Consider the following 57,369-nt stretch of genomic DNA (forward strand, 5'->3'; position numbering starts at 1 on the left):
GCAAGAGTAAGCTGTATAGTATTCTGTGCTGTTTTTTGAACTTCTTTTGCTTTGAATTCCATACTATATTCACTATATAAATAAGGTAACTCCATATGTTTTGCAAATTCTTTCCCAGAAGTAGAATCCCCATTCATAATAATAAGCGCTTCATCCGCCACTCTTATTCGTATTTCTTTCATTGCGGTTTGTAAAAGAGTCGTGCCTATATGTTGTTTCCTATAGCTCGGATGAACAAAGCCTATCAACTCCAGTTTTGTTGGTCTTTCAAAGTCATATATACTTAATACACCGACTAATTTTGTATCGTCATAAAATAGAAAATCATTTATCTCTTCTTTATTACGAGCAGTTAAAAAGTTTACATGTAAATCTGACGAGTAATCAATTTGATCGTGTTGTCCGCATATATGAGCTAAATCTTTCATTTGCTGAATATCGTTTGCTGTTAAAAATTTCTTTTGTTCAATATTCATTTCATAACCCCTCACATTCTTATTTAAAAATAGGATTGATGACTTAACCATTTTTCTAATTCCACACTTCCTTGAACAGATAACAGTCGGTACAAATAACGGTAAGGCGACCTACACTTTTCAAGTGGAGGAATAGGCATAATTGTTTCGTAACCATTTTTAAAGGCACGCGCTTCTTTTTCGGTAAGTACATATTCTAGTCCGATAAAATCAAACTCCCGAGGAGCAACTGCATAGGCTTCTGTATCTACTAAACCTGTAATAGTTGCGCCATCTGATAAAAACTGAGTAGGGTCCATATCAATTAAAACGAGTGTAGATTCCTGTGGTACCGGTAAGGAAGAAAGTTGTTGTTCAAAAGTAGGAAATGCGTTACGGATGCTCGCATTATCGGAATAAAACCTATTTACAAGTTCTTTACTGACTTTTAATATGTGAGACTTAAATTCTTCTAGTGGAACTTGGAAAGTACCTGATGGATTTCCTATAAACTCTGCTTGAAACGAATGAATTTCTGCTAGTCCTTTTCCAAGGCTGAATAAAATTGAATCAGATTGTCCTATAAAGGATTGGAGCGTACTTCCTGTTAGTTTTTCGACACTAACATACTTCCGGCCATTTAAAACATGTTTTTGCAAAATAGTGGGGATGGGCAAGTTAGTATGCTTTTTCAATAATTCGTGTATATGTTCTAAATGATGTACGTTCCTTGGATTGATTCCAAAAAGGTTTTTGCATCCCCACCAAAAATCATTGTTTGGTTCTTCAGTCATTTTTGAGGAACGAACAATAACTTCTTCAAATGCTGTTTTAACAAGAAATACCTCGCTTGCATGGTCTTCATAACTTGGATGTAAAGTTTGAACAGATAAAATAGGTGAAGCGAAGAGTTGTTGTAGCATGAAGCCGCTCCTTTTCTGTAAATTCGATAAATTCATTATATAACAGAATGTGTACGAAGTGGATAATGATAGGGACAACATAGAACTTAAATAAATTTACGGTGAGAAATTAGTGTGAAAATTATATTTTTCTACTTTTGTATGAATTATCGAAATAATGTTTCTGGTGATAAATCTGTAAAAATGCCCGAATATACATCTCGTATTTTTCAGTAAATGAAGTGTTAAACGTACTTTCAATAGGGTTATAACGTAGATTATAAAAAATATTTCTCAATAATAAAATGAAGAGAAAAATGTGAAGAAATAGAATAGATTCCTTTATAATAGTTTTAAATTAATTAATATAATTAATTATTAATAATATTAGATAGGAGAGAATATGATGGCAAACGTACTCGTAATAAATTTCCCTGGAGAAGGTCATATAAATCCGACTTTAGCTATTGTAAGTGAGTTAATTCGTCGAGGGGAAACAGTTGTTTCGTATTGTATTGAAGATTATAGAAAGAAGATTGAAGCAACGGGTGCACAATTCCGAGTGTTTGAGAATTTCCTCTCTCAAATTAATATTATGGAGCGAGTAAATGAAGGTGGGAGTCCTTTGACGATGCTGTCTCATATGATGGAAGCATCAGAACGTATTGTTACTCAAATTGTAGAAGAAACAAAAGGGGAAAAGTACGATTATTTGATATATGATAATCATTTTCCAGTAGGACGTATTATAGCCAATGTTTTAAAATTACCTAGTGTTTCTTCTTGTACAACGTTTGCTTTTAATCAGTACATTACTTTTAACGATGAACATGAATCAAGTGAAGTAGATGAAATGAATCCATTGTATCAATCTTGTTTAGCGGGAATGGAAAAATGGAACAAACAGTATGGAATGAAATGTAATAGTATGTATGATATTATGAACCATCCTGGTGATATTACGATTGTGTATACTTCAAAAGAATATCAGCCGCGTTCAGATGTATTTGATGAATCATATAAGTTTGTCGGCCCATCAATTGCTACGCGTAAAGAAGTAGGTAGCTTTCCTATGGAAGATTTAAAAGATAAAAAATTGATTTTCATTTCTATGGGAACAGTTTTTAATGAACAACCTGAGTTATATGAAAAATGTTTTGAAGCGTTTAAAGATGTAGAAGCGACAGTCGTATTAGTTGTTGGTAAGAAGATAAATATAAGTCAATTTGAAAACATTCCGAATAACTTTAAGTTGTATAATTATGTGCCGCAATTAGAAGTATTACAGCATGCTGATGTATTCGTGACACACGGTGGTATGAATAGTTCGAGTGAAGCACTATATTACGGTGTCCCGTTAGTTGCAATTCCGGTAACAGGAGATCAGCCTTTAGTTGCGAAACGAGTGAATGAAGTAGGGGCAGGAATAAGGCTTAATCGTAAAGAATTAACTTCTGAATTGTTACGTGAGACTGTAAAGAAAGTAATGTATGATGTAACGTTTAAGGAAAATAGTCGTAAAGTTGGAGAGTCACTTCGAAACGCTGGTGGGTATAATAGGGCAGTTGATGAAATATTTAAAATGAAAATGAATTCCTACTTAAAACTTAAATAAATGTTTGGAGCACACTTACTGCAATGCGTAAGTGTGTTTCTATAAAAAATTACATAAAAAATCACTATAAAGGTGAAACTTTTGTGTATATAAACTGATATCTTTGTATTAGTAGAAAAATTACGTTAAAATAATACTCAGAAAATATATAAGTTTTGGGGGTAATGAATGAAGAAGATATTTGAATACGTATTATTAACAATTGGCTCAATTATTGTAGCGGGTTCATTAGAACTTATTTTAGCACCTAACGGATTAGTAGATGGCGGGGTAACGGCCATTGCTATTATGGCGAATAAAGTTGCCGGGTTGCCGCTTTATGGAGTGTTCTTAGGAATTAATATCCCGATTTTATTATTTACTGCAAAAGTAATGGGAAAGAAGTTCTTTATTCGTACATCCTATGCAAATGTTGTTACAACACTCGGATTGATTTATTTAAAACCATTTCCAGCAATTACAACTTCTGAATTGTTAATTGTTCTTTATGGAGGAGTCCTATTTGGTGTTGGTGTAGGGATTGTAGTAAAAATGGGCGGAGCAATTGATGGATCAGAAATGTTAGCTGTTTGGATGAATAAACATTTTAAAGTGCCGATTAGTACATTTTTACTTGCTGTAAATGCAGTTATTTTTATCTTTGTTGCCATTTTGTTTTCAATTGAACAAGCGATGTTCTCATTAGCAATTTTCTATATTGTTACGAAGATGATTGATTTCATATTAGATGGCATTAATCAAGGAAAGAGCGTTATGATTATTTCTGGTAAAAATAAAGAAATAGGCGATCTACTTATGAAAGAATTGCAATTATCCGTTACGTATCTACATGGAGAAGGTGGTTTTTTAGGAGAACATAAGAGAATCATTTATTGTATTACAAACCGTTTCATTTATCCGAAAATGAAAGATCTCGTTCTCTCTGTAGATCCAACTGCTATAATTGAAGCGTCTTATTCAACAGAAACAACTGGTGTCAAACGTCCGGGAAGGGCAGCGAGATCGGAAAAATAGTGAATGAAAATAGCTCCACGTAAGTATAACTTATGTGGAGCTATTTTTATTTAGGGAACCACGCTTTTTTCAGTAATTTGACAACAGTTTCGATACAATCCTCTGGAATACTGCCAAAACCGAGCAGTACATATGACTCCTCCCTCAAATTATGAACAGAATCATATGTGGAGAGAGGGTATAACTTAATGCGTTCTTTTGCAGCTGTATGAATAAGTTCTTGTTCATTCATCCCGTTATAAACGTGAAGTACAATATGAAGTCCGGATTGTTCACCGAGTATATGTACGTTATTTCCCATTTCGTTTGTAATAGATTTAATTAAAGTAATATGTTTTCTTTTGTATAACGTACGACTTCGGTTAATATGACGTTCCCAATCCCCATTTTGAATAAAGGTAGCGAAGGTAAGTTGTTGCATCGTGGAAACCGTTTGCTTATACATACCACCAAGTTCTTTATAGGTTTTTAGCAGATGAGGTGGTAAAACGATATATCCCATTCGTAAAGAAGGTAAAAAAGATTTCGAGAAAGTTCCCATATAAATGACACGTTCATTTGAATCTAGCCCTTGTAAAGAAGGAATAGGTTTTCCTATATAGCGAAATTCCCCGTCGTAATCATCTTCAATAATATAACCATTACAATCATTCGCCCATTTTAATAACTCGAGTCTTCTAGATAACGGCATAATGATTCCGAGTGGAAATTGGTGAGATGGAGTGACATATGCCACATTGGAACCCGATTCACGTAAAGCGGAAATATGAATCCCTTTATCATCTAAAGGGATCGGGTGAACGGGAAGACCAGAACTTTGAATCATAGCAGGTATACGGTGAAACCCAGGGTTTTCGATTCCATATTCTTTTTTTGAACCAAGTAGTTGAAGTAGTAGCCAAAGAAGAGGCTGCGTACCTGCTCCAATAATAATTTGATCAGGTGAAGAATGTACTCCACGAGCATGATATAAATACTTTGAAATATGTTCTCGTAGAACGAGCTCACCTTGTGGATCTTCTTTAGCAAATAATTCATTTTCATACTGAAATAAGGTTTCGTGTAATGCTCTTTTCCAGTTTGTTATTGGAAAAGCTTTTTGATCAATAAGTCCTTGACTACAATCATAATCATATTGTTCTTTTTCTTTATTGTTCGGGCTGCTTGACGCAATTTGCTGTTTCCTTTGAATGACATCAATATCAACTTCGGCAACAAAAATCCCGCGTTTCGGTTTGCTTTCTACATAACCTTCAGCTAGTAATTGTTGATAAGCTGATTCAACTGTAATCCGACTCACATTAAGTTGCATCGCTAAATTTCTGTGAGAAGGAAGGCGTGTACCGGCACGTAGTGATCCTTGAGAGATTTCTCGTTTCATATATTCGTAAATTTGTAAGTAAATGGGTGTTTTACTTTGTAATTGTAATGGGATAGTAAGATCCATTTGTAGTCGCTCCTTTGTAAACTGGCCTTATAAAAAAGAATGAAACTGTCACTTAAGTCAAGGGCAGTTGCTATTTATAATGATGATATAACATTTAGAAATTTTTATAAATAGTAAGGAGAGAATTATAATGAATATTAGAGCAGTAGTAACAGAAGCGGATTTACATGATGTATTTCCCGTATTACAGCAATTACGAACAAAACTTTCAAGAGAAGAAGCAAGTTGTTTATTTCAAAAAATGAAAGAAGAAAACTATAAACTATTTTCGCTACGCAATGAAGAGGATGAAGTTGTTAGTCTAGCTGGTGTAGCAATTTGTACGAATTTTTATAATGAGAAACATGTTTTTGTGTATGACCTTGTAACCGCGGAAGCTCACAGATCAAAAGGGTATGGTAATGTTCTGCTGTCATATGTAGAAAAATGGGGGAAAGAAGAAGGGTGCAGTTCTATCGTACTGACATCTGCATTTCCAAGAATTGATGCACATCGTTTTTATGAAAGAGAGGGTTTTGATAAGGTAAGCTATTCTTTTTATAAAGAGTTATAATACTAAGTAGGTTCCGTGTGTAAAAATATATGGAACCTATTTTCTTTTTCAGATTTGAGCTAGGGACAGGTCTAGTAATATAATTTGTCGAATATTAGAAATTAACAACGGAATATTGAATTTAGAGAATGTTAGGAGCGTTTATACTTGGAAAAAATAAAGGAATTATCAATACCAAATGATGTAAGAGTCATTATTATTTCTGATATTCATGGAGAATTAGATCTTTTTAAGGAATTACTACATAAAGTTAATTTTAAAGATGAAGATTATTTAATTATTAATGGTGATCTTTGTGAGAAAGGGAGAGATAGCATTGGCGTCGTCAACTATGTGATGGGTCTAGTAGTTAGTAAGCCAAATGTTTATGCAATAGAAGGGAATTGTGAGGTTGTAGTTGAAGCGCTTGTAAATGAAAATCCTGCGTTAATAAATTATTTGTGTACGCGAAAGAATACAATTTTTAATGAATGGCTAGCACAATTGAATGTTCCCGCTCATGAAGAAAGTGATATTCGTGAATTGAAAACAAAATTAATGAGCCATTTTTCAAAAGAAATAAAGTGGCTAACAGAATTACCGACAGCGATTGAAACTGAGGATTATATTTTTGTACATGCTGGTCTTGAAGATAGAGAGGATTGGAAAGAAACAGAACGAAAAAATGCGATAGCAATGCCGGAGTTTTTCAATCAATCCCATAAAGCAAATAAGTATGTAGTAGTCGGTCATTGGCCTGTTGTAAACTATTCAGAGAAGGCACCGGCTAACAATCCAGTTATTGATAAGGAAAAAAAGATTATTGCAATTGACGGCGGAAATACGATTAAAGAGGCAGGGCAATTAAATGCATTTATCATTCAGAGGAAACCAACAGGTGATAAGTTTTCTTATACATATGTAGACTACTTCCCTGAGTATGAAGTAATAGCAGATTTTCATGCAGATGCAACAATGCAGGGCGGGGTTACCTATCCACATTATTACGTAGAGCCTATTGAGAAGAAGCAAGATTACACAATATGTAGGCAAAAGGAAACGAATACAATACTTTCTGTGAAAGATGAATACATTAAGCAACTAGATTCAGGTGAATATACAGTGAAAACCGATATTTCTTGTGCGCAAATAAGCGTAAGAAAAGGTGACATTGTTTCTCTTATTGATGGTAGCTGCTCAGGATATGATTTAATTAAAAAAGATGGAGTAGAAGGTTGGATAGAGAAAGGGATTTTAGTCGAGATAGAAAAGACGAAAAAGAAAATATTTAGCTGAAATAGGAGGGATGTAACCTCCTATTTTTTTAATTACTTTTTTAAAGGAGTAGATTGCTTGCTGTCTTTAATAAGTAAATAAATCGTACTCGGTAAAATGATAAGCGTCATTCCTAAAAAAATCGCTAGTATGCCATACCCTCTATACGGAGCAGAAACGATAAATGGGAGCCCCGCTAGGGAAATACCTGCTATCATCATTGAAATATTACAAATATTTGAAGCTCTTTTTTCAAGGTGCTTATCATTCCATTCTAATGAAACGGTTGATTTACTCGTATCAATTTTGGAGCTGAAATAACCTATTAATATAAATAAAAGCCCTAATGCTATAAATATGAAATAATCAAGAGGAAGTGAAAAGCCAAGGGCGATGAGGGTAATGACAATATCGACAAAAAATAAGAATAGTAACATTGTGTTGCCGATCCAATGGAGAAATTTCTGGTTACTCGCTGCTTTAGATAAAGCTAAAAATAAAAAGAATAAGAAGGAACATATAATTATATTTACGATCACAAAAGTACTTTTATCCATTGTTGATGTAGGTGTTCCATTGAAGTCCCATTTCGTAACAATACGTAATGGTAAGAAGAAATAGAGAATAATATTTGTCGTAATAATAGTGAGAAGTAAAGCAATGCTAAATCGATTATTCACTGAATCACCAGCTTTCTACATGAATAATTGGTATCTTATAACAAAATTATACAATATAATAAACGATATCTGTTTTGATTTTTCAGAAAAAATATTATAATTATATATGAAATAAAGAGGAGTGTAGGAGGAAATTATGAAAAGCGTAATCGTAAAAGGGGATAAAGTAACAATTCGTACAATTGAAGAATTAGATATAAAAACATTATGGGATCTCGCATTTAAAGAAGAAAATCCAGAATGGAAAAAATGGGATGCACCGTATTTTCCGTTTTCAATGCAAGAATACTCATCCTATAAGGAGAAGATGCAAACTCGTTTAAAAGAAGAACCTCTATCCAATTTAATTATAGAAAATAACGGTCAAGTTATAGGGACGGTCGGATTTTATTGGGAGTATAAACCGACGCGTTGGTTGGAGATGGGGATTGTCATTTATAATCCGGCTTACTGGAATGGCGGCTACGGTACAGAAGCGTTAACGTTATATCGAGATTTACTATTTGAAAAGATGGAGATTGGTAGAGTAGGGCTCACGACTTGGTCTGGTAATGAACGAATGATGAAAGTAGCGGAGAAAATAGGAATGAGTTTAGAAGGTAGAATGCGCAAATGTCGTTATTATAACGGAACGTACTATGATTCTATTCGAATGGGGATGATTCGTGAAGAATGGGAAGCACTATGTGTAACAAAGGGGTGAAGGGATATGTACGCTATTATTGCTACATTTGATTGTGTGTTTACTAATAAAATTACAGAATTGCAAAATGAATTAACAAATATCATTGGCACAAATCAATTAGCCGGAGTAGAACCTCATATTACGTTAGCTGATTATAATGAGTTAGATGTTCATTTGTATAAGGAGAAATTAGGAGAGTTTGTAGCTATTCAAGAAAATACGGACCCAGTAACTTTTCCTTCTGTTGGAGTTTTTCCTACTAATGGAACGGTCTTTCTAGCACTGACTGTTACTGATGAATTGTTAAAATTTCATCATTCTTATCATGATTATTTTAAAACTTTTCATGACAACCCAAATTCATATTACGTACCGGGAAAGTGGGTTCCGCATTGTACGATTGCAAATAGATTACATACAAATCAGTTTTTAAGTGTAATGGAATACATTTATGAAAAATTTGATTTTGCAACAGCTTCAATTGAAAAATTAAAATTAATTAAGGTGAATTATGAAAATGGTTTTGCCATTTCTTCTAGTATATTAGCAGAATATAAGTTAAAAAGAATGGAGACAACGAGATGACATATGTAATTAGAGAAATGAAGCAAGAAGATATTCATGCTGTACAATCAGTAGCGAAAATAGCTTGGCATGATACATACGAAGGCATTATTCCGAGAGAGATTCAAGACAGTTTTTTAGACGAGGCTTATTCTGATGAAAAAATGAAATATCGTCTTGAGAATACACATTTATTCGTTGCAGAAGAAGAGGGAGAAGTAATTGGCTTTGCAAATTTCTCACCTGTTAGACTGCAAAACGAAGCAGAATTAGGAGCAATTTATTTGTTACCAGATCAACAGGGGAAAGGGATAGGAAGTGCTTTATTACAAAAAGGGTTAACGGTATTAAAAGGAATTCGGAAACTATACATTCATGTAGAAGCAGCGAATGAAAAAGGAAAGCGGTTTTATGAAGCGAAAGGTTTTGCACAATTAGAGGAATTTGAAGAAGATTTTGAAGGACATATGATGCAGACAGTAAGGATGGTTTTATACATATAAGGAGGACTAGAAGTGAAAATTTTTGATTTTAATGAAAAAGTAGGAAAGCAAATCACAGCATTTCAATCTAATTTCATAATGTCGAAAATAGTAAATCATCAAGGGAATATACATATCGGTGCTATGCATTTAAAAGAGAATTGAATAATTGGATATCATGAAGCAGTTGTATCGCAACTGCTTCTTATTGTGGACGGAGAAGGATATGTATGCGGGACAGATAAAGAAAAAGTGAAGGTGGAAGCGGGACAAGCTGTGTTTTGGGAGAAGGGTGAGTTTCATGAGACAAGTACAGAGCATGGATTAATGGCAATTGTTATGGAAGCAGAGGATCTTGAACGAGCGATATTAATGCCTATTAAAGAGGAGAGTTGTGAAAAATGATAGAAAAGGCAAATCGGGAAGAAACGGACGAAATAATACAATATGCAGCTCAATCGCTTTTTGAAGGTACGAGGGGAAATTGTCGTTTAAATACAGAGAAAGCGATTGAAATTACAAGGCCGATTGTAGAAAAGGGAGCGTATTATTTAGTCGTTAAAGAAGAAAACGTTGTAATGGGTTGGATATTAATAGGGGAAAATACGGACTATTTTTCTCATGAAAAACTAGGGTTTATATACGAATTATATGTTTTTCCAGAGTACCGCGGGAAAGGATTGTCAAGAAAGTTAATGGAGGCTGGTATTAAGGAATTACAAAAGAATTATTCAGAAATTCGTTTGAATGTATTTGCTGGAAATTTTGCAAAAGAGATGTACGAAGAGTTTGGTTTTGTTGAAAGACAGGTCATTATGACTTTGAAGTGAGAATAATAGTTTAAACGGGAGAAGAGAAAGAGTGAGAAAAGAAAATGAGTATGTTGCGTATTTACAAAGGTTGTATCCTGAATTACAAATGAATTCTGTTTATATAAATGAAATAGGTCAAAATAATGATGTGTTAATTGTAAATGATAATATAGTATTCCGGTTTCCGAAATATGAAAAAGGTATTCAGAAACTTCGAATAGAAACACAGTTACTAGAGAAAATAAGACCCTTCATTACGCTTCAAATTCCCAATCCAAGTTATCAAGGGTTTCAAAATGAAGTACCAGGGAAAGTATTTGCAGGTTATGAGATGATTGAAGGAGACCCGTTTTGGAAAAATGTTTTTACAGAAATAAATGATGAAAAGCAATTACAGAAACTTGCGTACACATTGGCGAGATTTTTAAAAGAGTTGCATGAAATTCCGTTATCTACATTCGAAGGTATTATGCAATGTGATAGTACTGATATGTATTCAGAAATAAATAGTTTATATAGCCAATTAAAAGAACATGTTTATCCATTCATGAGAAATGTAGCGAGAAAAGAGGTCTCAACATCGTTTGAGTTATATTTAAATGAAAGTAGTCATTTTAACTTTACTCCTAGTCTTGTTCATGGGGACTTTGGCATGACAAACATTTTATATAGTGCAACAAAAAAGAATATTTCAGGGGTCATAGATTTTGGTGGAGCGAGCATTGGAGATCCGGCTTATGATTTTGCTGGAATATTAGCTAGTTATGGAGAAGAGTTTTTACAACTATTTGAAGCCTATTATCCTAACTTAGAAGCAGTAAAGGAGCGAATGTATTTTTATAAGAGTACATTTGCGCTTCAAGAGGCATTATTTGGTTTATTAAATAATGATAAGAAAGCCTTTGAAGCTGGAATAGCAGAGTATGTATAAAAGCCGATTTAAAATCGGCTTTTAATTATCGATACATCGTCCACATCCCAATATCTTTAAACCCTAATCGTTTATAAATTCGTCCAGCAGCTGGATTGTTATAAAATAAACAAAGTGTCCGGCCTTCATCCGTAAAGTCCCGAATCATTTTTTGTAATATAAGCGAAGCATATCCGTTTCCGCGATAATTCGGATGTGTACATACGCCAATTACCATAGCGGATAATGAATTTTCAGCAGATGTAGAGGCTGATGCAATAATAGCGCCGTCTTTTTCAATATAATATGTACGTCCTGTATTTGTTTCGAGAGCTTGTCTTAATATTTTCTCTGATTCATTAGCAGTCGGGAATTCAGAGATGTTACTTCGTAATTGCATAATTCGCTCTACATCATCTAGTGTGGCAAGTTTAATTGTTTCTTGGGCAGGCGTACTAGGTAAGTTGTCGGCATCTAGACATTCACAAAAATACATTTCATTTTTAGTACCTAGTTGTATATTTGAAACGGTTTCAAATCGTTCTACAATAGTTGACTTACCAGAGAGTTTCAGCGGCTTATATGCGGAAAGAAGTGCCCCATAGTCACTTACTACAAACTCTTCTTGACTATACGGTATAAATGCATCATGGAAGCGGAGTAAAATCGATTGTAATGTTCCGTTCTCTTTAAATACGCCCCATAGCTCTTGAAAATCTGTATCATAACCGAAAGCTTCAATATCTCCAATAATAAATAAGTTAAGGGCTGCTTCTTCTTTTAGGTAAGTGAATACTTGTTCATGATCTTTCTTTGATAATTTTCGCATCATAACGAATTGCCCCTTTTTTTATTTTTTCTAAATATTACAACTTAAGTTTTTTGAAAGCAATATAAAATTTTATGTTTAGTTCACAAACTTTCGGAAAAACTAGGAAAGATATGACAAAGGAGGTTATGAACGGTGGATCATCCAATTCAAGGGTTAATGAAAGCAGCAATGGAAAATTTAAAAGAAATGGTCGATGTAAACACGATTGTTGGAGAGCCTGTTCAAACGGCTGACGGTGGTGTAGTGTTAACGGTTTCTAAAGTAGCGTTCGGGTTTGGAGCAGGAGGTTCTGACTTCCAAACGAATGATGGACAAAGAGCGAACGGTAACCCTGCATTTGGTGGCGGTAGCGCAGGTGGTGTTTCTATTACACCAGTAGCATTTCTTGTGGTCAATAAAGATGGAGTAAATATTCTTCATTTACAAAATGCGACACATTTAGCAGAGAAAATGATTGAATTAGCTCCACAAACAATTGATAAAATTCAATCGATGTTCCAAAAAGATGAAAAGAAAGAGGGAAATCATCATCCTCAAAACCCAGATGAAATCCTTTAAAAACGCCTGCTTACGAGCAGGTGTTTTTTCTTGTAATCACTATGTAATAAAACACATGAAATTGTAAATAGTTTTTGAAGTTTTTTCTATGTTTCTAAAATTTTTCATGTTAAAATATGCTATAGAATTGAAACATATAAAACGAAGGTGGCTAGGTGCTTTGTCTGGAGGATCTGACCAAGTAAAGAATATGATATATATTAATGGTAATCGTCGGGGTCATTGTTTTATTACATCAGGAATTACGTTTAAAGAGTTTGCAAGTAACATCCCTTCACCGCTTCATCAAGTGTTGCTTTTGAAGCATAACTTTGAATGGACAGATTTTCATTATCATACTTTATTTGAATATGTTGAGGAAGAAAATATACATAAGTTAATTCAAGCAGAGATTGATGAATTTGATGAATTTTGTTGGGTAGATTTTGATGATGCAAGCGATTTAGATGAACTAGAGCCAAAAGAAATTGCAGAGCTTTTATATTTGGCTCACAAAAAAGAACCACTTGCAAGAACGTTCTTTCCGTTATTGAAAAATAGATTTGTTTATTTTTCACATGATGACGGATGGTACAACAAAGTGTATTATCGTAGAATTGCTGATTTTGTAGGAATGTTAAGTAAAGTCATTCCTTATAAACTCGGTGCTTTCGGTAAGAAACGTTTTTCTTTCTTCCAAAAATCAAAAATTTTCCCAGCAATTTCAAAAGAAGTGATTATGGGGCTTATTCCATTAATGGAAGATGGTCTTTATATTGATCTGGCAGGAAAAATTGAGTCAAGAAGAGGTCTTGAAATTCCGGTATATGTAGTGGGTTCGTATGAAAGTACGGATGAGGTACTAGATAATATCGATGAATTGAAAGAAGAAGCAACAGAGACTGGTTGGCTTATTTTTGATAAGAAAGAACAAGAGTGGCAATGGGTTGTAGACTAAGAAAACTTGGCGCATGCAGTCAAGTTTTCTTGTCTTTTGAAAGGAGTACAAATGAAGAAGTATTATACAATTGTGGGTATTGTAAGTATTATTCTTGTGGCAATTTTACTTATCACTTGTCCAAAAGAATCAGATTTTAAATTGTATCTAGAAGATAAGTATGCATTGAAATGTGATGAGAGTAGTTTTGAATGCACACAAAATGTAGATGGTAAAAAAGAAAAACTAAAATTTGAAAGTACAGATGCACGAAATGGTGTATTCTTTATGACTGTAAAGCAAACATTTAAAACAGAAGCTGGTGTTACGAAAGAATATAGCGGAGTAGGAATGTTTGGTACATTTCTTTTTGTTTCAGAGAAGACTTTCTAGTAATAGAAGGTCTTTTTCTTATGCTTATGTTCATATAGATGAAGTAAGACAAGCATAGGAGGGGTATTGATGAAGAACACATGTATTGTTTGTGGCGGTGAGGAGTTTTTCTCTTCTACATTATACGCACGTACGAAACAAGATTGGGCATATGCACCAAATATGTATCGATTTGAAAAGGTGTTTATTGAGCATCGAGATGAAGAAAATTATCCAGTGTTTCAAGAAATTACAGCGAAACATTGTTGTGGATGTGGTCATATTATGTTGTATCACGAATGAACACACCAAGTATAACTTGGTGTGTTTTTTTAAAACGCTGACAAAGCAAGCGGATAAAGTAAAGTAAATAAAACAGAAAAACTACCAAAACCAATTGCGGTATATCCAAGTGTTCTTGCTCCAAAATTGACAGCTAATAAGCCGACTAAAATCGCAAGAGAACCGAGTGTAACTGGATAAAATGCAATGGAGAAAAGCGAAAGAAATAAAGCGACATAGCCTATCATTGCACCGGTATTTGTACCTTCTATTTCATTTGCGATTTCTTTACGCTTATGTCTAATTGGTATGCCAGCTGGTGATATTTCAGCTGCATACTCTTCGTTTTTTTCACCACTTTTAAAATGATGATTTCTCTTTCTTCGCATGTACATCCCTCTCTTTCAATTGGGTGTATCTATAGTATCTTTCAAAATGAGAAGAGCATGAGTATGAGTTAAACCCAAGTAAAGCAAAAATTGGAGAATAAAGATTCCTTCATTAGCATGTACATCTCCTTATGAAGATAAAACAGGGATTTTGGAAAATGATGTAGAATGAAATGAGTGACAAAACGTGAAGGTAGGGGATTGCATGACAAAATTTAATTGGCATGAGTCAGCAGAGAAAAAATGGGATAGTAGTGCAGAATTTTGGAACCAAAATAGTCAGGAGATGTGGGATAGTGGGAGTAGGAGTACGATTATTCCATTTTTTGAACAATACGTGAAGAAAGAAGCCAAGGTGCTTGACGTTGGTTGTGGTGATGGATACGGTACATATAAATTAAGTCGCGCGGGCTATAAAGCAGTTGGAGTAGATTTATCAGAAGTGATGATTCAAAAAGGGAAGGAGCGCGGAGAGGGACCGGATTTATCCTTTATAAAAGGAGATCTTTCTTCCTTACCGTTCGAAAATGAACAATTTGAAGCAATTATGGCAATTAATTCTTTAGAATGGACCGAGGAGCCATTACAAGCATTAAATGAGATAAAGCGTGTTTTAAAAAGCGATGGGTATGCATGTATTGCAATTTTAGGACCGACAGCAAAGCCACGAGAGAACAGTTATCCTCGTTTATATGGCAAGGACGTTGTTTGTAATACGATGATGCCTTGGGAATTTGAACAGTTAGCGCAAGAACAAGGTTTTGAAGTTGTAGATGGTATCGGTGTATATAAGCGCGGAGTAAATGAGCAGATGTTAGGTCAACTACCTACAGAATTACAACAATCGTTAACATTCTTATGGGTATTTATGTTAAAAAACGTATAAAGAAATGAAAGAATTTTTAGGAGGTAAATAAGTGCAGAAAATACAAAAAACTGATACAATATCATCAGAACCAATTAAAGGGGGACTAGGGTATATGACAACTACTACAACAGTTAAATCCGACATTGAAATCGCACAAGAAGCGAGTATGAAGAAGATTCAAGAAATTGCAGCTGATTTAAATATTTTAGAAGATGAATTAGAGCCATACGGGCATTATAAAGGTAAGCTATCTCTTGATATTTTTAAGCGCTTACAGAATGAGAAAGACGGTAAAGTTGTTTTAGTAACAGCGATTAACCCAACTCCAGCTGGAGAAGGTAAATCAACAGTAACAGTTGGTTTAGGTCAAGCTTTTAATAAAATTGGTAAGAAAACAGTAATTGCACTTCGCGAACCATCTCTTGGGCCAACGATGGGACTAAAAGGCGGAGCAGCAGGCGGTGGTTTTTCACAGGTTGTACCTATGGAAGACATTAACCTTCACTTTACTGGAGATATCCATGCGATCACAACTGCTAATAACGCGTTAGCGGCGTTTATTGATAATCATATCCAACAAGGAAATACACTTGGAATTGATACGCGTAAAATCGTTTGGAAACGCTGTGTTGACTTAAATGATCGTGCCCTACGTAACGTAGTAATTGGTCTTGGTGGACCCGTTCAAGGTGTACCACGTGAAGATGGTTTTGATATTACAGTAGCATCTGAAATTATGGCCGTATTCTGCCTTGCGACAGATATTCAAGATTTAAAAGCACGTCTATCACGCATCGTAGTTGCTTATAATTTTGCAAATCAACCTGTAACGGTTAAAGATTTAGGTGTAGAAGGTGCGTTAACATTATTATTAAAAGACGCATTAAAACCAAACTTAGTACAAACGCTAGAAAATACACCAGCTATCATTCATGGCGGACCATTTGCGAATATCGCTCACGGTTGTAACAGTGTTATCGCTACAACTATGGCAGCAAAATTAGGTGATTATGTTATTACAGAAGCTGGATTTGGTGCTGATTTAGGTGCAGAGAAGTTTTTAGATATTAAAGCTCGTGCAGCTGGTATTAAACCAGAAGCAGTTGTTATTGTTGCGACGATTCGTGCGCTTAAAATGCATGGCGGCGTAGCAAAAGATCAATTAAAAGAAGAAAATGTAGACGCATTAGCAAAAGGTATGGAAAACTTACAGAAGCACGTTGAAACAATTCAAAGCTTCGGTGTGCCTTTCGTAATTGCAATTAATAAATTCATTACAGATACAGATGCAGAAGTTGCATACTTACAAGAATGGTGTAATGAGCGTGGCTATGCAGTATCCTTAACAGAAGTTTGGGAGAAAGGTGGCCAAGGCGGAGTTGACCTTGCTGAAAAAGTGTTAAAAGAAATCGAAAAAGGCGAAAACAACTACGCACCACTTTATGAGTTAGAATTACCATTAGAAGAAAAAATCCGTACAATTGCTCAAAAAGTGTACGGTGCAAAAGATATTGAATTTGCTCCGAAAGCACGTAAGCAATTAGCTCAATATGAAGGAGAAGGTTGGAGTAACCTACCAGTTTGTATGGCGAAAACACAATACTCTCTTTCTGACGATGCAACAAAATTAGGTCGTCCATCTGACTTTATCGTTACAATTCGTGAGTTAAAACCATCTATAGGTGCAGGCTTTATCGTTGCGTTAACAGGTACAATGTTAACAATGCCAGGCCTTCCGAAACAACCAGCAGCATTACAAATGGATGTAAATGAAGATGGAAAAGCAGTAGGTTTATTCTAAAAGGTTGTAATTCATCTCGTTTATCTGTAAACTATATATACATCAAGTGGCGCCTTTCCATCGAAAGGCGCCTGTTTTTTGGAGGAAATTATGTTTGATCCAACTGCTTTTGACAATTTAAAAGTAATCGTAGAAGGTGCTGTGTATGATTTTGATCTACATGGAGATATTCTTGTAACAGATCGAAAAGATATGATGGATCTTGCTTCATTAAGTCGTATATATCATATCTCATTTCAATTAACAGAACCGTTTGAACCGTTAGTAGAAGCAACATTTTCATTATCTGTGGATGCAAAGAACTTGTCTGGTGAAATACTAGAAGTGCCTCAGTTTACACCTGGTTGTGAGATGAAGCTAGCATTTTCATTCCCGTTAGAACAACCAGAAGTAAAATGCGAAGAAATTGAAACATTAATGCGTTCTATATGGGGAAAAGAAAGAATGATTATGCAGAAAGTTTCATACGAATATAATAAGCAAGCGATTTCATATCATAATAAGGTAGAGGTTCTATTTCAAAAAGCGATTACAGAAGACCATGTTGATGATTTAATAGCTGTTATTTCACACATGATAGAAACGGTGCGAACAATACAGCATTTTCTTCAAAAATAGAGATAAAGGAGAAAAACAAATGATAAAAGATATGCAACCATTTTTACAACAAGCTTGGGAGAAGGCTGGTTTTAAAGAGTTAACTGAAATTCAAAAACAAGCGATTCCAACTATTTTAGAAGGACAAGACGTTATAGCTGAATCTCCAACTGGAACAGGAAAAACATTAGCGTACTTATTACCCCTTTTACATAAAATTAATCCTGAAGTAAAACAGCCACAAGTTGTTGTTTTAGCGCCAACACGTGAACTTGTCATGCAAATTCATGAAGAGGTTCAAAAGTTTACAGCAGGAACTGAAATTTCAGGTGCATCTTTAATTGGTGGTGCCGATATTAAGCGCCAAGTTGAAAAATTAAAGAAACACCCAAGAGTAATTGTTGGTTCACCAGGCCGTATTTTAGAATTAATTCGTATGAAAAAGCTAAAAATGCATGAAGTAAAAACAATTGTATTTGATGAGTTTGATCAAATTGTAAAACAAAAGATGATGGGTGCTGTACAAGATGTAATTAAATCTACGATGCGCGATCGTCAATTAGTATTCTTCTCGGCGACAATGACAAAAGCGGCAGAAGATGCGGCACGTGATTTAGCAGTGGAACCACAATTAGTACGTGTAACACGTGCAGAATCAAAAAGCTTAGTTGAGCATACGTATATCATTTGTGAGCGACGCGAAAAAAATGATTACGTAAGAAGAATTATGCATATGGGCGATGTAAAAGCAGTTGCGTTCTTAAACGACCCATTCCGTTTAGATGAAATTACTGAGAAATTGAAATTCCGTAAAATGAAAGCAGCAGCTCTTCATGCAGAAGCAAGTAAACAAGAGCGTGAAGCGACAATGCGTGCTTTCCGCGGAGGAAAATTAGAAATTCTACTTGCTACTGATATTGCAGCACGTGGAATCGATATTGACGATTTAACACATGTAATTCATTTAGAGTTACCAGACACAGTAGACCAATATATTCACCGCTCAGGACGTACTGGACGTATGGGTAAAGAAGGAACTGTTGTATCTCTTGTAACACCACAAGAAGAGCGTAAATTACTGCAATTTGCGAAAAAACTAGGCATTGTATTTACGAAGCAAGAAATGTTCAAAGGATCATTTGTAGAAACGAAACCGAAAGCACCAAAGAAAAAGAAACCAGCATTTACTGGGAAGAAAAAGCCTAGATAAATAATGTGGAAGGCGTAACTATTTGTAGTTACGTCTTTTTTGTTTGTAATTGAATGACAAAGGAAAAATAACATTACCTGTAGAAACCTACATAGAATATAAAAATCATTAGGGGGAAATGCAATGATTCATAAAGTTGGACAAATTATGTTATATGTAAATAATCAAGATGAGGCAGTCAATTTTTGGACGGAAAAGGTAGGATTTCATGTAGTTGCAGAGGAAGATAACAAACAAGGAATGAGATGGATTGAAATCGCTCCAACTAACGGTGCTGAAACGAGCATTATATTACATAATAAAGAAGTTATCTCTAAGATGAGCCCAGAATTGAATCTTGGTACACCGTCTTTAATGTTCTTCTCAGAAAATCTTGATCAATTATATGCAGATTTAAAAAATAAAAATGTTACTGTTGGCGAAATGGTAACTATGCCTTCTGGTAAAGTATTTAACTTTGCTGATAGTGAAGGGAATTATTTTGCGGTTATGGAAAAGAACAAATAATAATATTACTATGTGAAAATCCCCTTCAAATATATTGAGGGGGATTACATGTTTGAAGTGGATTTTTCATTAGAGAATTGATTAATATAAAATACGCCTTTTTCAATAGCTGTCTCAATATAACCAACGATTTGATTAAACGTAAATACTTGTAAGTCTTCATGCAAATTTTGCTCCGGATACAACATATCTTCAAAAAGATACTTTCGAAAAGAAAAAACGTTTTCTTTAGAAACCTCTTCAATATCGACAATGTGAGCCTCTTGATTGAGAAGAGAGAAGAGCTGTTGTTCTTTATCGTAATGATGAAGCAATTTTGCATTTAACAATTTAAAATCGTTATAGTACATAGGTGCGATCGTTTCATCATTTTCTATTCTATTTTTTAGCCAAGGTAGAAAAAAGCCACTTAGCCAATTATCATCGGCAATGAGATGGGTGTAATAGCCTAAGAGAAAAGGGGAATTCATATGAACTTTATATTTTTGAAAAAAAGAATTGAAATCTATCCTTCGCGTATAGTTTTTCGTCGTGCCTGCGTAAAAATGTGAAGTTCCTTTTTTTTCTGCTGAATGAACTGCATCAGGGGCTACACCTCCAAGTATGAAAGAAGTTTTATCTTGAATACATAATTTCTCGGCAATCCTGTTAGCAATAATAGCATGCATAATTCGTGATCCCATGAATGACACCTCGGTTTCAAGTATTCATTTCAGGAAGATGACTGAACATTTAGTATTACTTTCCCTGTACTTTTTCTACTTTCGACCCATTCATGTGCTTTCCCTGCATCTTGGAGTGGAAAAGATTTTGTAGCCTTGATTTGCAAACGCCCGTCACGCAAATAACGGAATACTTCATTTGCAGTTTCTTGGAGTAGTTCAGGACGTTTTTTTCGTGTAGTTCCAAAGCTAAAACCGAGTATAGAACGGCAACTTGCATGTAAATCTTTCGTATGGAAATTGCCAATTTCACCACTAGCATTACCGAAATGAACGAGGCGACCGTAATAAGCAAGACATTTTAAACTTCTTTCCGAAACAGATCCAGAAATAGAGTCTAAAATGATATTTACGCCTTCTCTATTTGTCAGCTCATTGATTTTCTCTACAAAATCTTCATCTTGATGACAAATAACATAATCAGCTCCGGCATATAAAGCAATTTCTTTTTTTGCTTCACTTCCGACAGTACCGATAACTTTTCCAGCCCCTAATAGTTTTGCAAGTTGAATAGCTGTAGTACCAATTCCGCCAGCAGCCGCATGAATGAGTACTGATTCGCCTTGTTGAATTCTTGCAACATTTGCGAGTAAATTATAGCTTGTAAAAGATACGATTGGACAAGCAGCTGCAGTTTGGAAATTAATTTCATCAGGTAATACGAAAGTAAGATTTTCATTTGCAACAACATATTCAGCGTATGATCCATTTTGAGGAAATGCAATGACACGCTGTCCAGGATAAATATTTTTCACATGAGAACCGACACGTTCTACAATACCAGCGGCATCTATCCCTGGAATAAAAGGTAGTGATTTATTTCCTTTTTTGCCATAACGTGATTTAATATCAGCAAAATTAACACTTGTAGCAACAACACGAATTAAAACTTGATCTTTTGAAATAGCTGGAATATCCACATCTGTATATTTCATCACTTCAGGACCACCGAACGACGTTACAATGATAGCTTTCATTATATATCCTCCTAAATTTGACTATATAAATCATTTTAAGTCTTCATTAGAAATTGGAAAATTATATAATAGTTATGCGTGATTATAAGTGGAGCTTATGAACATATTGAATCATTATATTAATCTATATAAAAAAACTTTTGAAAAAATCGAACGAAATATGGATTACTTGCCAATATATAGTGTAAGACAAAGGAGGGATGGTATATGAAGGATGAAACAGTGTATACAGATTTAATCCAATTAACTTTATCGGGAAATAAAGAAGCGTATAGCGAATTGTATGATAAAACGATTCAAGAAGTATATAAAACAGCACATTTTTTGATTGAAGATAAAACGGATGTAGATGATGTCGTTCAAGAAATATACATACAACTATATGAATCGCTTCGTAAGTATGATAGCGAGAAGCCATTTCGTCCTTGGCTAATTGGACTTGCGATTAAACAAATTCACTCTTATAGAAGAAAGAGGTGGATGCGACTACGAATTATAAAAAAAGCAGAAGAGCAAAGAAAACCAGTACAAATTGATTTTTCTAACGATGTAATAAGTAAAATATCAAATCAAAAACTAATCGAACTTATTCATAAATTACCGTATAAATTGAAAAAAGTTATTATTTTAAGATACTTACACGATTACTCTCAAGAAGAAGTAGCACAAATATTACATATTCCAATTGGTACTGTGAAATCTAGAATTCATGCGGCATTAAAGAAACTACGTCAAAAAGAGCAAGTAGAAGAAATCTTTTTAGGAGAGGTAGGGAATGTGAAATGAGTTTAGATTGTAAAGTCCGAGAATCTATACAAGAAGAAGCGAAGGGGATTGTTGCACCGCCGGAGTTAAAAGAAAAAGTAATCGTTCAAATAAAAATGAATCGTGGTGGAAGTAAGAGGAAGAAGCGCCTTATCGCAGGAGTACTTGCAGCGGCTTTTTTAATCCCGACAACTGGTTTTGCATATCAATCTATTATGGCAGATGGTATATACGGGTCTTTTGAAAACTTAAAAAAACACGCTGGAACGATGACATTAGAGGCGTATATGCGTTTTAGTGCAAAGCTATCAGAAGCGAAAGATGAAATGGGTACAAAAGAATATGAAGTGTTTACAAAAGAACTAAAGAAATTAACAAATGCAAAGCTTGCGTACGGAGATTCGAACGGTAATATTGATTATGATGCATTATCACCAGCAAAAAGAGAAGAAATGAAAAAGGTAAGTATGGGCCTTCAACCATACTTTGATAAATTAAATGGTCATAAATCAAGTAGAGAAGTATTAACGCAAGAAGAGTTTGATCGCTATATGGAAGCTTTAATGACACATGAAATCGTACGAGTGAAGACAAAATCAACCGGTGCAATAAAACTAGAAGAAGTACCTGAGGCATATAAAGAAAGATTTATGAAAGCAGAGCAGTTTATGGAGTATGTAGACGAAAAGGTGAGATAAGTAAAAAAGCTCAGAGTCTAAGCTCTGAGCTTTTCTTATTGAAACGTAAATATATTAACCACCTATGCCTTTTGCTAGCAACAGGAAATATGCAACTACTAGTATTATTCCATTTAATGCTGTACCAACTATTCCGAATAACCAATTCTTTGAAGCTATCGCAAAAATAATGCCGAGTAATGAGAGAATACCTAGTATCGAAATAATTAAAGTTAAATTTGCATTAGGCCCTCTTAAAATAAAGAAAGAAAATATGCTTGCGAGGAACATTAGACACGAGAATCCAAAAAATCTATACATAATAATTCTCCCTTGATTGAAATGTAATTTGACTTAGTACGTGATTCCTTTTATTTTAACATAAATTTCCTTTTCTCATGTGTAGCGACTTTTACAAGTAATATTGCATTTATAAATAAACCGCCGAAACCAATGACATTTAAGTATTGGTTATCAATTATATTTTTTCATATTTGCAATGTCTTTTTTTATAAAACAATCTAAAAGGGAATAACCAGCTATTAAACTAATAATCGTAACAAAAGTTGTATTTATGAGAATAATATTAACTAAATAAGGTAGGTATTCGCCAAGTGGTGAAAAGAGTAGTGCTGGGGAAAAGGAAATGAATAGTGTAGGTACTGTAATAGCAATAAATTTATCCGGTTGAAAGCTCCAGTTTTGTTTACTCGTTTCGCGATTAATAGATTGAAGGAATCGTAATAAAATACCGACTATAAGAGGGAAGAGTGTAAAGTAGAATAATCTTGGATAAACGTTAAAGTTCACTTGCGCGTCTGTATCTAAATAAAATTGAATTTTCACTCCGACAAATAATAATAAGACGATAAATAATGTGAAGCAGAGGTATAGCATCACTTTTTGCATTACATTCCACCATCCTTTACTCAAAATATATTCAAAAAAAGAAGAGATATACAATAACGAATGTTGTATATCTCTTCTTTTACTGTTAGTTAATAGTGGAGTTTGCCTTTTCTTGCTTCGTGAAATAATCTATAATGCCCATCGCACTAATTTCTATATCTAGATGTAAAATGTTATAAACGGAATGATCTGATGGAACGTTTAACTTTGTAAGGTGAGAAGAGACCTTATCCATTAATACAGTTTGCAAAGCTTTAGTAGCCTCATCGAAATCATTATATTTTTCAAAGACCTCTTTACCAGTATGAACGAAAATAGGTAACCAATGTTCTAGTTGGTTATATACTTCTGTAACATTGGATGATGCACCGTAATGGCCGAAATAAATTGTATCTACATTCATACTTTGAATGTGATTTTTAGAAGCAATCATCGCATCTGGCTGGAATTGTGAAGGGGATGTTGATGGTAGATATAGTTCCACACCAAGGTCTGCAAGTTCTCTATAATAAATTCCAATTGTATCACCAGTAAAAATGCCATTTGTTAATGAATCGTGAATGCTAATATGGTGCTTCGCATGTCCCGGTGTATCATAAAATGTAAGGGTGCGGTCTTCTGCAATTTGTAACGTATCACCATGTTGTACAATACGAACACGTTCTTCTTCAATTGGAAGAATTGGATCGAAAAGTTTATCGAAATCTTCTTTGTACACAGCTTTTGCGCCTAAAATAAGTTTTGTTGGATCAATCATATGACGAGCACCGCGAGAATGCACATATAAAGTAGCATTTGGGCACTTTTCCATCATTAAACCAGCAGCACCGGCGTGATCTAAATGAACATGTGTAACGATAATGTTTTTAACTTCGATTAAATCAATATATAATTGTTGTAAGCCGTCTAAAATATACGGAAGAGAAGGGGCTGCACAAGTTTCAATTAAAGTAATATCATCACCTAATAAAACGTACGTACCAGTTCGTTCATTATGTTGTAAATCAAAATCATCAATCAGATATAGGTGAGAAGATAATTGCTCTACTTTTTTCATCTTTACCACTCCTTATATACGGTATGTAACTATTATACGCTAAAAATACAAAAAGGCAGAAAACGAAAGATTCGTCTTCTGCCTTTTTGTAATGTTCTTATTGCCTTTGTTGTTTATTGATAGACATAACGAACAGCCCAACAATGCCGCCAACTAATGGAAGGATAATTTCTCCTGCTAAATTAAAGTAGGAGCTTAAAAATAAACCATTTACATCGATTACCCAACCAATCACATACAATAACATCATATATAGTACGAAATAAAACTCGCGATTTGAAATCGTTTCATGTTGTGCAGTTTTCATATTGAATACCATCCTTTTCTATCATAATAGAATATAAACTGTCACATTTTGTTCACATTTCAATTGTAAAACTTTCCAACAGAAAAGTCTAGTAGTTTGTGTCGAATTTTCGAACAAAAATAAAGCGCTATCATGATATCTTGTAAGTACGTAATAAGAGCTGTATATTCACGAATGTAGTATAGTATAAACATAGAATGATAGTGAAGAGAGGGGCAAGGATAATGACAGTTTATGATTTTTCAGCTAAAACGATAACAGGGGAAGATAAATCGTTAAAAGATTACGAAGGAAAAGCGCTTCTTATTGTAAATGTAGCTAGTAAATGCGGGTTTACACCACAGTATAAAGGATTACAAGAAGTGTATGATAAATATAAAGAACAAGGGCTAGAAATACTCGGTTTCCCATGTAACCAATTCGGAGGACAAGAACCAGGTACAGAAGCAGATATTACAAGCTTTTGTGAATTAAACTACGGTGTAAACTTCCCAATGTTTGCAAAAATTGATGTAAAAGGTGAAAAGGCTCATCCTCTGTATACATACATGACAGAACAAGCACCAGGTTTACTCGGTATGAAAGCAGTAAAATGGAACTTTACAAAATTTTTAATTGGAAAAGACGGAAAAGTAGTAGGGCGTTTTGCACCGCAAACGAAGCCGGTTGATTTAGAGGTTGAGATTGAGAAGGTACTTGGCGAATAACTAGGAGTTTCACTTTATTAAAAAATGCCTCAAAGAACTATTTTGTTCTTTGAGGCATTTTTTTACATTCACATTGTCAATATTAAATCGCTGAATGGAAGTCATTTGATTTAGGCGGAGAAGCAGCTTTTTTCATAAGCACTTCCCATAAGTGTACGGATTTTTCCCATTCTGTTGCGGCTTGTCCTTTTTGATATATAGCACTCTCATAACTGAAAGTAAGTTGTTGCATATCATTCGAGTTGTAAAGTGTATCGATATGGAGAGCATATTCTCGGAATGTTTGACTTTCCTCTCGGGGTATACCAGTTCTCGCAAACTGTTTCAAAAGTGCACTGTAAGCTTTACTATAAATAGCATCATCTTTTCGATATTTATAGTAAAGAATGATAAAAAATGTAATCCATTTCATTCTAGTAGCGAAGAGAGTGTAGCCGATGATACTAATTGGTATTGTAGAAAGGAATACGTACCACCAAGAAAATTTATTTTTAGCATTTGTAATTTTGTTAGTAGGCGTTTCTTCAGTATCTTCTATTAAACTTTTAAGCTTTGCTTCATTGTTTCTTTGGTGCATTTGCGCGTTTTGAGAATTAGTTTCTTCGCTATTTTGTAAAGTAGGAGCAGGAGTATTATTTATAAAATTATAGGGATTCGTAAATCCTTTTGTCGGTTCGAATGGAATCCATCCGTATCCAGGGAAATATACTTCGACCCAAGAGTGTGCGTTATCGTTCGCGATTTTATAAACATCCTCACCTTCAGCACCCACCAGCGTATTATCAAGAGTTCCTTCTGTATAACCTTTTACCCAGCGAGCAGGAATTCGAGCAGAACGAAGTAACACGATCATAGATGTCGAGAAATTATTACAGTAGCCGCTTTTTGTATCGAAAAGAAATTGATCTACATAATCTTGGTTTTGGGCAGGGAATGAGACATTCGTTGTTTCATATACAAAAGAATGGTCGGTGAAATAGTTTTCAATAGCTAATACTTTATCGTATCGGGTGTCTTTATCCTTTGTTAGACTACTAGCTAAGTCTCTTACTCGCTGCGGTAATGCTTCTGGAAGTTGCGTGTACTTTGTCATGAAATAAGGATTTGATTCTTGGCCTTCATTCGTTTTTACAGCTTTTAAGTTTTCTATGGAAAACTCCGGGACCTCATACGTTACTTTATATGAATGTAAAGTAGTAGAAGAATCTCCATCCATCGTATAGATTTTTTCAGAAAATGGGTCAACGCTGTATGATACATCTGAAGAAGCCTCAACTGATATTAACCCTGCTGGATAGGTAAGGTGAGGATAACTTTTTTGCATGTTGATTGTTGCCTTTGTTGTCTCCGTTTTTGTATTTTGTTCGTACCAGCTCACGACGTCATTTTTATTTTTAAAAGAAACCTTCTTTTGATTTTCAGAAACTTCCCAGCCTTTTCCGGTATAAAAATCTTTCGTTTCGACTCTCCAATATTGTTTGTTTTGTGTTGCTGCTGTAAAAACAATTGTAGGATCTGCCTTAAAAGGACCACCTAATCGCGAGTCATCTAAACCATATCCAATTTTAGAAACTTCTTGTTTTTTACTTGCTTCGGATGTGTTGAATTGTAAAAAATCCATTGGGTTTGGCCATTGAGGGCCAAATTTTGGAGCAAAGTATGCGATTGTTGCTGACAATACAATAAATAATGTAAGAGGTCTAAGTAATTTTGAGATTTCTCTAGCATAATTTTGTAACTGTTCCATTTCTTTTATTCGTTCTGTGCGGATAAGACTAAGCATAAAAAAGCCGATGACAACAGTACGAATAATAGCGTAGTTTGCATTGTATAAATGTAAGTTATGAAAAATGGTGATATAAATAATAGTCAATATAAGAAATAACAACCCACGTTTTTTATGAATCATCCAAAAAGAGATGAAAGCACTCAAAAACCAAAATGATAAAAAAAATAAAAGTGTTGGAAAAACTGGAGAAATATCTAGCAAATTCCCTTGAAATAACAGAGAAGAATTTTGAGAAATATCATTAAAAAATTTTGTTAACCAAGATGGATTTATAAAAGCATTTTTATAGTATAGGAAATGAATGATGAATAAAATCGTGAAGACTTTTATTGGAATCTGCCACTTTGTTTGAAAAAAAGAGAGAGTGAAGCAAATCCCTATAAATATTACAAAAATATCTAATCTACCTACATTTGTAATACCTATAAGGGGGCTTAGCCATTCTAGTAAAAGTAGAAATGCGCATACATGCATGAAAAATCTAGTCATATCCCATTGTTTTTTTGTCTGTAATGTTATCATTTGCTCACCTCAAAAAACACGTTTGTATACTGGTTTCCATAAACTACATTTACAAATATTTTTCGTTTTTGTAGAGTTTCTAGAATACTAAGTTCGCGATGTGATAGTTGATTTGCTTTTTCTTTTACGACAAACACCATTAATTTTCTATTTTTTATAGCAGCATAGTCAGCTGCCTTTTGAATATCGGGAGAAAGATCACTTGTCACGAGTATAATTGTTACGGGCTCATAAACTTTTCTTAATTCCATTTCTACACTTCGGGAGAGTGGGAATACACTGTCCGCTTGTACTTTTGCTAAATGACAAAAGATTTGATGTAACTGACTATCTCCATTGTCTAAAGGGAAAAAAGTTCGTTCTTTTCCGACAGATACGAATGACGCCGGTGAATTTTGCTTCAAAACAGATCTGACAATAGAGGCAGTAAATGTGACGACTGATTCGAATAGAGGGGATGGGGTTCTGTCCATGAATATCATAATATTATGGCTGCGCTGTTGTTCAAATTCTTTCGTCATAATATTGTTCGTTCGTGCAGTTGCTTTCCAATCAATCCATGAAAAGCGGTCACCAGGTTTATAGTCTCTCACACCGACAGAAATGGTAGAGTCTTTTACTAAATTTATATTTGCTGAAAGTGCTCCTTGTTCAAAATGATTTTCCATTTGTCGATATGTTATATCTACATACTGAGGGTAGACTAAAAATGTATCTGGAACTGAAAAAATTACTTCTTTCTCCATTATACCGAATAGATCGCCAGTTTTCACACGTACGCTTGAAAAAGTATGCTCTCCTCTAGGGATTGTGTCGATTGCATATTGAAACGAAATATTTCGTTTCAATCCTGGAAAGAGTATTACTTTATTCATCTTCGTTTGTTTACACTTTGTAAATTGTGATGGTAATTCATCTTCTATAATTAAATAAAGTAATGGAAAAGGAAATCTTCTTTTTATTGTAATGGTGCTTAAAAAAGGTTCTCCTGCTGTATATTCGTCTTGATTTGTTATTCGTTTTACTTCAGCGTTCCGCAAAGCATAGAAGGGGAGTAATAGTGAATAAAGGCCAATAGGAATCATACTGTAAAACAAAAACCAACTTACAAATCCTCCTTGAAGCATAGCGTATAAAAATGTTAAGACTAGGCATAACGGAATGAATGATAACTTAGTAAAATGATAGAGTACTCGTAGAATCCTTTTCATCAAAGGTTCATCTTCCTTTGGGTAGGCACGGTAGTTCGTGCAACGATTTTTGCGATAACTTGTTCTCCTGTTATTCCTTCAAATTTTGCTTCCATTTTTAAAATGAGTCTGTGAGCCAACACGTAAGGAGCTAAAAATTTAACATCGTCTGGAATAACATAATTTCTGCCATGGATAAATGCATAAGCTTGTGAAGCTTTCATTAAAGCAATCGAGCCACGCGGACTTGCGCCTAGTTGTATAGAACTATAAGACCGAGTTTGACTAACAAGCTTTACAATGTAATGCTTAATCGCTTTGTCCACGCTTATTTCCCGTACGCTTTGCTGTAAATAAAGTAATTCTTCTATTGTAGTAATAGCTTGTAAATGGGAGAGGGGGTTTGTTTTTTCCATCCGGTTTAAAATTTCAAATTCTTCTTCTTGTGTAGGATATCCCATTTTTAGTTTCAACAAGAAACGATCGAGCTGTGCTTCTGGTAAAGGATATGTTCCCTCATATTCGACAGGATTTTGTGTAGCCATTACAAAGAATGGCTTGGGTAACGGTCTTGTCATACCATCAATTGTAATATTGCCTTCTTCCATACTTTCAAGTAAGGCGGATTGTGTTTTGGGAGATGTACGATTAATTTCATCAGCAAGTATAAAATTCCCCATGATTGGTCCAGGCTTGAACTCAAATTGGAGCTCTTTCGGATTGTAAATAGAAACACCTGTTACATCTGATGGAAGTAAATCAGGTGTAAATTGAATACGTTTGTAATCAGCATCAATAGATTTAGAAAGAGCACGTACTAACATCGTTTTCCCAACGCCAGGAACATCTTCTAATAGTACATGACCTTCAGCTAAGAGAGCTGTTAAAGCTAATAGTGTTTCTTTTCGCTTTCCGACCATTAACTTTTCAATATTGTTAATTATTTTTTCTATAATGGGATGTAATGAATCAAGCTGGTGCATCGTAATCCTCCTAATGTGTTATTATCGTTTTCTAATCTATTTAGCGGAAAATAGAATGTATCCATCTAATTGAGGGCAGTAAAGATTTCATCTTTAATTTAAGAATATTCAGATTATTTATTCTGATTACATCTAGTATAATTGTTTCCGTAACTTAGGGCAATATGGTAAATAATGATTTGTAGTTTAATGTGAAAAGAGAAGCGGATAGGAAATGTAGTTATTTGGATTGAGAGGGTGATGAAGCGTGAATAAAAGTAGGACAGGAGTATTGTTACTCATGTCCTGCTTTTATTTATGCCTTTGTAATGGCACGCGGAAATAAAACATTATTTTCTTTCATGAATTGCATCAATAAGTGGCTTATTACCACTACAACAAAAATCTATATGATTTAAAAAGATCACTAGCTTTCGGAAATTGTGTAACAATCTCACCAGCAATTGAACTCTCAGTAAATGTATGTTCCATATGAATGCCTCCATAAAGTTTAAATGTAATATCTAAATTAAGAATAGCGATAAGTGAAAAACAACGTGGTGATTGAAATCACTTATTATGTATCTGATTTGAGAATAATAGGATTATTCTTCAACAGAGGACATTATAGAAAAGATGGCGAAGAATTTTGGAATAGGAAGTATATCTTTTATAGGAGGTTTTTGTGGAATATGTTTATCATATGGTACCAGAAGAACTAAAAGGAGAATATTTAATCCCATTAAATGAATTGAAAAGTGTATATCTAAATTTATACGGTGAGTATATACAAAAATATAAAGATCATCCTCAAAGGGAGAACTTATTAACACGTAAAATACCAAAATTAGAATGTTTATGGAATGATGTTGTGCATTTTTTACCATTGAATCCTTATGAGATTTATAAAGTATCACTGGAAATAGGAATAAACCTTCATACAAATAAACTGTTTTATAAAGTTCCTATTGGCGCATTGAAGGGTCAGTGTATGGCAATATACAAGTATTCAAAGCATAATTGGGGTGGAACAAATAGAGAATTAAAAGAATGCGAAATAGAAATCATCAACTTTAATGAATATAGAGAATTAAAGCAATTAAATACCTGCACCAAAGAATATTACAGGGAGGAATATGAAAAGGGTAGAAGATTTGGGATGTTTCACTTAATTCCACATGTTCTTGTCAAAGGAAAAATAGAGGTGAAAAATCTTGAAATAATAAATTGGAGTATTGCTCCAGTTAATGATTAATATTACAAGCATTTAAAAAATAAGATGCCAATTTGAATTGATATATGGCTTACAAGAATGGAAGAGTAATAACTATACGTAATAGTAAAAAAGAAGCTTACTAGAAGCTTCTTTTTTACTATTATTTTTCACATGCAACTCCATCGCCATCACGATCAAGATGTGAGGCATAACCTGGTTGTCCTTTATATAGGGGAGCTTTCCCAGCAGCTCTAACTGCAGCACAATTTTTGTAATATGCACTACTAGTATTTCCTGAAGCAGGTTGTGTTTGAGTTTGCTGTGCTTTTTGTTCTTCTTGTTGTTTACGGGCTTGCTCATCAGCTAGACGTTTTTGCTCTTCTTGTTGTTTACGAGCCTGTTCATCAGCCTGGCGCTTTTGTTCCTCTTGTTGTTTACGAGCTTGTTCATCAGCCTGGCGCTTTTGTTCCTCTTGTTGTTTACGAGCCTGTTCATCAGCTAGACGTTTTTGCTCTTCTTGTTGTTTACGAGCTTGTTCATCAGCCTGGCGCTTTTGCTCTTCTTGTTGTTTACGAGCTTGCTCTTCGGCTTGGCGTTTTTCATCCTCTTGCTTACGAGCTTGTTCATCAGCTAGACGCTTCTCGTCTTCTTGTTTTTGAGTCTTTTCGTTCTCTTCTTTCTTTTCAAGTTCTTTTTTCTTCTCATTCTCTTTTTGTTCTGCATTGTTAGAAGCAATTTTTTTACTAGTTGCTGTCGTCTTTTCAGAAGAAGGAGCTGAAATATTTAATAATGCAACAAAAATGACAAATAAAATAGCTGTGATAATAAATTGTTTTTTTGCTACACCAGTCTTTTTAATTACAGATAAGATTGCTAGCACAAGGAAGAAAACAAATAAAACAAAACTTAAAATAGAAAAGAATTCAACAATTGGGTTATTAGAAGTCTCAGCACTAGTTATTATTAATACAATCGAAATCATAAAAAGAATAACGGCAGGACGACCATATTGTTTTGCTTTTCCATTTTTCTTGAAAAACGAGATGATACATAGAATGAAAAGAATAAAAGCAATAAAAAATAAAGCTGCACCAATATTACTCAAAATCGTCATTTTTATACCTCCATTTGTAAGATTTTCACTATTGATTATATAGGAATTTATTGGATAGTACACGATTTATATAAATTTAGAAAATTAGTATTTTTAATAGATTTACAAATTATTATTTAGTATATATGGAAAAATAGATATATTTCTTATTACCTTTTTAAATAAAATTCATAAAGTATAATATATCGATTGAAAGGAGGGGATTTGAATGGAATTTCAATTGTTAGTGAATTGTATATTACAAGAAGGTAATGCTTACTTTTTAGTAACGAAGGTAGACGATGTAATTACGTTGAAAGTACCGATTACTGCGGGAGTAGCAGGTTTATTCTTAGCTTTAGGTGTACCAAGATGTTCTTAATTTAAATCTCTACAGTAGAAAGAGGAGGACAAGCCTCTTTCTACTAATATATAATTATTTTATGTAAACTAAAATGTTATTTTAGTAATAGCACATTTAGAATGGACATGCATATACTATAATGTTTTTTAAGTTATGAAAATTAAAGAGGTGCTATTATATATGAAAAGAAGAACATTTGATATTCCAGTTACATTACGAAGAGAGTGGTTTTTAATAGAATTAGCCCATTTAACGAAAAAATATGGAATTGAAATTGCAACTAGCAAAATGGAAGCTGCACCGTTTTTAAGAGATCAAGTTACGGAATCAAAAATAGGATCAGGCCTCCAATATGATAAATATGATGATGAGTATATCATTGAAAATTAAAGGGTACCAGCAAAAATAAATTCCTTTATAACAAAATATAAAATAAAGCAGATTCTAAATATGGAATCTGCTTTATTATGAAATACTTCTAGTCAACTAGCCTCTTTCTAGTGTTTTTCCTACATATTTTTCTTGTGTTATTCCGAAAGATTCATGAAGAATGCGAGCATAATCTTTTGATTCTATTGGTCGTTTATTTTTGATGCCTTTAAAGGTTTCTGTATAATTTTTATTTGTTAATGATACGTGCCCATAATCAGTTAATTTACAAGTAATAGCCCCTTTATTAAAAGGAGATTCTTTATGTTCCATAATCACTTTTTGAATGTTATTCACCTTTTTCTCATCTATTGGATCTAAAGTGAAGGCATAGCCTATTTTCCATTCATGTGAAGGTTCAGATTGCAAGAAATTTGTAGATTCCCCGTTAGCTCCTTTTCGCATTTCTAAAATGTGTGTACCTTTTCGGGTAGTTTGTTTGCGAATTCGATATTCTCCCGTTTGAGAAGAGATGACTTCTCCGGTAAAAGGGACTGGATGTAAAGGGAGATGAGATGCAAAACCTGCGTCTATAACATAATCTTTATAATTATGATTTAATATGATAATGACATGACCATCATCGGGTTTCCATTTATTATCGTAAAGATCATAAACAGTACCAGCTACTTTATATACTTGAAACCCACAATCCATTAAAAAGTAATACAATAAGGAGTTTAATTCATAACAAAGACCGCCTCGTTTTTGAATAAGTAATTTTTCTACTAAGTTCTTTTTTGAGATATCTTTAATCGTACCAGTCATAATATCGAGATTTTCATAGGGAAGAATCAAGCCCATCTTTAAGAGGATTTCATTTAAATCATCAAATGTTACTTCTTTTGCAGGAATTTTTAGTCGTTTAAAAAACTCCTTTTGTAAATTGGTCATCATAAAGCATTCTCCTTTCTTTTTACAGAATTTTCTTCTGCTCACCGCTAGGTTAGTACTTCTAAAAGTTTAATTCAAGTCTGCGAAAATTATCATAATATATGTTTCTGGAAATATTATTATCTATTTAGAAATTTCAGTTTAATATTTCGTCGTAGGAAAGTCTTACAGCATAAGCTTCTATTCGTTTGTTTTGTATTAAATTAAATAAAAGTACATATCTTCATGCCTCTTTTTTATAACTAGGTAGTAATAAAGTGTTATTTTTCTAAAGTTTTTTCAAGATTTGTATACTTTATATAGACAATGATGATTTAGAGATATTTGGATTTAGTACGGTTAACAATTATTGAGAAACTTTTTTATAGTGTTCTCTCAAAAGGAAGAGATAGAAACAAAGAGAATAACGTGTGTTAAGGAAGAAGGGGTACTAGTAATCTCTTGAGAATAGGGACAAGATTTTGTTTAAGTAAAAAGATTATCTAGTATTAAGAAAGAAGATAAAAAAAATTACAAAGAGCACCTTCTTTCAAAAAAAGTGGGGGGAGTAACATGCGATTGATGAGAAGATGTGTTGCCTTACTAATTGTATTTTTTATCATGGTTCCAATGATTAGCACAAATGTGCGAGCAGAAGTTGTAAAAGAGATTAAAACAGGCTTTCCAGATCAAGAAGTCTTTACACCTGGAGAATGGTTTTTAGGAAAAAAGCCTGCTAATTATGATGAAAGTAAGCCTCCAATTCTCTTTGTGCAAGGAAGGAATGGAAATGCAGATAGTTGGTATGGAAAAACTGTATATCACGACATAAATGATATGTATGACTATGCTTTGAAAGCAGGCTATCAAACAGTATTTATACAATTATATGATGCTGCTGGAAAAGGATCAGCTAGTCAGTGGGACAACGGAAAATTGTTAGCACAAAAATTAGAAGAAATATATAATCATTTTTGTAAAAAAGTTAATATTGTAGCACATAGTAAAGGCGGTATCGATACACAGGCTGCATTAGTAGGATATGGTGCAAATCGATTTGTCGGAAATGTTATCACGCTTGCGACACCACATCATGGATCAAACTTAGCTGATTTATCATATAGTTGGTGGGCGGGATGGCTTGCCTCTATATTAGGTCAAAAAGATGATGGTACGTACTCATTACAAATGGGCGAAATGGCAAAATTTCGTTCAACGATTGATAATAATCCAGCAGCTAAATTAAACCGTTATTACACAGTTACGGGAACTAGTTGGGGCCCTGTATTCTCGGCGTTATCCATGGGCGGATTATATTTGTCATCATACGGTTCAAATGATGGGCTAGTAAATGAGTGGAGTGCTAAGTTGCCGTATGGAACTCATTTATTTACAGATTCCAGATTTGATCATGATAATATACGAAAAGGATCTGCTGTGTTCTCACGAATTGAACCATATTTACGTACATCAAATGTAGCCGTACCAGCTTTAGTAGCATCCAGCACTAGTTCAAATGAAAATATAGAACAATTAAATACAACTTCAAATCAAAACATTTTAGGCGGAGAATTGCCACAAAATCAGTGGATAGAGCAAACTGTTACAGTTGATAAAAAGTCAGAAGGAATCGTTTCTATATTAACTGCTTCGTCTAATGTAGAAGTACAAATGATATCACCAAAAGGAAAAATGTATACAAATAAGGATAGCGTTATAACTACTGGTGAAGAAGAATCTTTCTTTGGTGGTGCAACAATTAGAACATTTAAATTTGATAAAATGGATGTAGGAGAATGGAAAGTTAAAATGATGGCGAAGCAGTCGAAAGATGCATATTTAGTTGTAAGCGATTACAATGATGACGCACCATTTGTTCTTCAAATGCCTACCAAAGTTAAAGTAAATAAACCTGAGTATAAACTGAAAAAATCACCTGTGGCACCTGAAATGAAAGGGGATCTTTCCATAACAGTAAGAGTAGTTAATAAAGAAGGGAAACTAGTCTCTGAATATAATGAATTACAACATGTTAATAATAATACATTTACTGGTGCTTTGAAGGATATAAAGCAATCAGGAGTATATAACGTTACAATGGATATAAAAGGGATGAATAAAGAAGGAAAACCGTATAATCGTACAATTGTTAAGTCGGTTTATGTGGAGAAGTAAGAAAGAATGAGAAGTTTTTAATATAAAAAGTACCGAACTTTTGTAGAAGAGTTCGGTACTTTTTTCATGTCTATTAGATTAACTGAAAGATACAATGGAATTTATGTTCGATGATGGGAATTAAAAGAACATTTTTCAATAAAAAATGATGCTGAAATAGCATCTAAATGTGAAGAAGATTATTAACTTAGTTTCATAACTGTTAATTCAACTGAATTGATACCATTATCACAAGTTACAATACTTTGATGATTAAAACCACTATTATTTTTCAATTGAAGAGTTGCATTAGCAGGAACTGTAACAATCGTTTCGCCTACTAGTTGAAGACATTCGTTATTTGATGAAGTATTCATTTGAAAAGCAAAGTCACCTTGACTATTAGCAAGTGGATTATTATTTAAAAATATAGTCATGACTGGGATATGTGGAAATACAGGATTTAAAGTAGTGTTAATAGTCGAAATGAAAGAAACTCTATAATCACCAGCTTGACTAAATTGTATAGTAGTAGGATTTAGTAAGGAAACGCCTCCTGCTATAGGGCCAACGTGATTAAATGGAAAAGGATCTCCGAAAGGAACAGTTATAAACTCTGTTTGCCAAAAAGTGCCGTATGCCGGACAGCTTTTTTTATGTGAATGGTCACATGTACATTTTTTATATGAACTAGAAGAGGAGTTGCATAAACATTTTTTATATGAGCTGGAAGAAGATTTGCATGAACATTTTTCTTTTGAATTTGAAGAATGAAAGTATGAACCCAATGTATTACCTCCTATTATGAATGAAGTGTATACTCATAGTATTTTATGCTTGTCCTATATAAAAGGTGATAGATATAGAAAATAAAGTGCTAATACGATGAAATATAGTAATAGAATAGAAGCTGTAACCATTTTTGAAAAAGAAAAGGTTAATGATATGGTGAAAATATTAGAGGGATTTATTAGGAAATTGAAGCGTAGGGTGAATGCTTATATTAATTATATCTGAAACAGTAAAACCAGTATCCTCAGTTACAATGATATGATCGTTAAAGTAATATATTTTTATTTGAATGTTTTTATATTAGGTTTTTAGTTATCCTTCTTTATTTACATAGTAAGGCAGGAAGAAGACGAAAAGTATCGAATGAATGTACATATGTAGCATTGTTTGCTTTTGGTGTGAATAGTAGTAAAAGATACGTTGAAATATTTTAAACGGTAACAAAAGAGCGATTAAATAATAGAGGGAGCAACTTACATGGAAAATATATTAAAGGTATCTTCAAAATCAAAACCAAATTCAGTGGCAGGTGCAATTGCAGGTGTACTAAGAACAAGTGGAAATGTAGAAATTCAAGCAATTGGGGCGGGTTCTTTAAATCAAGCGATTAAAGCAATTGCAATCGCAAGAGGATTTGTTGCTCCAGGTGGTATTGACTTAGCCTTTGTTCCAGCATTTCAAGAGGTTACTATTAATGATCAAGAAAGAACTGCGATTAAATTGATTATAGGTCCTAGGAAGAAAAGGTCTTAAAAAAGAATATTGATAAGTGGGATTTGAAAAAACTAATAGATAAAGAAATAAAAAGACCACTCTCATTTTGAAGTGGTCTTTTGTATTTTCATATTTCATATTGTGGATACACCCCACATACTGAATTCGTAGTGGTATTCAGTGCGCTCAATAACGATTCCGAATTCTAAATCGTCCCCAGCTAATACAAAATCTGCATATCCAGTTAGAAATCTTGATATGGTTGATAACTCTTCTAAATTCTCAAATACTTCACCAATGTTCAGTTTAACTGCTTCAAATTTACCACCCTTAGAGAAAAAGAGTCTCCCTTGATCAACTGGAAATTTAATAGTTTTAGCTGTTTCTTTTAACAGTACTATTGATAGTCTTCTGTTTTCTTGATAATTAGTGCTACCAAAGTTTTTTATGTTTGAAGTTTGTGTTAGCGTATTAAATAAGTCTTTACAAAATAAATCATTAGATTCTGGCTCCATAAATGAGTCCATAGAAACTGTAACAATATTAGAAAGTTCGTCTAGCAGTTCTTTTCTACTACCAGTTCTTTTTGCTTTCATTTTTAGAATTTCAATTCGGCTTTTATTCATATTACTCAAAAATTTTCACACCTTTACTCGCGTGGTGGGTGAATAAAACCCCACTGACTAAAGTTTCACTTGTTTTTCTAAAAAGGGATACATGCAAGCTTCCTTTAATATTCTATCTGTTTGTTCTTCTACATATCTGAGTCATTTTTCGAAGTCGGTTTAATATTATTTATTTTCATTTAGCATAGTCTCTAATTTATCTAATTCAATAAGTAGAGGATCGTCAAATCTTTTTACGAGATCGGTTTCAGTATAGGCTCTCACTACGCCTTTAATTCCACGAGATTTACTTTGCAGATAAGTGGCTAAACGGTTTAATCGTTTTCATCGTTTTCATAAATCTTTATAGAAGGGGTCTTCTTTTTGTATATTTTTTAAAATTTCAATTACTATCTCAATCTGATTTAATAGTACAGTTTCATTTTTAGACATATATATTTTCCTCCCTTTCCTAATTTAAATTATAAGATAATAGGAAAAAATAACCAGAGAAATAATGAATAATTTTTAAGTGGAACAGATCATGAAGATCCACTTGATTACTTGCGTAGTCACGGTGTTTCAGAAGCTCAATTTCGTGTTGATGTGCAATGTGCATACAATAATACTAATGTAGAAGTTTCAGTTCCTGAAAAGCCACCTAAACCAGAAGAAGTGCCAACAGCTGTAACAGATGGTGTGGCATGCATTGAAGGATATAACGTAAATTTACGTAAAGGATCAGGTACAAGCTATTCTAAGATTCGTCAGTTAAATAAACCAGAATCATATATGGTGTGGGGTAAAATGGATGGTTGGTTAAATCTTGGCGGTGAGCAATGGATTAAAAACGATCCATCTTATGTGAAGTTTAGTAAGAAAAGCACAGTAGATTCTTCTATTGTTGGAAAACGTGTTGTTTCAAAACTTAACAATCTACGTTTCTACGATACTCCATCTTGGCAGGATAAAGATGTGGCTGGTTCTGTAGATGCAGGATTAGGATTTATAATTGATGCGAAGATAAGTGTAAATGATTCGTATCAATATAAAGTGCATAATAGTCATGGGCAAGTTTTCTATATTACGGCTATTGATACGTATGTGAATGTGCGTTAATTTAACGAAAAGGGCCCCTTATTATAGGCGGCCTTTTTCGTGTTGTATGTAACATCATTTAATTGTTATTTTTTTCGGTTTTCAATTTTGTGTATTCATTTAACCAAATATCTATTAGATTTCTTAATGTAATAGTTTCTATTTCAAGAGGGATTTCGATTTCATCTTCATCATACTTATTAAATATAACAGTTTTATCTCTTCGAACATCTGCCCCAAAAATATTCGCACTTATTTTTTCATAATCACTTTTTTCATTTAAAACTTTATCTACAGTTTCTGCTATCCAATCACCGAATTCAGATACCTCTACATTTAAAAAAGCTTCTAAAATATCGAATTCCTTTGGTAGTCTAATAACTAAACTTCCTGTACTAAGTAACTCAAATTTGTAATCCATATTATTTTCTCCCTTAAAAATTAAATTATCGACCTTGTCTTGGAAATGCAGAAATAATTTTACCATTACCATCTAAAAACAAACGAATAGGTAGGCCATCTATCCCTACTCCATCATAGATATTAGTATTACCACCCATGTGGATTTTATTGCTGTATGCCTCGTTTATATTGTCTACGATTTGTTGTGGATGCCAATCTTTAGGGAAAAAAGTAGAATAGCCACCATTCGCCGCCTTAGGAATCCCGTTCACTTCCACTTGGGCTTTGTATGCCCCATAATCATTAATTCTACGATCTGTGCCAGGAATTGTTCTTCCGTGAGTATTCTCTAAGAACTCTGAGTGGTATCCCGTTGCTTCGCCTCTCCGGTTTATTTCTCCTTCAAGGATATGTTTAAGTGAATTTAACCGGAAGTTCTCAGTTTCTTGTAAACTAGATATGATTTCGCTAGTAGAGAGTGATGAAGTATGACTTTCATTAACAGGATTATTTCCGCTCGAACCGGCCTCGTCTTTAGCAAACTGATGGGTCGATAGCTTTTCCTCAGCTGCTCTAAAATCAGGTGTATCAAATACAGAGCGTATATTATTTCCATCAGCTAAAGCAAACTCATTACGATTACGATTGAATAAGGATGCAGCGTCTTGCAAGCTTTGATTAGCAGTTCGTGAAATCTCAGCTAATTTTGTGCCAGGGTTCAACATTGCGATTTTATCCGCACCTTTTGTTCCTACGAATAGTTGTCCAACAGCCAATATAGTATGACCAGTAGCGCTTCCATACCAGGCTGCACCACTATACGAGTCACCATTGGTAACATCACGATTCCAAGAATCAGAAATTGTTTGTTTTATTGCATTGAACGTCTCGACTGGGTGAGAAACGGCTTCAATCGTGTTATTAAATGTGTCAATTGGATGGATAACTGCATCTGCAAGTCCTAATAATTCATCACCTATAGCGTCGCCCACTCCCTTTTTAAAGTGATAGGGGACACCTAATCCAGCTTTTTCAAAAGCAGATTCGATTTCATCATCTATAGCGATTTATCAGTGAATCTGGGTTTGTTTACTTTCTTCTTTTTAAAATCTATTGTACTATAGTCATTTTTGTTACATTTAGAGAGAGTATACAGGCTTTCATAATTATTTGATCAAACTGTAGATTTCTTAATTTTAAACGAACATTTAAAATATTTTATAGCATAGAATAGACAGTATGCAGTAGATACCATTAATATCTACTAGGTAAATAAAAAAGAAGGAGAAAATAAATGACTCTAAATATAAATAGAGTATTCCCACGTAATTGGTATGCTGTGAGTTATTCAAAAGATATAAAAAAGATTCCAGTAAAAAAAAGAGTTGCTGGCAAAGATTTTGTATTATATCGGGATCAAAAAGGCGAAGTTCAGGCTCTATCACCTTACTGCCCTCATCGTGGCGCTGACTTATCACTGGGACAAGTAGTAAATGGTAAACTAGTCTGTCCCTACCATGGTTGGGAGTTCGATAGTTGTGGTACTTGTGTAAGAATTCCATCCCAACCCAATAAACCTATCCCGAAATTTGCTCATACCTTCTCATACCCTGTAAAAGAAAAGATTGGATTGATTTGGATATACCCTAATAGTGAGGAAACTCCACCTGAATGGAAAACTTTTCATGTAATGGAGAACACTCCTTTTAAACTCTCTTCCTTCCACGCCACTTGGAATGCACACCTTACTCGATCAATCGAATCTGTGCTGGATATTGCTCACCTTGCTTATGTACATAAAAAAACGATTGGTAGAAAAACAAAAGCTGATTCAACCAATTATAAGCTGGAGGGAACACTGGATCAGTTTATATTCTCAAATGGCGATGCTTACCTTGAATACAAATTCCCACGTCAATGGATGCTGCACAGTGGCGAACAGGAGAATGAGTCATTTATTCAGTACATTACATTTACACCAATTGATGAAGAAGAGACATTAATTATGGGATATACCGGAAGGACATTTTTAAAGTACTTCCCTTTACTAGACCAAATTTTAGCTAAATTTAGTTTAAGAGTACTAAAAGAGGATCAAATTATTGTAGAAAGTCAACATCCTAGGCCTATACCAGAAGCTTTAAAAATGGAGGCCCATGTTCATGCAGATATGGCTCAAGTTCAGTTTAGAAAACGTTGGTTTCAATTTTTACAAAATGAGTCTTGTTTTTCACTTGATTAAAGGTACGTAACGCAGTATTAAATATAGGTGTAGTGACGTTGATAGACGTGGTTGCTCCCCCATTGCCATCAAGCTAAAATTTTATAGTACCCCCTGAACCCAATTTTATACTAACTCATAACAAAAATTCCCTTCAAAAAAGAAAGGCGCCTACGCACCTTTCTTTTTTAATTCATTTTCACTCTCTTAGCATCCAGCATCCCTTATGAATCACTTTAATGCGTCATTGTACAGACCTAATTACTCTTTAGAAAAGTAATGATTTGTCTCCTTACTTTTCAGTAACATATTTCCTCTTTGTATTATTTGTTTTGCTACAGGAGCTTTTGCTGATAGAACGCTTATTATTCCTGATTTACCTAAACAACCATACCGTAATGGTGCTGGTGCATATGAAGGCGTTGTGGCGCATAGTACAGCAACTCCAGAAGCGTCAGCTATTAACATTCAAAAATATGAGTCTCGTACATGGCGCTCGGCATTTGTACATTACGCAGTTGATTGGAATGAAACAATCCAAATTGCTGATACGAAATACATCGCTTATGGAGCTGGACCAGGGGCGAATAAACAATTTGTTCATGTGGAGTTATGTGAAACAAGAGATTATGAAAAATTCAAACGTAGCTATGATAAATACGTGAAATTATTGGCTAAAATCCTTCGTGACCGTAAAATATCAGTAGAAAAAGGATTGTGGACTCACTACGATGTGACGAAATATCTTGGCGGTACAGATCATGAAGACCCACTTGATTACTTAAAGTCTCATGGTGTATCAGAAGCCCAATTCCGTGCTGATGTACAACGAGCATACAATAACTCTAATGTTGAAGTTTCTGTTCCTGATAAGCCATCTAAACCAGCGGAGGTTCCAACGGCTGTAACAGGTGGTATTGCTTATATTGAAGGTTATAACGTGAATTTACGTAAAGGACCTGGTACAAGCTATTCTAAGATTCGTCAGTTAAACAAACCAGAAGCTTATGTTGTATGGGCTGAAAAGGATGGTTGGTTAAACCTTGGCGGTGAGCAATGGATTAAAAATGATCCATCTTATGTGAAGTTTAGTAAGAAAAGCACAGTGGATTCTTCTATTGTAGGGAAGCGTGTTGTTTCAAAGGTTAACAATCTACGTTTCTATGATGCTCCATCTTGGCAGGATAAAGATGTTGCTGGCTCTGTAGATGCAGAATTAGGGTTTACTATTGATGCAAAAGTAAATGTGAATGGATCACCACAATACAAAGTACACAATAGTAAAGGTAAAACATACTATGTAACTGCAAATGAAGCCTATGTGTATGTGAAGTAATATGAACAAAAGACCGCCTATTAAGGGCGGTCAATTTTTACTAATTATTTTTTAATGCTTGTTTTATCGTTTTAACTGTTTGTTCAAGCCATTCTAATGGTGTTACTTCTAATCCATCAAAATATATTCCATCTGCAGAATAACGTATGTATTCATTTTTTTCTGTATTACTATAATCGCTTTGAATAAATTCAGTTAGAAAAATAACAGCATCTTGCAAATACTCTTTTGATACCTCTTCTAGTAATTCTTGGAGCGCTTCTTCATAGAAAGTATCTTGGTGAAAAGTACCAGCTAGAAATTGAAATACCTCATCATCTTCGAGATTATCGAAATTGTCTTCTAATAACATAATCTTCCTCCTATTATCAAGATGGATATCCAGTTAAAATAAAACTTCCATTTCTATCCTTCTTCAGTACAATTTTTGCATTTGACATATCTTCAACTGTTGTAGAACCTCTTATTACACCTCGTCCAATTATTTCAGTACCTTGATAACGTAAAATTAAATTATTGTCTCTTGGACTATTTAACCAACTTTGAATGCGCACTTGATTACGAGGGTTATTCAAGACGGTAGCCGCTATTTTTTCAGCTGATGCCCTATCAGTAAAAGTAGATGCACCTGCTATTCTAGTATCACTTTGTATTCTTTGCAATAGTTCTTCATCTGTTTTTCCTACATGTCGTTCAAGTAAATGCCCACCTTTAGCTTCATGTGCGGCTAGTCCGCCACCTGGAGTAAGCGAACTGCTATCACCGGGTTTCACAGTAGTGGTATTTTCTCCTGTAGCAAACTGATGGGTCGATAGCTTTTCCTCAGCTGCTCTAAAATCAGGTGTATCAAATACAGAGCGTATATTATTTCCACCAGCGAAAGCAAACTGATTACGATTGAATAAGGATGCAGCGTCTTGCAAGCTTTGATTAGCAGTTCGTGAAATCTCAGCTAATTTTGTGCCAGGGTTCAACATTGCGATTTTATCTACGCCTTTTGTTCCTACGAATAGTTGTCCAACAGCCAATATAGTATGACCGGTCGCGCTTCCGTACCATGCTGCACCACTATACGAGTCCCCATTGGTAACATCACGATTCCAAGAATCAGAAATTGTTTGTTTTATCGCATGGAACGTCTCAACTGGGTGAGAAACGGCTTCAATCGTGTTATTAAATGTGTCAATGGGATGGATAACTGCATCTGCAAGTCCTAATAATTCATCACCTATAGCGTCGCCCATTCCCTTTTTTAAGTGATAGGGGACACCTAATCCAGATTTTTCAAAAGCAGATTCGATTTCATCATCTATAGTGTCTTTTATTTTATTCACATCTTTATAAGCTACATCGATACCATGTTTAAATTTATCATATAAAGACTCATCGGAATTTTTTACTTTACTAAGATCCTCATAAGTATCTTTGAGACCATGCCAAACTTTATCACGTAAAGATCCGTCATTTTTCTCACTATTTAACGGACCACACATTGCTCCTTCTTTAAGATTTTCGCCATATGAAGCATCTGCGGTACGGAATTTTTCGGCAATTCGTTTCAAATCCTCTTCCACTTGTATAATTGAATTGATAGATGTAAAAGCTTTTGGTCTCGCATCATTGAACATTTGAACGAATTGTTGATTAGAGGCACCAATCCATTGAAAACATAAACGATCTATTTCATTACATAAATTATTATGTATAGATTCTAATGCGATTCTAGTATTATTTGCACGATTAGCAACTTCTTCTAGCATTTCAGGTGTCACTTTGATTTGAACCATTTATTTCCTCCCTTTCCCAATTAAAATTATAAGATAAATAGAAGAAAAGTAAATATATAAAATTTAGATTATATTAAGGGGCATTTATTTATAGAAGTAATATAAAAAAGTGCTAACAAGTTTGCAAACGAACTTGCTAACACCTATAAGAAATAGACATAAATTATTGCCGATATGTCGTCTTTGAAAATAGCTTTAATCAGTTACATCATACTTATACGAAATGCTCATAAAGACAGTCTTAATATCAAGAATAAAAACAGCCACGAATTAATAACAAGTAGTGATATCGTGGAAAAACCTTATCAGATAAACAAGTATTTAATAAGACTTATGAAACGAAATGAAACTATATAATAGGAAGGTATATTTTCCGTACGCAAGTTCAACAATGAGAACGGTAATAGCTATTTATCAAAATGATTATAATTCAAGATTTATCGTAGAAATTTATGTTAAAAGAATCGTTTTAAATTAGAATTCAAGCTAATACAGTTTAATTAAAAGGTTATTATTTGCTCACATTTTGCTCACAAATAATATAAAAACACGTAAAAAATATGAAATACCCTTTTGAAGTAGAATATAATATAACAAATAAAAAGCGTCACAAATGCTTGTATAACAGGCACTTGTGACGCTTTTATAGTTTTATTTAATAAAAAATAAACAACCCTAAAACTGCTCATTCTTCTCCCAAGATTCTACAATATAATGCGCAATTGTCGGATTAAATCCTTTCCCAACTAAAAACATAATCGCAGCAACTTCTGTTAATGCGTGTTCGTGAGATGTATGTTTTGCTTCATTTAAACCGTAATCTACCCAAGGTTTTACGAAATCTAGTACAGGTTTCTTTAAAGGCAAAAATTGTGTGCCGACAACTTGCTGAATTTGTTGTTGTGTCGGTTCTGTAATTGGTCCAGGTGGTAAGATTTGCGGTTGTGTAATATCTAATGTTGGTCCAGGCGGTAAAATTTGTGGTTGAGTTGGATCGATTGTTGGTGGTTTAGGTGGTGAGACACGTGCGTCATAGTTTGGTTGATACATTTGTTGTTGGTATTGCGGTTGTTGTGGTTGAGTTGGGTATGGGTTTTGTTGGTATTGTTGTTCTTTATTTTGTGGTGCTGCATATGGATTTTGCTGAAATTGTTGTTCTTTATTTTGTGGTGCTACATATGGATTTTGTTGAAATTGTTGCTCTTGAGTTTGCGGTACTGCATATGGATTTTGTTGAAATTGTTGTTCTTGATTCTGTGGTGCTACATATGGATTTTGTTGAAATTGTTGTTCCTGATTTTGTGATTCTGCATATGGATTTTTAGGATATTCAAAATTTGGACGTGTGTCATAAGGGTTTTGAGGGTATTCAGGTGCTTGTTTTTGTGGTGTTACGTATGGATTTTGTTCATATTGTTGCTCTTGCTGTTGTAACTCTTGTTCTTCATATTGTTCTGTATATCTTTGTTCTTGTTGCTGAGGGTAAAATGGTTGTTGTGGGTAAGGCGGTTGATTATTATAGAACATGTTTATTCCTCCTTCATGATGATGCCTACCACCTAGTGTATGGGCGGACAAGAAAATATGTGATGAAAAAATGCGGGCGTGTTACAATAAGTAACTGGGTGAAGATAAAATGACAAAACAAGAAAAGATTCAAAAAACAATTACTTTTGTAAAACATATTTTAGAAAAAGATGCGAGTGGGCATGATTGGTATCATATTGAGCGTGTACATAAACTGGCGATTTCTTTATCCGAGCAAGAAGGAGGAAATCGTTTTATAATTGAAATGGCAGCATTACTTCACGATGTGGCAGATGAGAAGTTAAATGAAAGTGAAGAAGCAGGAATGAAAAAAGTTTCTGATTGGTTAGAAGAGTTACATGTTGAAGAAGAGGACAGTAAGCATGTTCTTCATATCATCGCCAATATGTCTTATAAAGGTGGTCATGGCGGTAAAGTGGAGTCAATTGAAGGGAAGATTGTTCAAGATGCAGATCGTTTAGACGCTCTTGGTGCAATTGGAATAGCTCGCACATTTGCGTATGGCGGGGCGAAAGGGAGATTAATGTATGATCCAACTATTCCTCCTCGTGAAGTGATGACGAAAGATGAATATAGAAAAAATAATGACCCATCTTTAAATCATTTTTATGAAAAACTTTTAAAACTAAAAGGCTTAATGAATACGAATGCAGCAAAACAAGAGGCTGAAGTTCGTCATCGTTATATGGAACAGTTTATTGAACAATTTATGAAAGAGTGGAATGCACAAATATGAAAATGTTAACTGTGGAAAACTTATCAAAATCATATGGAGAGAAACCGTTATTTGATGGATTATCATTTAGTATTGCAGAAGGACAACGTGCCGGAATTATCGGTGTAAACGGTACTGGTAAATCAACTTTATTAAAAATTATTGCAGGGGCAGAAATTCCTGACACAGGTGATATGACTCATTCACGTGGATATACAATTAGTTATTTATCACAGCAACCAGAGTTTGATGAACAATTAACAGTATTAGAGCAAGTCTTCCATGGTGATACACCTTTAATTCGTCTTCTTCGTGATTATGAAAAGGCGCTATTACATATCGAAAAAGATCCAAGTAATGAAAAGGTACAGGAACAATTATTTGCAGTGCAACAACGTATGGACGCAATGAGTGCGTGGGAAGCAAATGCGAATGCAAAATCGTTATTAACGAAACTAGGAATTACGGATTTCACAGCAACTGTTGGAAATTTATCTGGTGGGCAGAAAAAACGTATTGCGATGGCGCAGTGTTTTATTGAAACACCGGATCTATTAATTTTAGATGAGCCTACGAACCATCTTGACCATGAGACAGTTGAGTGGTTAGAGGAATATTTAGCAAGGTACACAGGTGCGGTATTACTTGTAACCCATGATCGTTATTTCTTAGATCGTGTGACGAATCGTATTTTCGAATTAGATAATGGAAAATTGTATAGTTATGAAGGAAATTACAGTACGTTTTTAGAAGCGAAAGCACTTCGTGAAGAACAAGAACTTGCGCAAGAATCAAAACGTCAAAACTTATATCGCCGTGAACTAGCGTGGATTCGCCGTGGTGCAAAAGCTCGTTCGACAAAGCAAAAGGCACGTATTCAACGTTTTGAAGAGTTAAAAGGTCAAGAAGGGCCAGCTGCAAAACAGTCAGTTGATATTGCGCTTAGCGGTAGTCGCCTTGGGAAAAAAGTACTTGAGTTAAAAGATGTAACGAAAAAATTTGGCGATAAAACAGTATTAAACAACTTCAATCATATCGTGAAACCAGGCGATCGTATCGGAATTATTGGAGCGAATGGGAGCGGGAAATCTTCGCTATTAAATATGCTTGCAGGTAAAATATCTCCTGATAGTGGTGAAATTGAAGTTGGACAAACAGTAAAAATTGCTTACTATACGCAAGAAAATGAAGAAATGAATTTAAACCAACGTATGATTGAATACATTAAAGAAATCGCGGAAGTCATTCATACGACAGACGGAAAAGTAATTGGTGCGTCTCAAATGTTAGAACGTTTCTTATTCCCACCGCATTCACATGGTACACCGCTTGGCAAATTATCTGGTGGCGAGAGAAGACGTTTATATTTATTACGTATATTAATGGGAGAACCGAACGTACTATTACTGGATGAGCCTACGAATGATCTAGATACACAAACATTAACTGTGTTAGAAGATTATTTAGAAGATTTCCCAGGTGTCGTTTTAACTGTATCGCATGACCGTTACTTCTTAGATAAAGTAGTAGATGAATTGTTCATCTTTACGGGAGAAGGAGAAGTGCGCGAATTTCTAGGTAGTTATACGGATTACTTAGAAATGGAAAAAACGAGAGAACTTATTGAGAAAGCGGAAGTGCAGAAAGAGAAAAAAGTAGTAGAAGAAGCACCGAAGCAACAACGTAAGCGTAAACTTTCATATAACGAGCAGCGCGAATGGGAAACAATTGAAGATACAATTGCGGAACTTGAAGAAAAGCTAGAATCAATTGGAGAAGAGCTTGCGAATGTTGGTTCTGATTTTACGAAAGCGCAAGAATTGTCTGAAGCACAACAAAAAACAGAAGAAGAGTTAGAAAAAACGATGGAAAGATGGAGTGAACTATCCGACATTGTTGAAGGATTAAAATAAAAACAAGCTGCATATATTGAAAAGTAAAGAGAAAAACTTTACACTATTGGTAGAACCTATTTTAGGAGGGAAAAAATGAGAACATCTAATCCAATGTTGAAAAAAGAGGCATTCCGTAAAGAAGGAGCAAGTGCTTCGGCGATGACTATTGGCGGAACAGTAGGCAAAACGTTTATTATGCTTATCTTGCTACTTGCAACGTCTGTCTATTCATACATACAGATGATAGAGGGTACGATGAAGATGCCAGTATTAATTGGCGCTTTAATCGTTGCGGCAATCATCGCATTTGCGTCTATGTTCTTCCCGCGTATTTCACCTTTTGGTGCACCAATCTATGCGGCAGTAGAAGGGGTTGTATTAGGTAGTATTTCAGCTGTTTATACAATGAAGTTTGGCGATTCTATCGTTTTAAATGCTGTATTACTAACAATCTCAATTCTATTTGCGATGTTAGTGTTATATGCAACACGCGTAGTAAAAGTAACGGATAAATTCCGTACAGGCGTGATGGCAGCAACACTTGGAATTATGGTTATGTATTTAGTCGTATTTCTACTAAACATGTTCGGTGTAACTGTTCCGTACATTCACCAAGGTGGTACAATCGGTATTATTATTAGTGCAGTTGTTATCGTAGTTGCTGCATTAAACTTATTACTAGATTTCGATTTAATCGAAAATGGTGTACGTAGTCAAGCTCCGAAATATATGGAGTGGTACACTGCAATGGGACTAATGCTTACATTAGTATGGTTATACTTAGAAATTCTTCGTTTCGTTTCTTACTTTACGAAAAATGACTAATAAAAAAATCCTGCGTGAAAAATGCAGGATTTTTTTATTTTCAAAGATAAATTGATGATGTGGTATAATATGGATGTTGGTAACCTTAAATTGAAGGGGATGGAATATGATGAAAGAGAAGAAAGGGATTATGAAAAAACTATTTTCTAAAAGTTTTTTCATAGAACTAGATGATGCTTTAACGTATCCACCGGGAGAAGTTATTACTTCAGCTATTGAAAGTTATGCAGCTGAATGTAATGAACAACTGAAATTTGAGAGTAAAGTAAAACCGATAACTTTTTACTTAGAAGAAGTATTATATCGTGCGGAAATCAAGATGGCCCGCGGAGGATATTACATTTCATGCAGTGAAGTATAATTTTTTGAAACCGTACATGTTTAAAGGATGTACGGTTTCTTTTTTGTTTTTATAAGATATAAAAATATATTTTTTATTATAAAGTATATTATTTTAAGCTTTTTACCCTTCACACATTTTTCTTTACAATGAAGAAAAATATGAGAGGTGGTATAACTTATGATGAATCGAGTTGTATTAATCGGTAGATTGACAAAGGAGCCAGAATTATACTACACAAAGCAAGGTGTTGCGTATGCACGAGTATGTGTTGCAGTGAATAGAGGTTTTCGAAATAGTTTAGGTGAACAACAAGCCGATTTTATTAATTGTGTCATATGGCGAAAATCGGCTGAGAATGTAACTGAATATTGTACGAAGGGCTCTCTTGTTGGGATTACAGGGCGTATTCAGACGAGTAACTACGATGATGAGCAAGGCAAGAGAGTATATAGAACGGAAGTTGTGATTGAGAGTATTACCTTTTTGGAGAGAAGGCGGGAGGGGGCATCGTAATAAAAGGTGATTTTAAGTAATAGCTTCGGAAAAAATTGTGGAAAGTATTTTAATAAACTTAAAGAAGGGATACCGCCAGCTTTTTTGAAAAAACAAGTAAAGAGTATACAAAATGTTATGACGTTTTTTGGCTAATCCAGTAACAAACGAGAACCGTAAAACCCATTACAGGATAGGAATGTATAAAAAGATGAATCAAGTGATAGAAAATAAAAAAGGAGGATCCCTTCGGAGCGTAAGGAATCCTCCTTTTTGTTGCTACTGATAATAGGACGTTATGTTAACTTCACATGAATAGAGTATACAAAATTAAGTGAATGAAAATTTGAGTATTCTTATTTTTCTAACTAAGGTTTATAATAGTTTGAATAAAATAACTAATTTATGGAAAAAGGAGCTCTTAACATGAACTTGAAACAATTCGAAGATACTATCAAAAAATTATTTGAAAAAGAATTATTAGAAGAATTTGATGATGACTATGGTTTTCTTAATACCTCCAATAATTCAATTTACAAAATTGGCTATTCAACTAATATCTCACCTGAAATAATTGAACAAGCTGTACAGCAAGAAGTAGACTTAATTATTACACATCATGATGCTTGGGATTTTATCTATGGATTGAGGGATGAATGTGTAAAGAAATTGAGAGAACACAACATTAGCCACTTTTATATACATGGTCCCCTAGATTTTGTTGAGTTTGGAACTTGTACGTCATTAATGAATGTTATTGAAGTTGATCATCTAATACAACATTCCTTTTATGATAATGGAGATAATCCTGGAATTGGTGAATTTAATAAACCAATAAGTTTTTCAACACTTGTTCAAAGAATGCAAACGAATCTAAATGAACCAGTAAGAAGTTGGAAAAATAACGAAAGAGAAATAAAAAGAATAGGAGTATTAACAGGTGCAGGTCACGCTTCGAATTACATCAAACTAGCAGTAGAAGCAGAATGTGATGCTTATATTACTGGAGAAGCAACTTTATACACAATTCAATATGCTCAATTTGTAGGAATCAATCTTATAGTTGGAAGTCATACTTTTACTGAAATATATGGAGTAAAGAGCTTAGTTGAACGTATAAAAGATTTAAATAATGACGTTGAGATTATAGAACTTAAAGAGGAACACTTTGAACTAAATCATTAATATTAAACTAGACTTATATTAAACAGATTAACTTCCTATATCGAAAATTATGTAAATAAGCTATCGATATGGACAGCTTATTATATTTTTTTGCTGAGCGTGTTTTTTTCAAAAATACTGGCGATGCCTCAAGAAATGGATGAAAAATAAAAATCATCGGAAACCAAAGCTTTTAAAATCCCATTACTAATTTGAAATGTAAGAAATAATGAAAAAGTATGATGGCGGCAAGAAAGTAGTAAAATTAAGCATCCGAGTAGGAGTATAGAGTGATAACATGTTACAATACAGCTAAGAACATGCAATAAAGGAGAGTTTTTTACGTGAAGATTAAAGCAATTGAACCGACGCCAAGTCCAAATACAATGAAAGTTATTTTGAATGAAGTATTACCATCAGGAGCGCGTAATAATTATACAAATGAAAATAAAGAACAAGCACCAATGCAAGTGCAAGAAATTTTGAAAATTGAAGGTATTAAAGGTGTGTATCATGTAGCTGACTTTTTAGCAGTCGAGCGAAATGCAAAGTATGACTGGAAAGTTTTATTACAACAAGTTCGTGCTGTTTTCGGCGAAGAAGTAGTAGAAGAAAGTGAAGAACAACAACTTGCTCATTTTGGAGAAGTGAAGGTGTTTGTTCAAATGTTCTTTACAATTCCAATGCAAGTAAAGTTAACAGATGGAACGACGGAAGAACGTGTTGGTTTACCAGATCGTTTTAAAGAATCCATTATGAAAGTACAAATGTCTGCACCAAACGTTGTAAAAGAGCGTAAATGGGTGGAACAAAGTACACGTTACGGTAATTTTGAAGAAATCGGGAAAGAAGTAGTAGAAGAGATTGTTGCTGCTTATCCGGAAGAACGTGTAAATGAAACAGTTAAAGAATTATTAAACCAAGCAGGTGCTGTTGAAGTAACGATTCAAAAGCGTGAGCCATATAAAGTAACAGAAGAGATGATGAAAGATGCGGACTGGAAAAATCGTTTTGCAGCATTAGAACAAATGGATCCTACAGAAGAAGATATTCCAGTGTTGAAGATGGCGTTAGATGATGAAAAAGTTTCAATCCGCCGTTTAGCAACAGCTTATTTAGGTATGGTAAAAGGTGATGGAGTATTGCCGTTATTATATAAAGCGTTATTAGATCGTTCAGTAAGTGTTCGCCGTACAGCGGGCGATTGCTTATCAGATGTAGGTGATCCAGCAGCGATGTTCGTTATGATTAAATCTCTGAAAGATCCAAGTAAATTAGTTCGCTGGCGTGCAGCGATGTTCTTATTTGAACTAGGAGACGAAAGTGCGATTCCTGCATTAAAAGCAGCGCAAGATGATCCAGAGTTTGAAGTAGCTATGCAAGCGCGCTTAGCATTAGAGCGTATTGAAGGCGGCGAAGAAGCAAAAGGTTCTGTATGGAAACAAATGACGGAGTCTCGTAAAGGGGAATAATGTATGATTGTTTTCTATGATAGTTGGTGTCCGATGTGTACGGCGGTTGCAGAACGTACGAAAAAATTAGATAAAAAGGGTAAGATGAAATTTGTTTCATTTCGAGATGAAGATGTAGTTGAGAGGTATGAACTTTCTCAAGAACTACAAAGTAAGATGGAACAAAGATTGTATATTTTTAAAAATAATAAATGGTATGACGGCATTCATAGCATACATGTATTAGCAAAGGCCGTTCCATCTTATTGGCTTGCCGTACCTTTTATAAAGCTATCTATCGTACTTGGTTTTGGAAGTAAAGTATACGATTATATCGCTAACAATAGAAAGCTGGTCCCAGTTGGACATTGCCGCGAAGGGATTTGTGAAATCCCTACAAAAAAATGAAATCATCGTTATCTTTCTTTTGCACCTATTAATAGAGCGTGATATGATGAATTTGGAATGAAAGTTGAAGGAGAGATTACAAGATGTCAAATGCTTATGAAGAATACATGCGCCAAATGGTAATCCCGATGCGTCAAGAATTAGTGCGTTCTGGGTTTGAAGAGTTAACTACAGAAGAAGCTGTAACAGAATTTATGGAAAACGTAACAGGTACAACTTTAGTAGTTGTAAACTCTGTTTGTGGTTGTGCAGCTGGTTTAGCACGTCCATCAGCAGGTCAAGCGGTTGTTCGTGCTGAAAAACAACCTGACCATCTTGTAACTGTATTCGCAGGTCAAGATAAAGATGCTACTGCAAAAATGCGTGAATACTTCGGAGAAATTCCTCCATCTTCACCATCTATGGCATTATTAAAAGGAAAAGAAGTTGTTCACTTCATTCACCGTCATGAAATTGAAGGTGCAACTATGGACGAAATTATTACGAACTTAGAGCAAGCTTTCGAAAAGAATTGCTAAAGAAGGGGGAGAGTAAATCTCCCTCTTTTCTTTATATAGAGGTGAAACAATGATAGTAACAACAGCAGGAAGAACGAACAAAGAAATGACAGATTATGCAAATAAGGTAGCGGCAGAATTAAATCGTTCTTTCGTTAAACGTAATGACATACCAGTACATAAGCTGCATGAGCAGTATGAACAAGATGTGCTTGTCGTAGGAAAGAACCGATTAGCTATTTATCCAAAAGGTACGGAAGAATCGTTTTTCTTTCATCCAAACTCAGCGATGTTTCGTGTGAAAAGATTAATGCGCGGAGAACACGATCCGTTTGTACAAGCCACGCAATTAGAGAGTGGAATGACAGTGTTAGATTGTACGCTCGGTATGGCATCAGATAGTATTGTGGCTAGCTATATTGTTGGTGAAAGCGGAAAAGTAACAGGACTTGAAGGCAATGAATATATGGCTTATATTATGGAAAATGGTTTGAAAACATGGTCTTCATCCGTTTCTGAAATTGATGTGGCAATGAAACGAATCGATGTGAAGCGAACGGAGCATTACGCATTTTTAACACAATGTAAAGATGATAGTTATGATGTTGTTTACCTTGATCCAATGTTTGAAGAAACTGTTATAGAATCAGATGGAATAAAAGGATTAAAACACTTCGCTTTGTATCATGATATTACTGACGAAACAATTGCGGAAGCGAAGCGTGTGGCGAGAAAGCGTGTCGTTTTGAAAGATCATTTCCGTAGTTCTAGATTTGAAAAACATAATTTTCACGTATACAAAAGAAAAAGTGCAAAGTTTCACTTTGGTGTAATTGACCCTTGCTAATTGTTTGAAAAGATGTATAATAAGCAATAATTAATTAAATATACTGTCTGTGATGAAGAGAGTAGTCTTTTTTAGAAGGAAAGCGAGCTGGGGATGGTGTGAGCCTAGTGTGGAAGAAAAAGATGAAGCGCACTTCGGAGATGCTTCTTGAACGAATAGTAGAGTAAGCCGAGGCCCCCTGTCCTCGTTATAAACGGGAAAGTGGTTCGTAATGAACAACAAGGGTGGTACCACGGGTTTAAACTCGTCTCTTTTTAGAGACGAGTTTTTTGTGTTTTAAAAAATAAGGAGGTTAAATTATGGATTATAAAATGCATTTTGCGGAAAGTTTATCTAATATTTTCACGAATGAATTAACGCAAAAACAAATTTTAGATTTAATCGAAACACCGAAACAAGATGAATTTGGAGATGCAGCCTTCCCATGCTTTTTATTAGCGAAGCAATATAAAAAAGCACCTGCTATTATCGCAAAAGAAGTTGCAGAGAAATTAAGTGATCCGTTTTTTACGAAAGTAGAGGCCGTCGGTTCTTATGTAAATGTATTTTTTAATCGTGAAATTGTAAGTGATGTAGTATTAAAAACGATTTTAGCGGAGAAAGAAGAGTACGGCCAAAATCATTTTGGATGTGAAAAGACTGTAGTTATCGATTATTCGTCTCCTAATATCGCGAAACCCTTTTCAATGGGGCATTTACGTTCTACAATGATTGGAAATTCACTGAAACATATTGCTGAAAAATGTGGTTATGAAGTTGTAGGAATTAATTATATTGGGGATTGGGGAACACAGTTTGGAAAGTTAATTACCGCCTATAAAAAATGGGGAAATGAAGCAGTAGTGAAAGAGGATCCAATCCGTGAATTATTTAAGTTATACGTTCAATTCCATGAAGAGGTAAAAGACGACGAAGAACTAGAAGAAGAAGGGCGTGCTTGGTTTAAGAAATTAGAAGAAGGTGATGAAGAAGCTGTTGAGCTTTGGAATTGGTTCCGTCACGAATCCTTAAAAGAATTTTCTCGTATTTATGAACTTCTCGGTGTTGAATTTACTAATTTTCAAGGAGAAGCTTTTTATAATAATTTAATGGAAGATTTTATTGGGATTTTAGAGGAGCATGATTTGCTTGAAGAGTCAGAAGGCGCGTTAGTCGTTAATTTAGAAGAAGAGGGAATGCCGCCTTGCTTAATTAGAAAATCCGATGGTGCAACGATTTACGCAACGCGTGACTTAACGGCAGCGTTATATCGTCAAAACACATATGCATTTGATAAAGCCCTTTATGTAGTTGGCCCGGAACAAAGTTTACACTTTAATCAATTTTTCACTGTATTAAAAAAGCTTGGTTACAATTGGGTAGAGGGCATGGAACATGTACCGTTTGGGTTCATTTTAAAAGATGGTAAGAAAATGTCCACACGTAAAGGAAGAGTTATTTTACTCGAAGAAGTACTTGAGGAAGCAATCGAACTTGCAAAACAAAATATTGAAGAGAAAAATCCAAACTTAAAACAGAAAGAAGAAGTAGCGAAGCAAGTTGGTGTTGGCGCAGTTATCTTCCACGATTTAAAAAATGAACGTATGCATAATATTGAATTTTCATTACAAAACATGCTGAAATTTGAAGGAGAAACAGGACCGTACGTACAGTACACACATGCACGTGCTTGCTCTATTTTAAGAAAAGAAAGTGTAGAATTTGAAACGTGTACGTTTGCATTAAAAGATGATTATAGCTGGAGCGTCGTAAAATTACTCAATAAATTCCCACAAGTAATTGAAATAGCTTTCAACAAAAATGAGCCATCA

At 34.4% G+C, this 57,369-nt stretch carries 62 protein-coding genes, 5 pseudogenes and 1 other annotated feature (2 of these 68 running past the window's edge); of the genes and pseudogenes, 41 read left to right on the forward strand and 26 right to left on the reverse strand.

Annotation, left to right across the window (positions count from 1 at the left end; genetic code table 11):
* Together EKQ63_RS11660 and EKQ63_RS11665 are read right to left on the reverse strand one after the other, a co-directional pair.
* A protein-coding gene (locus EKQ63_RS11660; RefSeq protein WP_143881047.1) for a GNAT family N-acetyltransferase crosses the window boundary here: on the reverse strand, positions 1-476 show its 5' portion. It extends 412 nt beyond the left edge of the window; the window shows 476 of its 888 coding nt (coding positions 1-476); it begins with the start codon at positions 474-476; the stop codon falls past the left edge of the window.
* A gap of 23 nt (positions 477-499) precedes the next feature.
* On the reverse strand, positions 500-1,378 hold the full coding sequence (locus EKQ63_RS11665; RefSeq protein ID WP_143881048.1) for a protein kinase family protein: 879 nt from the start codon (positions 1,376-1,378) through the stop codon (positions 500-502).
* A gap of 385 nt (positions 1,379-1,763) precedes the next feature.
* On the opposite strand from EKQ63_RS11665, the gene EKQ63_RS11670 reads away from it, so the two are divergent.
* Positions 1,764-2,972, forward strand: a complete 1,209-nt coding sequence (locus EKQ63_RS11670) for a macrolide family glycosyltransferase (RefSeq protein ID WP_143881049.1) — start codon at positions 1,764-1,766, stop codon at positions 2,970-2,972.
* Between the two features lie 168 nt (positions 2,973-3,140).
* A complete protein-coding gene (locus EKQ63_RS11675) occupies positions 3,141-3,986 on the forward strand; it encodes a YitT family protein (protein WP_060630588.1) in 846 nt (281 codons plus the stop codon).
* 46 nt (positions 3,987-4,032) lie between these two features.
* Here the strand turns inward: EKQ63_RS11675 and EKQ63_RS11680 are convergent, their stop codons facing one another.
* A complete protein-coding gene (locus EKQ63_RS11680) occupies positions 4,033-5,433 on the reverse strand; it encodes a MocR-like pyridoxine biosynthesis transcription factor PdxR (protein WP_088327331.1) in 1,401 nt (466 codons plus the stop codon).
* Between the two features lie 130 nt (positions 5,434-5,563).
* Between EKQ63_RS11680 and EKQ63_RS11685 the strand changes: the two genes are divergently transcribed.
* On the forward strand, positions 5,564-5,986 hold the full coding sequence (locus tag EKQ63_RS11685) for a GNAT family N-acetyltransferase (protein ID WP_087952758.1): 423 nt from the start codon (positions 5,564-5,566) through the stop codon (positions 5,984-5,986).
* A gap of 147 nt (positions 5,987-6,133) precedes the next feature.
* Positions 6,134-7,261 (forward strand): metallophosphoesterase, encoded by a 1,128-nt coding sequence (locus EKQ63_RS11690; RefSeq protein ID WP_087952756.1) that lies wholly within the window; start codon positions 6,134-6,136, stop codon positions 7,259-7,261.
* 32 nt (positions 7,262-7,293) lie between these two features.
* Here the strand turns inward: EKQ63_RS11690 and EKQ63_RS11695 are convergent, their stop codons facing one another.
* The gene (locus EKQ63_RS11695) at positions 7,294-7,920 is read right to left on the reverse strand and encodes a DUF1648 domain-containing protein (RefSeq protein WP_088327333.1); all 627 of its coding nucleotides are present in this window, start codon (positions 7,918-7,920) and stop codon (positions 7,294-7,296) included.
* Between the two features lie 136 nt (positions 7,921-8,056).
* On the opposite strand from EKQ63_RS11695, the gene EKQ63_RS11700 reads away from it, so the two are divergent.
* The 6 genes and pseudogenes from EKQ63_RS11700 (at position 8,057) to EKQ63_RS11725 (ending at position 11,394) form a co-directional block, all read left to right on the forward strand.
* Positions 8,057-8,623, forward strand: coding sequence for a GNAT family N-acetyltransferase (locus EKQ63_RS11700; protein WP_087952752.1), 567 nt, complete (start codon positions 8,057-8,059; stop codon positions 8,621-8,623).
* 6 nt (positions 8,624-8,629) lie between these two features.
* Complete coding sequence (locus EKQ63_RS11705; protein ID WP_088327335.1) at positions 8,630-9,190, forward strand: 2'-5' RNA ligase family protein; 561 nt, start codon at positions 8,630-8,632, stop codon at positions 9,188-9,190.
* Positions 9,187-9,672, forward strand: coding sequence for a GNAT family N-acetyltransferase (locus EKQ63_RS11710; protein ID WP_000222822.1), 486 nt, complete (start codon positions 9,187-9,189; stop codon positions 9,670-9,672). The genes EKQ63_RS11705 and EKQ63_RS11710 overlap by 4 nt, the downstream gene beginning before the upstream one ends.
* 12 nt (positions 9,673-9,684) lie before the next feature.
* Positions 9,685-10,056: pseudogene (locus tag EKQ63_RS11715) on the forward strand (cupin).
* Positions 10,053-10,481 carry a GNAT family N-acetyltransferase gene (locus tag EKQ63_RS11720; protein WP_000570288.1) on the forward strand — a complete coding sequence of 143 codons (429 nt, stop codon included), beginning with the start codon at positions 10,053-10,055 and terminating at the stop codon, positions 10,479-10,481. The pseudogene EKQ63_RS11715 and the gene EKQ63_RS11720 overlap by 4 nt, the downstream one beginning before the upstream one ends.
* A 31-nt stretch (positions 10,482-10,512) precedes the next feature.
* The gene (locus EKQ63_RS11725; RefSeq protein WP_143881050.1) at positions 10,513-11,394 is read left to right on the forward strand and encodes a phosphotransferase family protein; all 882 of its coding nucleotides are present in this window, start codon (positions 10,513-10,515) and stop codon (positions 11,392-11,394) included.
* Positions 11,395-11,419: 25 nt separating this feature from the next.
* On the opposite strand, the gene EKQ63_RS11730 is transcribed toward EKQ63_RS11725, so the two are convergent.
* Positions 11,420-12,205, reverse strand: a complete 786-nt coding sequence (locus EKQ63_RS11730) for a GNAT family N-acetyltransferase (RefSeq protein ID WP_071724628.1) — start codon at positions 12,203-12,205, stop codon at positions 11,420-11,422.
* A 132-nt stretch (positions 12,206-12,337) separates the two neighbouring features.
* Here EKQ63_RS11730 and ytfJ point away from each other — a divergent pair, with 132 nt between their 5' ends.
* The 4 genes from ytfJ (at position 12,338) to EKQ63_RS11750 (ending at position 14,354) form a co-directional block, all read left to right on the forward strand.
* Positions 12,338-12,763: a GerW family sporulation protein gene (gene ytfJ, locus EKQ63_RS11735; RefSeq protein WP_000349987.1), complete on the forward strand. Its 426-nt coding sequence runs from the start codon at positions 12,338-12,340 to the stop codon at positions 12,761-12,763.
* 160 nt (positions 12,764-12,923) lie between these two features.
* Positions 12,924-13,700 carry an oxalate:formate antiporter gene (locus EKQ63_RS11740; RefSeq protein ID WP_000014090.1) on the forward strand — a complete coding sequence of 259 codons (777 nt, stop codon included), beginning with the start codon at positions 12,924-12,926 and terminating at the stop codon, positions 13,698-13,700.
* Between the two features lie 51 nt (positions 13,701-13,751).
* Positions 13,752-14,072, forward strand: a complete 321-nt coding sequence (locus tag EKQ63_RS11745; protein WP_000761181.1) for a hypothetical protein — start codon at positions 13,752-13,754, stop codon at positions 14,070-14,072.
* Positions 14,073-14,141: 69 nt separating this feature from the next.
* A complete protein-coding gene (locus tag EKQ63_RS11750; RefSeq protein ID WP_000798747.1) occupies positions 14,142-14,354 on the forward strand; it encodes a hypothetical protein in 213 nt (70 codons plus the stop codon).
* 29 nt (positions 14,355-14,383) lie between these two features.
* Here the strand turns inward: EKQ63_RS11750 and EKQ63_RS11755 are convergent, their stop codons facing one another.
* Complete coding sequence (locus EKQ63_RS11755) at positions 14,384-14,722, reverse strand: hypothetical protein (protein WP_001253199.1); 339 nt, start codon at positions 14,720-14,722, stop codon at positions 14,384-14,386.
* Between the two features lie 187 nt (positions 14,723-14,909).
* Here EKQ63_RS11755 and EKQ63_RS11760 point away from each other — a divergent pair, with 187 nt between their 5' ends.
* The 5 genes from EKQ63_RS11760 to EKQ63_RS11780 all read left to right on the forward strand — a co-directional run bounded on the left by EKQ63_RS11760 (position 14,910) and on the right by EKQ63_RS11780 (position 19,705).
* Positions 14,910-15,608: a class I SAM-dependent methyltransferase gene (locus EKQ63_RS11760; RefSeq protein WP_143881051.1), complete on the forward strand. Its 699-nt coding sequence runs from the start codon at positions 14,910-14,912 to the stop codon at positions 15,606-15,608.
* A gap of 94 nt (positions 15,609-15,702) precedes the next feature.
* Complete coding sequence (locus EKQ63_RS11765; protein WP_011040261.1) at positions 15,703-17,391, forward strand: formate--tetrahydrofolate ligase; 1,689 nt, start codon at positions 15,703-15,705, stop codon at positions 17,389-17,391.
* 90 nt (positions 17,392-17,481) lie between these two features.
* Entirely contained in the window at positions 17,482-18,009 is a 528-nt protein-coding gene (locus EKQ63_RS11770) for a hypothetical protein (protein WP_000460219.1), read from the forward strand.
* Between the two features lie 19 nt (positions 18,010-18,028).
* Complete coding sequence (locus EKQ63_RS11775) at positions 18,029-19,198, forward strand: DEAD/DEAH box helicase (RefSeq protein ID WP_000588613.1); 1,170 nt, start codon at positions 18,029-18,031, stop codon at positions 19,196-19,198.
* Positions 19,199-19,321: 123 nt separating this feature from the next.
* Complete coding sequence (locus tag EKQ63_RS11780; protein WP_000581472.1) at positions 19,322-19,705, forward strand: VOC family protein; 384 nt, start codon at positions 19,322-19,324, stop codon at positions 19,703-19,705.
* 44 nt (positions 19,706-19,749) lie between these two features.
* Here EKQ63_RS11780 and EKQ63_RS11785 read toward each other — a convergent pair whose 3' ends face one another.
* Positions 19,750-20,388: a zinc dependent phospholipase C family protein gene (locus EKQ63_RS11785; RefSeq protein WP_087952738.1), complete on the reverse strand. Its 639-nt coding sequence runs from the start codon at positions 20,386-20,388 to the stop codon at positions 19,750-19,752.
* Positions 20,389-20,417: 29 nt separating this feature from the next.
* Positions 20,418-21,404, reverse strand: coding sequence for a quinone oxidoreductase family protein (locus EKQ63_RS11790; RefSeq protein WP_087952736.1), 987 nt, complete (start codon positions 21,402-21,404; stop codon positions 20,418-20,420).
* Between the two features lie 207 nt (positions 21,405-21,611).
* Here EKQ63_RS11790 and EKQ63_RS11795 point away from each other — a divergent pair, with 207 nt between their 5' ends.
* Entirely contained in the window at positions 21,612-22,190 is a 579-nt protein-coding gene (locus EKQ63_RS11795; protein WP_044792604.1) for a sigma-70 family RNA polymerase sigma factor, read from the forward strand.
* On the forward strand, positions 22,187-22,867 hold the full coding sequence (locus EKQ63_RS11800; protein ID WP_087952734.1) for a DUF3600 domain-containing protein: 681 nt from the start codon (positions 22,187-22,189) through the stop codon (positions 22,865-22,867). The genes EKQ63_RS11795 and EKQ63_RS11800 overlap by 4 nt, the downstream gene beginning before the upstream one ends.
* A gap of 54 nt (positions 22,868-22,921) precedes the next feature.
* On the opposite strand, the gene EKQ63_RS11805 is transcribed toward EKQ63_RS11800, so the two are convergent.
* The 4 genes from EKQ63_RS11805 to EKQ63_RS11825 all read right to left on the reverse strand — a co-directional run bounded on the left by EKQ63_RS11805 (position 22,922) and on the right by EKQ63_RS11825 (position 25,119).
* Positions 22,922-23,167: a hypothetical protein gene (locus EKQ63_RS11805; RefSeq protein WP_000285541.1), complete on the reverse strand. Its 246-nt coding sequence runs from the start codon at positions 23,165-23,167 to the stop codon at positions 22,922-22,924.
* A gap of 153 nt (positions 23,168-23,320) precedes the next feature.
* Entirely contained in the window at positions 23,321-23,755 is a 435-nt protein-coding gene (locus tag EKQ63_RS11815; protein ID WP_087952732.1) for a hypothetical protein, read from the reverse strand.
* Positions 23,756-23,840: 85 nt separating this feature from the next.
* Positions 23,841-24,821 carry an MBL fold metallo-hydrolase gene (locus tag EKQ63_RS11820; RefSeq protein WP_143881052.1) on the reverse strand — a complete coding sequence of 327 codons (981 nt, stop codon included), beginning with the start codon at positions 24,819-24,821 and terminating at the stop codon, positions 23,841-23,843.
* 88 nt (positions 24,822-24,909) lie between these two features.
* Positions 24,910-25,119, reverse strand: a complete 210-nt coding sequence (locus tag EKQ63_RS11825) for a DUF3925 family protein (RefSeq protein ID WP_087952728.1) — start codon at positions 25,117-25,119, stop codon at positions 24,910-24,912.
* A 224-nt stretch (positions 25,120-25,343) separates the two neighbouring features.
* On the opposite strand from EKQ63_RS11825, the gene bsaA reads away from it, so the two are divergent.
* Entirely contained in the window at positions 25,344-25,826 is a 483-nt protein-coding gene (gene bsaA / locus EKQ63_RS11830) for a glutathione peroxidase (RefSeq protein WP_087952726.1), read from the forward strand.
* An 82-nt stretch (positions 25,827-25,908) separates the two neighbouring features.
* On the opposite strand, the gene EKQ63_RS11835 is transcribed toward bsaA, so the two are convergent.
* From EKQ63_RS11835 to EKQ63_RS11850, 4 genes and pseudogenes are all read right to left on the reverse strand, one after another.
* Positions 25,909-28,137 carry a transglutaminase TgpA family protein gene (locus tag EKQ63_RS11835; protein WP_143881053.1) on the reverse strand — a complete coding sequence of 743 codons (2,229 nt, stop codon included), beginning with the start codon at positions 28,135-28,137 and terminating at the stop codon, positions 25,909-25,911.
* Entirely contained in the window at positions 28,134-29,348 is a 1,215-nt protein-coding gene (locus EKQ63_RS11840) for a DUF58 domain-containing protein (RefSeq protein WP_087952723.1), read from the reverse strand. Before EKQ63_RS11840 ends, EKQ63_RS11835 begins: the two co-directional genes overlap by 4 nt.
* Complete coding sequence (locus tag EKQ63_RS11845) at positions 29,348-30,310, reverse strand: AAA family ATPase (RefSeq protein WP_088327353.1); 963 nt, start codon at positions 30,308-30,310, stop codon at positions 29,348-29,350. The genes EKQ63_RS11840 and EKQ63_RS11845 overlap by 1 nt, the downstream gene beginning before the upstream one ends.
* A gap of 335 nt (positions 30,311-30,645) precedes the next feature.
* Positions 30,646-30,781 (reverse strand): annotated as a pseudogene (locus EKQ63_RS11850) (DUF542 domain-containing protein); the annotation flags it as partial.
* Positions 30,782-30,974: 193 nt separating this feature from the next.
* Here EKQ63_RS11850 and EKQ63_RS11855 point away from each other — a divergent pair.
* The gene (locus EKQ63_RS11855; RefSeq protein ID WP_088327355.1) at positions 30,975-31,544 is read left to right on the forward strand and encodes a group-specific protein; all 570 of its coding nucleotides are present in this window, start codon (positions 30,975-30,977) and stop codon (positions 31,542-31,544) included.
* A 121-nt stretch (positions 31,545-31,665) separates the two neighbouring features.
* On the opposite strand, the gene EKQ63_RS11860 is transcribed toward EKQ63_RS11855, so the two are convergent.
* The gene (locus EKQ63_RS11860; protein WP_088327357.1) at positions 31,666-32,619 is read right to left on the reverse strand and encodes an excalibur calcium-binding domain-containing protein; all 954 of its coding nucleotides are present in this window, start codon (positions 32,617-32,619) and stop codon (positions 31,666-31,668) included.
* A 208-nt stretch (positions 32,620-32,827) separates the two neighbouring features.
* Here EKQ63_RS11860 and exsG point away from each other — a divergent pair, with 208 nt between their 5' ends.
* Both exsG and EKQ63_RS11870 read left to right on the forward strand, forming a co-directional pair.
* A complete protein-coding gene (gene exsG / locus EKQ63_RS11865; RefSeq protein WP_000395674.1) occupies positions 32,828-32,980 on the forward strand; it encodes an exosporium protein ExsG in 153 nt (50 codons plus the stop codon).
* 162 nt (positions 32,981-33,142) lie between these two features.
* Complete coding sequence (locus EKQ63_RS11870; RefSeq protein WP_000830253.1) at positions 33,143-33,352, forward strand: hypothetical protein; 210 nt, start codon at positions 33,143-33,145, stop codon at positions 33,350-33,352.
* A 96-nt stretch (positions 33,353-33,448) separates the two neighbouring features.
* On the opposite strand, the gene EKQ63_RS11875 is transcribed toward EKQ63_RS11870, so the two are convergent.
* Entirely contained in the window at positions 33,449-34,288 is an 840-nt protein-coding gene (locus EKQ63_RS11875; protein WP_088327359.1) for an arylamine N-acetyltransferase family protein, read from the reverse strand.
* Positions 34,289-34,837: 549 nt separating this feature from the next.
* On the opposite strand from EKQ63_RS11875, the gene EKQ63_RS11880 reads away from it, so the two are divergent.
* Positions 34,838-36,439 (forward strand): lipase family alpha/beta hydrolase, encoded by a 1,602-nt coding sequence (locus tag EKQ63_RS11880; protein WP_143881054.1) that lies wholly within the window; start codon positions 34,838-34,840, stop codon positions 36,437-36,439.
* A gap of 182 nt (positions 36,440-36,621) precedes the next feature.
* Here the strand turns inward: EKQ63_RS11880 and EKQ63_RS11885 are convergent, their stop codons facing one another.
* A complete protein-coding gene (locus EKQ63_RS11885) occupies positions 36,622-37,206 on the reverse strand; it encodes a preprotein translocase (RefSeq protein ID WP_143881055.1) in 585 nt (194 codons plus the stop codon).
* A 481-nt stretch (positions 37,207-37,687) separates the two neighbouring features.
* Between EKQ63_RS11885 and spoVS the strand changes: the two genes are divergently transcribed.
* A complete protein-coding gene (gene spoVS / locus EKQ63_RS11890; protein WP_000427791.1) occupies positions 37,688-37,963 on the forward strand; it encodes a stage V sporulation protein SpoVS in 276 nt (91 codons plus the stop codon).
* Between the two features lie 95 nt (positions 37,964-38,058).
* On the opposite strand, the gene EKQ63_RS11895 is transcribed toward spoVS, so the two are convergent.
* Positions 38,059-38,559, reverse strand: coding sequence for a YxiF family protein (locus tag EKQ63_RS11895; RefSeq protein ID WP_143881056.1), 501 nt, complete (start codon positions 38,557-38,559; stop codon positions 38,059-38,061).
* A 495-nt stretch (positions 38,560-39,054) separates the two neighbouring features.
* Here EKQ63_RS11895 and EKQ63_RS11900 point away from each other — a divergent pair.
* Positions 39,055-39,648 (forward strand): annotated as a pseudogene (locus EKQ63_RS11900) (N-acetylmuramoyl-L-alanine amidase); the annotation flags it as partial.
* 58 nt (positions 39,649-39,706) lie between these two features.
* Here EKQ63_RS11900 and EKQ63_RS11905 read toward each other — a convergent pair.
* Both EKQ63_RS11905 and EKQ63_RS11910 read right to left on the reverse strand, forming a co-directional pair.
* Positions 39,707-40,048, reverse strand: a complete 342-nt coding sequence (locus tag EKQ63_RS11905) for a hypothetical protein (protein WP_000384715.1) — start codon at positions 40,046-40,048, stop codon at positions 39,707-39,709.
* A 25-nt stretch (positions 40,049-40,073) separates the two neighbouring features.
* Positions 40,074-41,090: pseudogene (locus EKQ63_RS11910) on the reverse strand (EndoU domain-containing protein); the annotation flags it as partial.
* Positions 41,091-41,323: 233 nt separating this feature from the next.
* On the opposite strand from EKQ63_RS11910, the gene EKQ63_RS11915 reads away from it, so the two are divergent.
* A complete protein-coding gene (locus tag EKQ63_RS11915; RefSeq protein ID WP_143881057.1) occupies positions 41,324-42,271 on the forward strand; it encodes an aromatic ring-hydroxylating oxygenase subunit alpha in 948 nt (315 codons plus the stop codon).
* 240 nt (positions 42,272-42,511) lie between these two features.
* Here the strand turns inward: EKQ63_RS11915 and EKQ63_RS30175 are convergent.
* Positions 42,512-42,577 (reverse strand): annotated as a pseudogene (locus EKQ63_RS30175) (HXXEE domain-containing protein); the annotation flags it as partial.
* Between EKQ63_RS30175 and EKQ63_RS11925 the strand changes: the two are divergent.
* Positions 42,558-43,586 carry an N-acetylmuramoyl-L-alanine amidase gene (locus tag EKQ63_RS11925; RefSeq protein ID WP_143881058.1) on the forward strand — a complete coding sequence of 343 codons (1,029 nt, stop codon included), beginning with the start codon at positions 42,558-42,560 and terminating at the stop codon, positions 43,584-43,586. The pseudogene EKQ63_RS30175 and the gene EKQ63_RS11925 overlap by 20 nt on opposite strands.
* 40 nt (positions 43,587-43,626) lie before the next feature.
* On the opposite strand, the gene EKQ63_RS11930 is transcribed toward EKQ63_RS11925, so the two are convergent.
* The 3 genes from EKQ63_RS11930 to EKQ63_RS11940 all read right to left on the reverse strand — a co-directional run bounded on the left by EKQ63_RS11930 (position 43,627) and on the right by EKQ63_RS11940 (position 46,900).
* Positions 43,627-43,938: a contact-dependent growth inhibition system immunity protein gene (locus EKQ63_RS11930; protein WP_000923399.1), complete on the reverse strand. Its 312-nt coding sequence runs from the start codon at positions 43,936-43,938 to the stop codon at positions 43,627-43,629.
* Between the two features lie 16 nt (positions 43,939-43,954).
* Positions 43,955-45,373 carry a WXG100 family type VII secretion target gene (locus EKQ63_RS11935; protein ID WP_143881059.1) on the reverse strand — a complete coding sequence of 473 codons (1,419 nt, stop codon included), beginning with the start codon at positions 45,371-45,373 and terminating at the stop codon, positions 43,955-43,957.
* 675 nt (positions 45,374-46,048) lie between these two features.
* Positions 46,049-46,900 (reverse strand): hypothetical protein, encoded by an 852-nt coding sequence (locus EKQ63_RS11940; protein ID WP_143881060.1) that lies wholly within the window; start codon positions 46,898-46,900, stop codon positions 46,049-46,051.
* Between the two features lie 109 nt (positions 46,901-47,009).
* Here EKQ63_RS11940 and EKQ63_RS11945 point away from each other — a divergent pair, with 109 nt between their 5' ends.
* The 11 genes from EKQ63_RS11945 to argS form a co-directional block, all read left to right on the forward strand.
* Entirely contained in the window at positions 47,010-47,657 is a 648-nt protein-coding gene (locus EKQ63_RS11945) for an HD domain-containing protein (protein ID WP_087995112.1), read from the forward strand.
* On the forward strand, positions 47,654-49,549 hold the full coding sequence (locus EKQ63_RS11950; protein ID WP_000783207.1) for an ABC-F family ATP-binding cassette domain-containing protein: 1,896 nt from the start codon (positions 47,654-47,656) through the stop codon (positions 49,547-49,549). Before EKQ63_RS11945 ends, EKQ63_RS11950 begins: the two co-directional genes overlap by 4 nt.
* 75 nt (positions 49,550-49,624) lie before the next feature.
* Positions 49,625-50,356, forward strand: coding sequence for a Bax inhibitor-1/YccA family protein (locus EKQ63_RS11955; RefSeq protein WP_001260642.1), 732 nt, complete (start codon positions 49,625-49,627; stop codon positions 50,354-50,356).
* A 106-nt stretch (positions 50,357-50,462) separates the two neighbouring features.
* Positions 50,463-50,717 carry a DUF4318 domain-containing protein gene (locus tag EKQ63_RS11960; RefSeq protein ID WP_087952362.1) on the forward strand — a complete coding sequence of 85 codons (255 nt, stop codon included), beginning with the start codon at positions 50,463-50,465 and terminating at the stop codon, positions 50,715-50,717.
* Between the two features lie 159 nt (positions 50,718-50,876).
* A complete protein-coding gene (locus tag EKQ63_RS11965; RefSeq protein ID WP_143881061.1) occupies positions 50,877-51,212 on the forward strand; it encodes a single-stranded DNA-binding protein in 336 nt (111 codons plus the stop codon).
* 405 nt (positions 51,213-51,617) lie between these two features.
* Positions 51,618-52,376 (forward strand): Nif3-like dinuclear metal center hexameric protein, encoded by a 759-nt coding sequence (locus EKQ63_RS11970; RefSeq protein ID WP_087949523.1) that lies wholly within the window; start codon positions 51,618-51,620, stop codon positions 52,374-52,376.
* 323 nt (positions 52,377-52,699) lie between these two features.
* On the forward strand, positions 52,700-53,827 hold the full coding sequence (locus tag EKQ63_RS11975) for a conserved virulence factor C family protein (protein ID WP_087952363.1): 1,128 nt from the start codon (positions 52,700-52,702) through the stop codon (positions 53,825-53,827).
* A 3-nt stretch (positions 53,828-53,830) separates the two neighbouring features.
* A complete protein-coding gene (locus EKQ63_RS11980) occupies positions 53,831-54,214 on the forward strand; it encodes a thiol-disulfide oxidoreductase DCC family protein (RefSeq protein ID WP_143881062.1) in 384 nt (127 codons plus the stop codon).
* 83 nt (positions 54,215-54,297) lie between these two features.
* The gene (locus tag EKQ63_RS11985) at positions 54,298-54,732 is read left to right on the forward strand and encodes a BrxA/BrxB family bacilliredoxin (protein ID WP_000063713.1); all 435 of its coding nucleotides are present in this window, start codon (positions 54,298-54,300) and stop codon (positions 54,730-54,732) included.
* A gap of 49 nt (positions 54,733-54,781) precedes the next feature.
* Positions 54,782-55,558: a class I SAM-dependent methyltransferase gene (locus EKQ63_RS11990; RefSeq protein ID WP_143881063.1), complete on the forward strand. Its 777-nt coding sequence runs from the start codon at positions 54,782-54,784 to the stop codon at positions 55,556-55,558.
* 40 nt (positions 55,559-55,598) lie between these two features.
* Positions 55,599-55,813 (forward strand) — a binding site (T-box leader).
* Positions 55,814-55,857: 44 nt separating this feature from the next.
* On the forward strand, positions 55,858-57,369 hold the 5' portion of the coding sequence (gene argS, locus EKQ63_RS11995) for an arginine--tRNA ligase (protein ID WP_143881064.1). Its footprint extends 177 nt past the window's final position; only the first 1,512 of its 1,689 coding nucleotides appear in the window; it begins with the start codon at positions 55,858-55,860; its stop codon lies beyond the right edge, outside the window.

Origin of the sequence: Bacillus sp. BD59S (genome assembly GCF_007363175.1) — a bacterium.
Classification (GTDB): domain Bacteria; phylum Bacillota; class Bacilli; order Bacillales; family Bacillaceae_G; genus Bacillus_A; species Bacillus_A pacificus.

Coding starts and splice junctions, on each gene's coding strand:
- EKQ63_RS11665 (WP_143881048.1), bottom strand. CDS start 1,378: ATGCTACAACAACTCTTCGCTTCACCTATTTTATCTGTTCAAACTTTA.
- EKQ63_RS11670 (WP_143881049.1), top strand. CDS start 1,764: ATGGCAAACGTACTCGTAATAAATTTCCCTGGAGAAGGTCATATAAAT.
- EKQ63_RS11675 (WP_060630588.1), top strand. CDS start 3,141: ATGAAGAAGATATTTGAATACGTATTATTAACAATTGGCTCAATTATT.
- EKQ63_RS11680 (WP_088327331.1), bottom strand. CDS start 5,433: ATGGATCTTACTATCCCATTACAATTACAAAGTAAAACACCCATTTAC.
- EKQ63_RS11685 (WP_087952758.1), top strand. CDS start 5,564: ATGAATATTAGAGCAGTAGTAACAGAAGCGGATTTACATGATGTATTT.
- EKQ63_RS11700 (WP_087952752.1), top strand. CDS start 8,057: ATGAAAAGCGTAATCGTAAAAGGGGATAAAGTAACAATTCGTACAATT.
- EKQ63_RS11705 (WP_088327335.1), top strand. CDS start 8,630: ATGTACGCTATTATTGCTACATTTGATTGTGTGTTTACTAATAAAATT.
- EKQ63_RS11710 (WP_000222822.1), top strand. CDS start 9,187: ATGACATATGTAATTAGAGAAATGAAGCAAGAAGATATTCATGCTGTA.
- EKQ63_RS11720 (WP_000570288.1), top strand. CDS start 10,053: ATGATAGAAAAGGCAAATCGGGAAGAAACGGACGAAATAATACAATAT.
- EKQ63_RS11730 (WP_071724628.1), bottom strand. CDS start 12,205: ATGATGCGAAAATTATCAAAGAAAGATCATGAACAAGTATTCACTTAC.
- EKQ63_RS11745 (WP_000761181.1), top strand. CDS start 13,752: ATGAAGAAGTATTATACAATTGTGGGTATTGTAAGTATTATTCTTGTG.
- EKQ63_RS11750 (WP_000798747.1), top strand. CDS start 14,142: ATGAAGAACACATGTATTGTTTGTGGCGGTGAGGAGTTTTTCTCTTCT.
- EKQ63_RS11755 (WP_001253199.1), bottom strand. CDS start 14,722: ATGCGAAGAAAGAGAAATCATCATTTTAAAAGTGGTGAAAAAAACGAA.
- EKQ63_RS11765 (WP_011040261.1), top strand. CDS start 15,703: ATGACAACTACTACAACAGTTAAATCCGACATTGAAATCGCACAAGAA.
- EKQ63_RS11770 (WP_000460219.1), top strand. CDS start 17,482: ATGTTTGATCCAACTGCTTTTGACAATTTAAAAGTAATCGTAGAAGGT.
- EKQ63_RS11775 (WP_000588613.1), top strand. CDS start 18,029: ATGATAAAAGATATGCAACCATTTTTACAACAAGCTTGGGAGAAGGCT.
- EKQ63_RS11780 (WP_000581472.1), top strand. CDS start 19,322: ATGATTCATAAAGTTGGACAAATTATGTTATATGTAAATAATCAAGAT.
- EKQ63_RS11785 (WP_087952738.1), bottom strand. CDS start 20,388: ATGGGATCACGAATTATGCATGCTATTATTGCTAACAGGATTGCCGAG.
- EKQ63_RS11790 (WP_087952736.1), bottom strand. CDS start 21,404: ATGAAAGCTATCATTGTAACGTCGTTCGGTGGTCCTGAAGTGATGAAA.
- EKQ63_RS11795 (WP_044792604.1), top strand. CDS start 21,612: ATGAAGGATGAAACAGTGTATACAGATTTAATCCAATTAACTTTATCG.
- EKQ63_RS11800 (WP_087952734.1), top strand. CDS start 22,187: ATGAGTTTAGATTGTAAAGTCCGAGAATCTATACAAGAAGAAGCGAAG.
- EKQ63_RS11805 (WP_000285541.1), bottom strand. CDS start 23,167: ATGTATAGATTTTTTGGATTCTCGTGTCTAATGTTCCTCGCAAGCATA.
- EKQ63_RS11815 (WP_087952732.1), bottom strand. CDS start 23,755: ATGCAAAAAGTGATGCTATACCTCTGCTTCACATTATTTATCGTCTTA.
- EKQ63_RS11825 (WP_087952728.1), bottom strand. CDS start 25,119: ATGAAAACTGCACAACATGAAACGATTTCAAATCGCGAGTTTTATTTC.
- bsaA (WP_087952726.1), top strand. CDS start 25,344: ATGACAGTTTATGATTTTTCAGCTAAAACGATAACAGGGGAAGATAAA.
- EKQ63_RS11835 (WP_143881053.1), bottom strand. CDS start 28,137: ATGATAACATTACAGACAAAAAAACAATGGGATATGACTAGATTTTTC.
- EKQ63_RS11840 (WP_087952723.1), bottom strand. CDS start 29,348: ATGAAAAGGATTCTACGAGTACTCTATCATTTTACTAAGTTATCATTC.
- EKQ63_RS11845 (WP_088327353.1), bottom strand. CDS start 30,310: ATGCACCAGCTTGATTCATTACATCCCATTATAGAAAAAATAATTAAC.
- EKQ63_RS11860 (WP_088327357.1), bottom strand. CDS start 32,619: ATGACGATTTTGAGTAATATTGGTGCAGCTTTATTTTTTATTGCTTTT.
- exsG (WP_000395674.1), top strand. CDS start 32,828: ATGGAATTTCAATTGTTAGTGAATTGTATATTACAAGAAGGTAATGCT.
- EKQ63_RS11870 (WP_000830253.1), top strand. CDS start 33,143: ATGAAAAGAAGAACATTTGATATTCCAGTTACATTACGAAGAGAGTGG.
- EKQ63_RS11875 (WP_088327359.1), bottom strand. CDS start 34,288: ATGATGACCAATTTACAAAAGGAGTTTTTTAAACGACTAAAAATTCCT.
- EKQ63_RS11880 (WP_143881054.1), top strand. CDS start 34,838: ATGCGATTGATGAGAAGATGTGTTGCCTTACTAATTGTATTTTTTATC.
- spoVS (WP_000427791.1), top strand. CDS start 37,688: ATGGAAAATATATTAAAGGTATCTTCAAAATCAAAACCAAATTCAGTG.
- EKQ63_RS11905 (WP_000384715.1), bottom strand. CDS start 40,048: ATGGATTACAAATTTGAGTTACTTAGTACAGGAAGTTTAGTTATTAGA.
- EKQ63_RS11915 (WP_143881057.1), top strand. CDS start 41,324: ATGACTCTAAATATAAATAGAGTATTCCCACGTAATTGGTATGCTGTG.
- EKQ63_RS11930 (WP_000923399.1), bottom strand. CDS start 43,938: ATGTTATTAGAAGACAATTTCGATAATCTCGAAGATGATGAGGTATTT.
- EKQ63_RS11935 (WP_143881059.1), bottom strand. CDS start 45,373: ATGGTTCAAATCAAAGTGACACCTGAAATGCTAGAAGAAGTTGCTAAT.
- EKQ63_RS11940 (WP_143881060.1), bottom strand. CDS start 46,900: ATGTTCTATAATAATCAACCGCCTTACCCACAACAACCATTTTACCCT.
- EKQ63_RS11945 (WP_087995112.1), top strand. CDS start 47,010: ATGACAAAACAAGAAAAGATTCAAAAAACAATTACTTTTGTAAAACAT.
- EKQ63_RS11950 (WP_000783207.1), top strand. CDS start 47,654: ATGAAAATGTTAACTGTGGAAAACTTATCAAAATCATATGGAGAGAAA.
- EKQ63_RS11955 (WP_001260642.1), top strand. CDS start 49,625: ATGAGAACATCTAATCCAATGTTGAAAAAAGAGGCATTCCGTAAAGAA.
- EKQ63_RS11960 (WP_087952362.1), top strand. CDS start 50,463: ATGATGAAAGAGAAGAAAGGGATTATGAAAAAACTATTTTCTAAAAGT.
- EKQ63_RS11965 (WP_143881061.1), top strand. CDS start 50,877: ATGATGAATCGAGTTGTATTAATCGGTAGATTGACAAAGGAGCCAGAA.
- EKQ63_RS11970 (WP_087949523.1), top strand. CDS start 51,618: ATGAACTTGAAACAATTCGAAGATACTATCAAAAAATTATTTGAAAAA.
- EKQ63_RS11980 (WP_143881062.1), top strand. CDS start 53,831: ATGATTGTTTTCTATGATAGTTGGTGTCCGATGTGTACGGCGGTTGCA.
- EKQ63_RS11985 (WP_000063713.1), top strand. CDS start 54,298: ATGTCAAATGCTTATGAAGAATACATGCGCCAAATGGTAATCCCGATG.
- EKQ63_RS11990 (WP_143881063.1), top strand. CDS start 54,782: ATGATAGTAACAACAGCAGGAAGAACGAACAAAGAAATGACAGATTAT.